The following is a 54,832-nucleotide window of genomic DNA, read 5'->3' as shown; positions in this document are numbered from 1 at the left end:
GGGGGGGGGGGGGGGGGGCGGCCCCCCCCCTCACCCGGGTCGCCCCCCGCGGGCCACAACCCCCCCCTTTTCCCCCTCTGGGTCCGGGGCCGGCCGGGGCCCGCCCACGGCACCTCTTATCCTCTGCCGATCCGGTAGCCGACACCGCGGACCGTGATGATCCAGGAACTGGATCCGAGCTTGGCCCGCAGACTCCGCACATGGGTGTCGATCGTGCGGCTCGAGTCGGCCCAGCTCGTCTCCCAGACACTGGCCATCAACTGCTTGCGCGACACCGGCTCGTCCGGATGCGACGCCAGCTTGTGCAACAGCTCGAACTCCTTGCCAGTCAGGCGGACCGGCTCACCACGCAACCGCGCCTCATGCGCTTGTACGTCGAGACTCAACGAGCCCACCGTCATCACGCGGCCCGGCTGACGGCACGGCAGCGTCCGCCGCAGTACCGCCTCGATCCTGGCCAGCATCTCCCGCGGACCGCACCGTGCATCGACACAGTCGTCCGCTCCCGCTTGCAGGGCAAGGATCCGGTCCGTCTCCGTCCCACCAGAGGAGACCGTGATGATCGGTTTGTCACCGGCACCGCGGATCGACCGGCACACCTCGAGCCCGTCGATATCGGGAAGATCCAGGTCCAGCAAGACGAAATCGGAACTCCGGTGTGCCCGCAACGCCTTGGCTCCGGTATCCACACTGCTCACCGCATATCCCTGTCTGCGCAGGTCCTGCCGTCTGGTCTCGATCTCAGCCGAGATCCCTTCGACCACAAGAACGCGCACTGTGCCCTGTGCCACTGCTCACCTCACATGCCTGTCGCAACGAGACCTCACCGGCAGCGTCCCCCCAGGACACTAAAATGATAGTGATCTTTTTTTTACCGTCAACGAAACTTGGTCATATAGTGGCCAGGCGTCACCATCTGGCCACTCTGAGCGGACTGGGCCAGATCCTTCGGGCCAGATCTAGATCGCGCTTGCGCCACCATCGACGGGGATCGCGCCGCCGGTGACGAACGAGGCCTGATCGCTGAGCAGCCAGGCCGCAGCCCGCGCAACCTCGATCGGCTCGGCCATGCGGGGCTGGATCTGCCGGGCGACCGCTCCCTGCTCCAGCGGCGGGAAGACGCGAATCGCCTCCTCGATCAACTCGGTGCGGGTGGTGCCGACGATCAGCGCGTTGATCCGGACGCCGTACTGCCCGTACTCGGCCGCAGCGGCCCGGGTCAGACCCAGTACGGCGTGCTTGGCGGCGACGTACGCCGCGCCCGCGCCCGTGGCGAACTCCCCAGCAGTGCTGGAGGTGTTGACCACCGAACCACCCGACTCCATCATCACCGGCAACTGGTGCTTGAGGCAGTTCCAGGTGCCGCGGACGTTGACGTCCATGGTGCGTTCGAAGTCCGCGTCCGGGGTCTCGTGGATGAGCGTCCCGATCGTCCCCCACCCTGCGTTGTTGAAGGCACCATTCAGCCCACCGAACGTGCTCACCGCGGTGGCAACGGCCCGCTCCACCGCATCGGCGTCGGTCACATCGCCCGGAGTCACCTCGACCCGGCCACCGGCCGCACGGATCTCCGCGGCGATCTCCTCGAGCTTGTCCTTGCGGCGAGCCATCAGTACGACGGCCGCCCCCTCGCTCACGAACCACCGGGCGGCCGCGGCACCGATGCCACTGGACGCACCGGTGATCATGATCGTCCTGCCACTCAGTGTGCGCACTGCCTCACTCACGGCCGATCCCCTTGATTCCCTTGCATTCGTCGGACACCCCGAGGGCCGGGAGCAGGCAGCGCCAGATCTCCTCGACCCGGTCGACCAGGTCCTCGTGCGCAGTCTCGACGTACGAATGCATCTGGGCGCCGGTACAGGCGTTGACGATCATCCGGGCGATCGCCTGGATGTCCACCTCGGGCTTCAGCTCGCCGTCGTCCACCGCGGACTGCAGATCGGCCGCCATCAGGCTGGTCCACTGCTGATGGGAGTTCTCCCCCGCCGGCATGAAGCGGTCCTGCTCCCAGACCAGCCGCGCGCCGGCCCGCAGCATCGGGCTCTCCGCGAGCTGCCGCGCCCACGTCCGGGTCACGTCGATCGCCCGCTGCAGACCGTGCGAACCCTCCGGCGGCACGACGAACTCCGGCTGGCCGGCCACGATCGCCCGGGCCAGCTCCTCCTTGGACCGGAAGTGGAAATACACGCCACCCAGCGTCACCCCGGCGCGGTCGGCGATCTTCATGACACTGGCACCGGAGAACCCGTTCTCCGCGAAAACCTCGGCCGCGGCCAGCATCACCGCCGCCCGGGTCCGCTCGGCGCGCGCCTGTTTCACCACCCGTGGAGTCATGAAGACACCCTCTCCCCTGCAATCTGACCCGAAACGCTTCACGAAAAGAACAACATTATTTAATTTATACGTGGACACTGGGCGGAACCACCGTCCGTGTCCCATACCTGTCGTCCCACAGGGGGGAAACCTGTCATGCCCGTGATCACTACATCCGCCGCTCCACCCATCCAAACGCTTGTCCGCAAGGACAAATCGGACGAAGCCCTGGTCACCGACTGGCGCGAACTGCCTGATCTCGTCCAGGAAGTCACGGCAATCTGGCCACAGCGTCACGTCTTCTACACAGAGCGCGACCATTACACACCATTGCTCTTCACCGAAAGCCTCCGGCAAGCACTTGCTTTACTCAGCCACCGTGTTCATTCGATTCCGCTCGGTCACCGGCTGGGCTGGGAAGAGATCAGTTCGTGGATTCTTCCGAGCGCGCTGGACGTCCAGGCCGGCGCGAAGAAGGTCACGCTCCTGGTGAGTCATCCGAGCATCACCCGGCGCCGGATGGGCTCGGTCTACCTGGTCTCGCGGATCGACGCGATCAGCGACGGCCACCGGATCGGTGGCGCCGAGGTGCGCTACAGCGCGCATCCGCCGGCCATCTACGACCGCCTCCGAGGTCCCTACGCCTCCGCGAAGGAAGCCTTCAGCAAGGCGATCCGCCTCACCGCCCCCGTCGCTCCGGCACTGGTGGGTCGGAGCGACACCCGCAACGTCGTACTGTCCCCGACCGACCAGCCCCTCAGCTGGCAACTGCGGGTCGACACCACACACAGCGTCCTGTTCGACCACCCCCACGACCACGTCCCCGGCATGGTCCTCCTCGAAGCGGCAGCCCAAGCAGCCCAAGCCACCCACCCGACCCCAGTGGCCACCACCCGCTTCGACACCAAGTTCCTCCGCTACGTCGAATTCGACCAACCCTGCATCGTCACCGCCACCCCCAACGAGGGCGTCGTCCAGGTAGCCATCACCCAATCCGGCACCCCCGTCTTCACCACCGAAGTAACCACCGAGCCCTGGCCGGTGTGATCAGCAGAAGGACAGGACGTATACGTCCGTGGCGTCGCCCGGCCGCCGATGGTGAGCGCGGCAACGACGTCCAGCGGGCCTATACGTCCTGTCCTTCGTGGATGGATCAGCGTTGGGCGAGGTAGGCGCGCCAACCGCCGTACGACGTGATGTCGGTCGCTGGATTGATTGCGTCGGCGGTGCTGAGGAAGCCTAGGATTTGGCGACCGTCGGAGAGGTTGAGTGGGCCGATCGCCAGTGGGGGCTGGATTGTTGTGGCGAAGCTGCCGAATTGTGCGGCTGGGAGGGCCCAGATTTCGACCTCGAGCTCCGCTCCATCGGGGGCTGGGGTCAGGGCGGGGCGGGGGCCGTCGACGAGGTACATCCGGTACGTCGGTGCGGTCCGGGCCGACTCGACGAGTCGCGCGCCGCGTCGTACCAGCTCGGGGTTGAGGGGCTGGCCGGTGAGGTGGGCGCCGGCGACTGCTAGCAGGATCTCATCGGTCCATTGGGCCGCTAGGTCGATGAGCGTGTAGTCGTGACCGGCTGGAGCGATCAGCTGGACGCCGAAAGGCAGGCCGTCGGCACGGTCCGGGCCGGGGAAGGCGACTGCGCAGAGGTCGAGCAGGTTGACCATGTTGGTGAAGCGACCAAGCCGGCTGTTCGTGCCGATCGGATCGGCGGCGACCTCCGCGAGGGTCGGGTGGTTGGGGGTCACCGGCAACAACAGTGCGTCCAGCGACGTCCACAGGTGCTCGCTCGCCCGGGCCAACGCGGCGAGCCGGTCGAACCCGGCGAACGCCGCCGATGCGGTCAAGGTCTCGCCGCCGCGAACGATCGTCCGTACCGTCGGGTCGACCTCAGGCACATCGTCGAGCTTGGAGCCGAAGGCCAACCAGCGTTCAGCCAGCCAGGGACCGGAGTACAGCAGGTCTGCTGCCTCGAGCAACGGCCGGATGTCGACCCGGACGACCTGCCCCAGCCGATGGGCCTCGGCGAGCATCTGCTGCCAGGCCTTCTCGTGCGGCGGATCGAGATCCAAGTCGAGATCCGGTACGCCGATCACCGGCGGACCCACCCGACCTGGCCGGCTGTGCGGCAGCGATTCGTACCGCCGTGACCACGCGTCGTCCGGATCGAAGCCGACCATCACCTCGAACGCGCGCCGAGCGGTCTCGACCGACCGCGCCATCACGGTCACGCAGTCGAGCGATCGACAGGCCGGAACCACACCACGCGCCGACACCAGACCGCGGGACGGCTTGATACCGACGAGCCGGTTGAAGGCAGCCGGCACCCGACCGCTGCCGGCCGTGTCCGTGCCGAGGGCGAAGTCGACCTGACCGGTCGCGACCGCCACCGCGCTCCCCGAGCTCGATCCACCGGAGATGTGGTCGGCCGAGAAGACCGAGTGACAGGCGCCGTACGGCGATCTCGTGCCGACCAGGCCGGTCGCGTACTGATCCAGGTTCGTCTTCCCCAGCGGTACGGCGCCGGCCGCGATCAGGCGGTCGACCACGAATGCGTTGGCCACGGCCGGCTCGACGTTGCGCGGATCACCGGCAGTGGTCGGGACACCGGCCAGATCGATGTTGTCCTTCAGCGCCATCGTGAGCCCACGCAGCGGTCCGGGCTGCGGCTCGACCGGGTCCACCCGGGTGATCCATTCCGCGTTGGTCATGCTCCCCACCTTGCCCGTTCCGCATCGAACGCCGCCCGGCGCCGTGCCCTCAGAGTCGCGATGTCCACCGGCGCCTCCCGCTCGATCCGGCGGACGTCGGCGATCGAGAAGGTGGCCGGGGAGACCGTCAGATCCGCCCGTCCGGCGGCGATCTCGGCCCGCTCATGAGCCAGCTGCGCCACACTCACCGGGGTGAACCTGATCTTGTCGAACTGCCGCAACAGCCACGGCCGCTCGTCACCGAGCCTCCACACCGGCACGGTCCGCCCGACCAGTTGATACCCGCCAGGACCCTCCATGCCGTACACACACAGGTAGATCCCGCCGATCCCGACGGCGTTCTGTGGTGTCCAGGTGCGGGCCGGGTTGTACTTCGTCGTCACCAGCCGATGCCGCGGATCGATCGGCACCGCGACCGGCGCACCGAGGTAGACATCCCCCAGCCCGACCACCAGGTACGTCGCCTGCTGGACGATCTCGAACACCTCGGCACGCTCGTCCAGATCGTTCACCCGCCGGATGAACTCGACGTTGTCCGGACACCACGGTGCATCCGGCCGGACCGAGGTCGCGTACCGGCGCATCGCCTCATGCGCTTCCGGATGGTCGAACGCGATCGGCAACGTCACCTCGCGGGCCGGCAGTACGACGGTCTCCGGGTCCGCCAGCTTTCCAGCCAGCTGGACAAGGTGTTCGGCCAGCTCGACCGGCCCCAGTCGCGAGGTGTCCAAGGCAACCAACAGCGACCGAACGCCCTCGACAATCTCTGTCACCCCGGGAGGCCGATGCTCGCGTAACGCCTCCGCGAGCAGGTGGATCCACACCCGGACAGTGAGGTCGAGCTCCGCGGATCCGGCTTCGACGAGCAGATGCCGCTCCCCAGCACAACGGATCGTGTACTGGTCCGACGCATACAGTACGTCGGGCCGGGCCGCCGTACCCGGGATTGTGGCAGCAGACAACGGTTCCTGGCGCAGATCGGCCAGCCACCTTCGTCGTTCCTTGATCGCGGCCGTCGCGTCTTCGATTGCCACTGGCCACAATCGGACTCGGTCCCCGGGCCGCAGCTGGCCGAGCATCCAGCGGTCGGCCTCGATCACCACCGCCGGTACGACGAACCCGCCCAGCGACGGACCGTCTTTGCCGACGATGACTGGGGTATCTCCGGAGAGCATGATCCCGCCGACCGGATAGGCCGAGTCGTGCACGTTCGACGGATGCAGCCCGGCCTCGCCACCGTCGCTCCGCGCCCAGCCCGGCAACGGTCCGTCCAGCCGGATCCCAGTCCGATCGGACCGATGGTCGACGATCCACTCGGTCCCGAAGAACGCCTCGACACCCTCGGCCGTCAGATGATCCGGCGCACCGTGCGGTCCCGGGATCACCCGCAGCTGCCAGCTGTCCGTAATCGCCGGCAACTCGACGTTCACCGGACTCAGCAGGTTCTCCCGACGACCCAACGGCAACTGATCACCGGCCGCGAGCGGGCGCCCGTCCTGGCCACCGAAACCACCGAGCACAAAGGTGGATCGGCTACCGAGCACCGCTGGTACGTCGAGACCACCCTCGATCGCGAGATACCCGCGCATCCCGTCCAGCGGACCGAGATCGAGGACCGCGCCGGCCGGGAGCATGACCACCAGGCCGGGCCGCACCGGCCAGCCGTCGATCGTCGCCTGCCGGGCCGCACCTCCGACGCAGATCAGCCGATCCTCGTCGCAGGTCAGCACCGGTCCGGTCTGCACACACTCCAGCCCGGCCGCATTCGACGGATTGCCGACCGCGGCGTTCACCAGGGCGAAGGTGAGCTCGTCGGCCGCACCTGACGGCGGTACGCCGACATCCCACAGTCCCGGCCGTCCGGCCAGGTCCTGCACGGTGGTCTGCAGGCCAGGGCTCAGCACCGTGACGACCGCCACCGTCACCACCAGCCCAGAAGCTGCACCGGGGTCGGGTTCCAGCCGTTGCAGGGGTTGTTGATCTGCGGGCAGTTGCTGATCAGTACCAGGAGATCGCGGCTCGCCGTCACCTCGACGTACCGGCCGGGCGCGGACAGTCCGTCGTCGAACTTCAGCTCACCGGAGGGGGTGACGGGGACGTTCATGAAGAAGTTGACGTTGTGCGTCAGTTGCCGCTGCCCGATGCCGGCGTGCGCGCCGAGGGTAAGGAACGTTTGGCGGCAGGCGTGCTGGTGCCGGGTGTGGTGGCCGTACCGGATGACGTTGCTTTCCTGCGAGCACGCACCACCGACGGTGTCGTGCCGGCCGCAGGTGTCGTCGGAGATGACCCCGAGCTCGTCACCACGCGTCGACATCAGCCGCGACCCGGTCGTCAGGTAGACGGCCTGCTGGGCACGGATCGTGTCGAACGCCGAGTACCGGTTGTCGATGTCGTGCGCGTCGTAGAACAACGTGTCGACCGCCTGATTGCCCTGCAGATCAACAATCCGCAACCGACCGCCGGCCGGGACGCTCAGCAAGGCACCCGCACCAGGCTCGACGACCTGATCCAACGCGCTCATCGGACCAACTCCAACGCCCGCACCGCTTCCGGACGCAACCCCACCGGATCCCTATCCTCCGCCGCCCCAACCTGTACGCCGACGCCTCCGGCAGGAGTCGTCGCCAACGCATGGGGTGCGGTGGAAATGAACACCAGCAAGTCCTGCTCAGCCCGAAGCGTCACGCTGGCCCCAACGGTCGCGTGACCGGGAACAAACGCCAGCGTCGCTTGGGCCGCGGCCGCTCGACTCGCGGTGGGGGGTGAGGGCGCGGGAGTTGGCGCGGCGGCTCGAGGACCGGCCGGAGCGACCTCCCCCTCCTCCACCGCGACCTTCGTGAAGAAGTTGATGGGGCCGTGGAGGTCTGCTTCTCCTAGACCGTGTTTCGTCAGCTCCAGCAGGAGGAGGGGGCTGGGGATGAAGCCGGTTAGGCAGTCGTGCCAGTCGAGGGTAGAGGCGGTGACGGTTGCCAGGGCTAGGCCGCGGTCGGACATCAGGACCAGGCCGGCGTGGATTCGGGCCGTCATCTGGGACTTCAGGGTGTCTGGGATGTTCAGGCGGTCGAGGCGATCGGAGCCGATGATCAGGACCGAGGCGTTGGCGTTGTCGGCCAGTGCGGTCAGGGTGAGGGCGCGCCCGGCTCGGATGGGGATCGACCAGGCAGCGTTGGCGGGGATGTCGTGTTTCATGCGGCCACCGCCTGGTGGTAGGCCTTCCGCTGGAGGCGGTAGGCGATCAGGCCGCCGATTCCTACGACGGCCAGGGTGATCAGCGGGAGGTAGTGGACCGGGTTGTAGACCTCCGCGCGTGGCCAGCCGAGGTTGATCGCCATCGCCAGTCCGTAGCCGACGGCAACGAGATTGACGATCAGTCCGAACCGTCCGAGCGAGAACAGCGGCCGGCCGTCCTCGTCGGTTCCGCCGGACAGTCCGCGGCCGGTGAGGCGGCGTACCAGCATCGGCGTGGTGACCAGCAGGTAGGCGATGTAGAGCAGCATGATGCAGACACTGGTCAGACCGAGGAACAAACCGGCGTTGCCCACGTTGACCACGAGGCAGACAGCGGCCAGGACGCCGGGTACGACGGTCGCCGCGACCGGGGTGCCGGTGCGGGGCGAGACGCGGCGCAGCCAGGCCGACCCGGGCAGGACGTTGTCGCGGGCCATCGAGAAGATCATCCGCGCCGCCGCGGTCTGGATCGCCAGCGTACACACGCACACCGCGAGGGCGACGTCGAGAAGCAGGAGCTTGCCGGTGGTGGTGCCGAGCCTGCTGGTCAGCACGTACGGCAGGCCTTGGGTGGCGAGGTCGCCGTCGGTCACCGAGGGCGCGGCCATCAGCGCGGCGATGATCAGGAACGCGCCACCGATGCCGGAGGCAACGACCGCGCGAATGATCGTCCGGGGCGTGATCGCGCGTGGCTTGTGTGTCTCCTCGGCCAGCTCGCCCGCACTGTCGAAACCGACCAGGACATACGCCGCCATCAACGCCGAGATCAGCAACGGAACGACGTACCCGGTCGTGTTGTCGAGGTTGGTCGTGTGCAGGACGACGGACGGGCCGCGCTCGGCCTTGCCGAACAGCAGGATCACGATCAGCACCACACCGACGAGCTCACAGGTGACGCCGACCGAGTTGACCACGGCCATGATCCGCACGCTGGTCGCGTTCAGGATCGTGGTCGCGACGAGCAGAATGCAGCCGAGTACGACGGCGTTCGCGGCGCCGTCCTTCGACGACAACGCGGGGTCGGTGCCGATCAGCTGGAAGCCGGGCCAGACCGCGGGCAGCACAACCTGCAAGGCGATCGCCGCGGCCGCGAGCGTGACAGTCTGCGCAATCACCATCGTCCAGCCCGCGAACCAGCCGACGACCGCGCCGCCGAGCCGGCGCGCCCACTGGTAGATCGCCCCGGAGAGTGGGAAGCGAGCGGCCAGCTCGGCGAAGCAGAGCGCGACCATCAGCTGCCCGACCAGCACGGCGGGCCACGTCCAGAAGAACGCCGTACCGCCGAAGCTGAAGCCGAGGCCGAAGAGCTGGAAGACCGTGGTCAGGATGGAGACGAACGAGAAGCCCGCAGCGAACGACGCATAGCTGCCGACCCGGCGGGACAACTGCTGGGCGTAGCCGAAACGGCTCAGATCATCTGCTGGGGCGGTGAGTACATCAGAGGGTGCTGACATTCCGGCCTCCGTCGAGTCGGCCCGGAACGCGCACGGCATGCCCGGGCCTCGCGGCCTCCCGGGCTTTTGTCCCGCCGTGGAACGGCACCGAAGCGCCGTCTCCCCTCTCGGACCAGACCCACCGGAATCGGCAGCGGAACCCTAGGGGCGCCCCGCCGTCCCGGCGGGTCTGTTCCAGTTCAGAACCCAACGGTTTCAGCAACACTCTTCACTTGTTGCAACCAGGTAAACGACTTCTCTCACTATCCGTTGAGATCGGAGAGGGTCTTGGGAGCTTTGCCCTGCTCGACCCACTTCACCAGCGCGCCCAGGGGGTCGGTCGGGGTGTTGGCACCGACGCAGTGGCCGGCGCCGGGGACCAGGAAGAGGCGGTAGAAGCTGTCCACGCGGCCCATCTGGTGCTCGACGCGCTTGCGGTAGTCAACGGTTCCCTGGGCCGGGATGAGGCTGTCGGCGAGTCCGTGCCAGGAGAGCAGTTTGGCGCCGGACCGCTTGAAGGCGGACAGGTCGGGGTTGTCGCTGCCGATCACCTTGTTGTACTGCGCCTGCGACTGCCGGAACAGCTTGTAGTACTGGGCGTACGTGAGCTTGCTGGTGTCGTAGCTCGGGTCGAGCTTGAGGAAGTTGCGGACCCAGCTGTCCGGGACGACGAACGGTACGGCGCTCTGCCCGACCGTGACCGCCAGCCCGTCGAACGACGTACCGCGGGTGAGGCCGTACCAGAGACCGCGCGGGCCGTCCCAGATCTTGCGGACGACGCGGGCGTCAGCGGCCGTGATCCGCACCGGCTTGCCCTCGCACAGCACCGTCTTGCCGATCAGGTGCTCCGGGGCCCAGTGGCAGTTCTGCGGCGCTTCGATGCCGCAGGCCTGGATCGCGGCCTTGGCGAACTCGTCGAACTCACACTTCGTCGGGTAGTTGTGCTCCTGGTTCATCACCACGCTCGGCCAGACCGCGGCGACCGTCCAGCGGTCCCAGTTGATCGCGGGTGAGGCGGCGAGGATGCCGTCGAAGTCGTCCGGGTGCTGCTGCGCCTCGACGTACCCCTGACGACCGCCGGTGGAGCAGCCGTTCCAGTACGAGTACGACGCCGCGCGGCCGTAGTACTGGTTGGTGACCGCCTTGCCGACCTCGGCCAGTTCGTGCTGCGACCGGGAGGCGAAGTTCTTCAGCAGGGCCTGATTGACCTTGCCGTCCTTGAGCGCCCAGTTGTCAGCGCTGAACGGTGACGGCCCGACACCCGCGTCGGTCGAGGCGACGGCGTACCCGGCCTTGACCGCGTTCGCCCAGGGCGCGCCGAACTCGCCGGCCCAGTAGCCGCTGCCGCCGAGGGCCTGGAAGCGGCCGTTCCAGCCGGTCTTGGGCAGCCAGACCACGGTCTTCACGTGGTCGCCGGCGCCCGGATGGCTGAGCTGGACGGTGACCTCGCAGTACGCCGGTACGCCGCTGACCGGGTCGTTCGGGAACGGCGGGTTGGGCGGGAAGGTGACCGTGCCACCGGGCTGGTCGACCGCCGTCACGGAGGCGATGTGGGCACCCTGCGGCGCCTGGACGGAGAGGTTCGAGCAGGCGCTGGGCTCAGCGGCCTCGCTGCTCGAGAGCGGGACCAGCGCGGCGAGCGGGACAATCGCTGCCGCCACCAGGGTCAGGATTCGTTTCATGCTGCCTACCGAACCAAGACCGCTCGGAGGCAACCAGGGATACTTTGTCCTGTGATCCAGGGCACAGGACTGAATCGGGCGATGCTCGCCGACTTCCTCCGCAGCCGGCGCGCGCAGCTGCAGCCGGAGGATGTCGGCCTGCCACGGGCCCCGCGCCGCCGGTCGGACGGCCTGCGCCGCGAGGAGATCGCGGAGCTGGCCGGGGTCTCGGCCGACTACTACAGCCGGATCGAGCAGCAGCGCGGACCGCGACCGTCAGAGCCGATCCTGAACGCACTCGCCGACGCTCTGCGGCTGAACGATGACGAGCGCAACCATCTCTTCCGGCTGGCCGGCTACCCCAATCCGCCGCGGCACCTGCACGACCGGCCGGCTCAGCACCTGCTCCGGGTCATGCACCAACTGGAGAACACGCCCGCCCAGATCTGCAGCCACCTGGGCGAGACCCTCCGGCAGAACGAGCTGTCGGTGGCCGTCTTCGGCGATCACTCTGTCTTCGAGGGGATCGAGCGGTACTGGGTCTATCGCTGGTTCCTGATCCCTTCGGAGCGCGCTCTTTACGCGGAGCAGGACCACGACCGGATCTCCCGGGCGATCGTCGCGGAGGTGCTCGCGACCCATGCCACGTCAGACCCGCAGGCGGCCGTCCTGGTCGACACCTTGCTCAGCCAGAGCCCCGAGTTCGCCGAGGTCTGGGCCGAGCATCCCGTCTTCGAGCAGGAGTGGCCGCGAATCCACCTGAACCATCCGACAGCCGGTTGGCTGGAGCTGAACAGCGACTACGTCCTCGACAGCGACCGCTCGCAGTTCCTCGCCATCTTCACCGCAGATCCAGGTTCTGCCGATGCTCAGAAGCTGGAAGCCTTGGCGTTGCGCTCGAACTTCGACCAGATCGGTGACGTGCAGTTGACGCAGGACTGACCGAAGAATTCACCCCGGGCCTGCTCGTCGCCCAGCAGCCAGAACCGGAACCAGGCCGTGATCGCGCCCCGGAACTGCCCACCGTCGGGGCTCACCACGAAGTGATCGGCACCCTTCAGCTCGGCATAGATCGCGGGCACGTGACTGCTCTGCGCGTACCGGTCGTGCACAACCGACGGCCACACGATGATGTCCGCCTGACCGGCGAAGTACAGGGCCGGGCCGTGCAGCTTCGCCGGGTCGTTGAACGGTCCGCCCTCGAGCGGCGCCACCGTGTCCACCCGCGGATCCGCACCCGCGCCGACGGCTGCGCCACCACCGAGCGAGTGACCGGTCGCCCCGACGTGGGCCAGATCGACCTTGCCCGCGAACACGCTCCCCGCCGTACCGTTCTGTGTCGTCAGGTAGTCGAGCCCAGCCAGCAGCGGCGCCGCAGAGCTGGATCGCCCTTCGCCCGCGGCCACGATGAACCCGTGCGAAGCGAAGTGCTCCAACAACGGCTGGTACGTCGAGACTGTCGCGGCCGCACCGTTGCTCCACAGGATCACCGGGTGCTTGGCACATCCGAGCGTCCCGAGCTGAGCCGGCCGAATGATCGTGGTGCCTTGCCCGTTGGAGGCCGACGTCACGGCGTACGGACCGGGGCCGGCCCAGTTCTTGTTCACCGACGGGCAACCAGCGGCCTGGGCGACCGGCGTCAGGTTGACGATCAACGCAGCGGCTGTAACGACAACGGCGAGCAGGCGTTTCACTTGAGCTCCTTCGATGGCTCTGAATCGTAAAGGTTGTCCAACGCGTCGACGTACTTGTCCCGCACCACGGAGCGCTTCAGTTTGAGCGTAGGCGTCAGCTCGCCGGAATCTGTGCCCCAAAGGGAATCCAACAGCGTCCAGCGTTTCACCTGTTCGACCCGCGACAATCTCTCGTTGCCGATCCGCACAGCCCGCTCGATCTCAGCCTGTACGGCGGGGTGCGTGGCGGCGTCGGCCGGACTCGTCACCTCGATGTGGCGTGCTGTGCACCACTGACGCCAGGCGGGATCAAGGGTGATCAGGGCAACGAGATAGGGCCGGTTGTCGCCGTGGACGTAGACGGATCCGATCAGGTCGGACGCCGAGGAGAGGGCCTGCTCGACGTTGGCGGCGGAGATGTTCTTGCCGGCCGCGTTGATGATGAGTTCCTTCTTGCGGCCGACGATCGAAAGGTAGCCGTCGGCATCGATCCGGCCGAGGTCGCCGGTGTGCAGCCAGCCGCCGATGAAGGTGTCGGCGGTCGCGTCCGGACGGTTCAGATAGCCGGGCGAGATGATCCGGCCGCGGGCCAGCAGTTCGCCGTCCTCGGCCAGGCACAGCTTGACACCGGGCAGTGCGCGGCCGACCGTGCCGAGGCGTGGTTCGCTCAGCGAGTTGAGCGTCAGGACGGCGGAGGTCTCGGTCATCCCGTACGCCTCGACGATCGTCACGCCGATCCCGCGGAAGAAGACCAGCACCTCCTTCGAGATCGGCGCTGCACCGCTCACCGCGACCAGCATCTCGTTCAGCCCGAGTGCGCGGCGGATGCTCCGATAGACCAGCCGCTCGAACACGGCGTGCTGGAGCCGAAGGCCCGGTCCGGCCCCCGTGCCGAACCGGGCCCGCCCGACCTCCCGCGCCACGACAATCGCGCGCCGGAGCAGCGCCCGCCGTACTGGGGATTGCTCGGTGACGGTTCGCTCGGTGACGGCACCGAGCAGCTTCTCCCAGACGCGCGGGACCGCGAGGAACACGTGCGGCTGGATGGCGGGCAGGTTGTCGGCCAGCGTGTGCAGTTCGCGGACATACGTCACCGTCGAGACGAGCGCCGTACCGAGGTAGTGGGTGATCATCCGCTCGGCCAGGTGGGCGAGCGGGAGGTAGGAGACCTGGGTGCGTCCCGGCTCGGGGATCTTGCCTAGGTCCTCGGCCACGCGGGTGAGGATCCCGGTTAGGACCGTGCAGATACCGGCGTGGGTGACGAGGGTGCCCTTCGGCGGTCCCGTCGTACCGGAGGTGTAGATGATCGTCGCCGGATCGTCGGGCTGGACCTTCGCCGCTGCCTCGTGGACCTCGGCGATCCGGTCCGGGAGCGAGGCTTGGGCTGCTGCGGTCAGCACTTCGAACGACAGCACACCGGCTGGTGCCTGGCCCATGACGACGATCGTCCGGAGCTCCGGCAGGCTGTCCTTGATCGCCAGCCAGGTGGGCAGGAACTCCCTCTCGACGATGCACACCTTGCACGCCGAGTCGGCTGCCACATAGGCGAGCTGCTCGGCGGCAAGCGTGTTGTAGTACGACGAGGGTGTCGCGCCGGCGAGCATTGCGCCGACATCGGCCAGGACGTGGTCGGCCCGGTTCACCAGTTGCAGGCCGACCACGTCACCGGGTTCGATGCCGAGGTCCAGCAGGGCGAGTGCGATCGCCTGGGCCTGCCGTTCGTACTCGGCCCAGGTGAGCCGGCGCTCGCCGTCGACGATCGCCATCACGTCACCGTGCTCGGCCGCGTTCCGGCGTACCAGGTCGATCACCGTGTCGGTCATGGTCGTTAGCAGGAGGTTCTTGCGGGGCGGTTCTGGAAGCGGGCGCCCAGCCAGTTCAGGGCGTTCGTTCCCCAGAGGGAGACTGTGGCGACGTGACCGCCGAGTGGGATCACGTGCCATTCGAGAGTGGCGCCGGCTGCGCAGTAGCGGTCCTTCAACTGCAGGGCGCCCTGGTAGGGGATCAGCTCGTCGGCTGTGCCGTGGTAGAGGTAGACCGGCGCGGACGGTTTGACGTTGCCGAGCAGGTTCTCGTTGAGACGCTTCTGCCAGCGCGGATCCTTGATCACGTTGGGAGTCGTGGTGAAGTCGTTGAGCCTGCGGCCCGGCGCGAGTAACGCGATCTCGGCGACACAAGCCTGCTTGATCTTCGCGAACAGCTCCTTGCCTTGTGTCGTGAGCACGCTGTCCAGCGGAACCTCCGGGTACGCCGACGCGAGGCCGATCGCGGCAGCGGCCACCAGGCCGAATCCGATGCCACCATCGTTGCTCGCGGCAACCAGGCCGAGGTCGGCGGGCACCCCGCCGGTCGCCGTACCGACGACTTTGAGCTCCGGTGCGTACGACGCCGCCTGCTCGGCCGCCGCGGCTGCCGCCTGGCCGCCTTGGGAGTAGCCGAAGACGCCGATCGGTGCGGCCGGATCCAGCCCTGCGGCAGGGAGGCGCGTGGCCGCGCGGGCGACATCCAGGAGCGCACGGCCCTCGGACTTCGCGGTCGCGTAGGTGTGCGTTCCCGGCGTACCCAGTCCTTCGTAGTCGGTCAGCGCGACCGCCCAGCCCTTGGTGATCGCCTGCGCGATGAACGCGACCTCGACCTCGGTACCGGTCCGGATCTGGTACGACGGTGCGCACTGATCGCCGAGGCCTTGCGTGCCCATGGCGTACGCCACGACCGGGCGTTTCCCCGGGCCCGGCCAGGCCGTGAGCGGGGTGATGACGGTGCCGGATACGGCGTTCGGCGTACCGGTGGCCGAGGTGGAGCGGTACAGGACCTGGTCCGCGCGGGTCGGGACGGGGAAGAGCCGGAGGATGTCGACGTACAGATCGACCTTCCGGGTCTTGAGGACATCGCCTGCCTTCCCGGTCGGGAGCGGGTCCGGTGCCGTGTAGAAGGGGTCGTTCTGCGGGGTCGGTGGGCGGTCGTCGGCCGAGGCGGGCACGACGACCGCACAGGACAGGCCGGCGACGGCGAGTCCGGTGACGAGTCTGCGGATCACGATGGTTACCTCCGGGGCGGGATAGTGGTAACGAGGATTACCCGAATATAGGGGCCGGGATAGGCTGTGACAATCCCCTGGATCTCTGGAGGTTCGGTTGTCTGCTGAGCGCAGCTATGGCGGCGTGCCGTTGGCTCGGCGCCGGGAGGAACGCCGGGAGCGGCTCCTGGCGGCTGGGGTCGAACTGTTCACGTCGACCGGTTATCAGCAGACCAAGATCACCGAGTTGTGCGCGGCGGCCGGGATGTCGAACCGTGGTTTCTACCAGGAGTTCGAGACCAAGGAAGCGCTGCTGCTCGAGCTGTACGCCCGCACCAACCGGCTCGCCTACGACCACGTCAGCCAGATGCTGACCACCCTGGAAACCACCGATCCGGCCGAGCGGATCGATGTCCTCATCGACGTCTACCTGGCCGCCGTCACCTCAGACCCACGACTCGCCCGCCTGAACTACGTCGAAGCCGTAGGCGTCAGCCCCGCCGTCGAAGCCCTCCACGTGGAATGGGTCGGCCGCTGGAGCACCCTGATCGAACGCGAGGCCGACCAGGCCGCAGCAGCCGGCCACGCCCCACACCGAGACTTCCGCCTGACCGCCATCATGATCGTCGGCGCCATCACCGGCCTACTCCGCGAATGGCAGAACCACGCCGCCCGCTATCCCACCCCCGAAATAGCCGCCGAAGCCAAAGCCCTCATCCTGACCTCAATCACCCGCCAGGTCTGACGCAGGGTGACCCCGACTGGATCACCAGTCGGCAATGATTCTGGCTAGTAGGTCTGGTAGTAGATCAGTTGGCCGGATTCGCCGGGGGCGGCACCTTCGCTGGGGATGAAGAGGGTGATGACGAAGGCGTTCTGGCCGTTGGGGGCTTTGAGGGCGGTGATGGTGGGGTTGGCGAAGGCTGTGCTGCCGGCGTTGGTGCGGATCGTGGTGCGGTCGGCGTTGCCGGTCTGGTAGTCGTGGACGAAGGTGCGCCAGGAGCCGAAGTCGCCCTTGGTGTACTGGCCTTCGATCAGGCCGAAGGTGTAGCCGCGGAAGGTGGTCTGGTCGCGGTCGCCGATGTTGCCGCCGACACCCCAGTGCAGCAAGGCGTTGTCGAAGTTCGGCTGGGCTGCGGTGGTCCAGGAGTTGAAGTTCTTCAGGGTGCCGCGTTGCTGGCGGTCGCGGTCGCAGTTCCACCAGTAGTGGCCGCCGATGTCGATCGTCGAGTGGTCGATATCGGGTGCCAGCGTGATGCTGTAGATGTTCGGCGTACCCTCCGCGCAGGACGACAGCCGGCGCGGGGAGTCGAAGGAGCGATTCACCTTGCCGGCCAGGAGATCCGCGCGGTTGGCGAAGTACCGGAAGGCGAGGTGGTTGTTGCCACCGCCCGGCTGCTCCTGCTCCCAGGCGAGTACGAAACCACCGTTCGACGCCTGCGCGATCGTCGGCTGGGAAGCAGGGCCGGTGTTGCTCCCGGCGAGCTCACGCACCCAGTGCCAGTTGAGCAGATCGGTCGACGTCGCCAGGTTCACCCGGAAGCGTCCGTCGGCGGCCAGATGGTGCGAGACGGCCAGGTAGCCGCCGGTCGAGTCCTGGATGATCTTCACCGTGTCCATCACATGACCGGCGTCGTCCTTGGTGTTGTAGCGCTTCCCGGTAGCGCCGGAAACGTTCTCCACGATCCCGCGCAACTCCGCTCGCGCCGGATCGGACGCGGCGGTGGTCGTCGCAGCAGCCGAACCGGCACTCAGCGTGGCAAGTGTGATGACAAGCAGAACAGCAAGAGCTCTGGGCATGGGCGGTACCCCTCGCAGTCAGTTGTTCAAGGCCCTCAGGCTAGCGAGGTCAGGGCCGCCGTGCCCAGATCAGAGTGTGCCCGCTCGTCCCCTCGGCCACGAACTCCTGGCGATCGATCGCGAGGCCGGCGTTCTCGATCCACGTGCGGGTGGTCGCGGTGTCCGCCTGACTCCACCACATGGGTACGTCGCCACCCAGCCAGTTCTCCTCCGACCCGGTCCACGCGCCGGAGCCGATCGTCGCCACGAAGCTGCCGCCCGGACGCAGCCAGGTGCCGATCCGCTGGAGAAGCGCCTCCTGCTCGTCCACCGGGATGTGGATGAGCGCGTAGAACGACACGATGGCGTCGAAAGAGTCCGCCGCCAGGTCGAGGGTGGTCGCGTCAGCCTGCAGGAACGTCGCCGCCGGCACCCGCTCGCGGGCGCGCGCAACCTGCACCTCGCTGATGTCGACCCCGGTCACCAGATGCCCCGCCTCGGCCAGCACCTTCGCCACCGGCACCCCGGATCCGCACCCGAGGTCGAGGACCTGGGCGCGGACCGGGAGTTGGGTCAGGAGTGCCTGCAACCAGTCGCCGTACTTCGTCTCGCTGCCGTACGCCTCGTCGTACCGGGCCGACAGTTCGTCATAGCCCCGCCGTACCAGCGCCTTGGCCTCCTCGTTGTCCATGCGCCCGAGGCTAAACACCCCACCCCGACCACGCGACCGGATATCCGCTGCTGTTGCCCCTTCTCCCCTCGTATACGGCCTGATAAGGGGCAACACGGACGGATATCCGTCGGTGTTGTTCGTGCGGTGGTCAGCGGGGGCGGGCGTGGTGGAGGGTTGCGGCGGCGGCCAGGCAGACTGCGCCGGGGACGATGAGGGCCGCGGCGGGGGTGAGGAGGGTGGCTGCGCCGGTGGCGGCGGCGAGGGTGAGGGTTTCGACGGTCATGCGGGTGGTGCTGAAGAGGGCGGCTCCGGCGCCGCCGCGGTGGTAGGGGACGTGTTTCAGGGCTTGGCCATCGGGGACGCCTTCGGTGAGGCCCAGGCAGATGCCGAGGATGGCGGCGCCTGCGAAAAGGGCCAGCGGGGATTTGGTGAGTTGGAGGGCGAAGGCGGTACCTGCGCAGATGATGAGGGCAAGCGTGACCAGGGGTGCCGCCCAGCGGCGGGCGATGCGGGCAGCGAGTATTGGAAGGAGGGTCGAGGGGATCGTGAGCAGACTGAGCAGGAGGCCTACCTGGCCGGCACCCAAGTGCGCGCCGAGCTGTGGCAGGGCGGTCAGGCCGACAACCAGGATCCCCATGAACGCACCGGTCCCCAAGGCATAGGCCCGGTACGTCGGGATGCGCAGCAGGTCGAGCGGGATCGCGGGATCCGCCGTACGGCGTTCCACCCGGACCAGCCACGCGAATCCACCGGCCGTGATGAGCAGCAGCCCGATCGTCGCCCAGACGGGCAGGGCGAATCCGAAGGCGGTCACCGCGGCCGCGATGGTCAGTCCGAAGATGACCGCACCGGCCAGGTCGAACTCCTTCGGCAGGTCCTTGGTGCGGAGGCTCGGTAGGCCGATAGAGGTCAGGACGGCGATCCCCGCGACGGCCGCTGGTACGACGAACACCATCGGCCAGCCGCCCACCGCCATCAGGCCTTGAGCGGCGAACGGACCGAGGGCGAGACTTGTGCCTAGTACGGCGCCGACGTACCCGTAGACGCGATGCCGATCCTCAGGTGGGTAGACGGCCAGCACCATCGCCGAGCCACCGGCCGCACACATGGCCGCGCCGACGCCGGCCAGCACGCGGAGGGCGACCAGGGTGCCGAGGTCGGGTGCCAGCGCGGAGAGTACGCCGGCCACCGCGACCACGATGTTGCCTAGAGCAAAGAATTTCGTGCGCGAGGTGCGGTCGGCGAGAACGCCGGCCAGTAAGAGCGCAGCAGCGAACAGACCGTTGTAGCCGACAACGATCCATGGGCCGAGGGCGTCGGGCCCCGACAGGTCCGCGGTCGCCGCGGGGACGACGGCGGTCGAGCCGGTGATGGCGAGGGGGAAGACCGCGGTGGAGATGAGGTCGGCGACGAGTACGCGCCGACGGTGACGAACAGACAGATGAAACACGGTATGCGCTCCGGAGTCAGCAGATTCCGAGCGCCACAGGGGGCGCTCCTGACGGGAAGCCAGGAGCGACGGCTCTGGGTGTTATGCGCCGCCGCTCTTAGCGACGGCGCACCGTGTCTGTCTTGGGCACGGGCCGAGGGTAGCAACGGGACGGTCCCTGCGGCACGCGGTTTACCAGAGTGAGCCGGTGGCGTCCCAGTGCCCGTGCGAACGCTCATCGGTGAACGGCACCAGCCACTCGACCGGCACTGTCAACGTCTGCACCCGCGGCAGCACGATCGGCGTACCGTCCGCGGTCCGCAGGTTCCCGATGATCTCGTACTCCCCCTCCGGCAACCCGAGCTCGAGGCACTGCTCAGCCGTCAACGTGACCGCCGTCGTCGGACTCAGCACCGACCGCACCCCCTCGGCCGCCGACTCTTCCAGCCCCGTCACTGTCAGCGGAAAGGTCGCCCCGCGCAGCGCACCGAACGTCAGCCGCTGATCCCCTTCCAGCACATGCGGGACCTCGACCAGATACGTCGTACCGACCTCGACCTCGCCGCTGAGCACCCCACCAGGCTCCGCGTTCCGCACCCGGTTTGTCCAGGAAAAACTCCTAGCGGCCGGGGAGGCGGGTGGTGATTTCCTGGAGGATCCAGGTGTTGTTGTCGGGGTCGGTGAAGGTGGCTCGGGTGCTGTAGGTACGGCGTTCTGGGTCCAGGCCGGGGGTGAATCCTTCGGCGGTGCGGTGGAAGTAGTCGGTGACCGGGGCGCCGGCGGCGACCAGGGCCTCGCGGGCGGTGACGATGTCCTCGACGACCAGGTAGGCGGTGGACGATCCGGGGGCGGCGGGGGTGATGCCGGCGCCGAACTGGACCGAGGTGGCCGAGCCGGGCGGGGTCAGCTGGACCACGCCGGGCGGGGTGACGTCGAGGCGCCAGCCCAGGCTTACGTAGAAGTCGCGCGAAGCGTCAACGTCGGTGACCGGGATGATCAGGGCCTCGATGCGCTGTTCAAAGGTGCTCATGGACACCAAGATCACGGGTACGGCGGGGTGTTCGCACCAGGGAGAATCACTGGAACGCGGTCCGCAGTTGCCGGCGGGAGGTGATGCCGAGTTTGGCGAAGGTCTTGCGCAGGTGCCATTCGACGGTGCGGGGGCTGATGAAGAGCTGGGCGGCGATCTCGGGATTGGTGAGACCGTCGCGGGCGAGGGCGGCGATCTGGCTCTCCTGGGCGGTCAGGTCCGTCCGGGTCTCGGGGGTCCGTTTGCGAACAGTCTCGCCAGTCGCGAGCAGTTCGTGCCGAGCCCGATCCGCGAAGGCCTGCAGCCCCATCTCGGTCAGCAGGTCATGCGCGGTCCGCAGTTGCTCACGGGCGTCCACGCGACGCCCTTCCCGCCGCAACCATTCGCCGTACAGGAGGCGGCCGCGCGCGACCTCGACCCGGACCGGCGTCCGCTCGAGGTAGTCGAGCGACTGGAGGTAGGCGTCCTCATCGGCGTTGAGCAGCGCCGACGCCCGAGCTGCCAGACCGTGCCCCCAATCGGTCGCCGCTCGCTCGTTGAGCCAGCTCAGCGCGGTCTCCACGAGCTTGGTGTCGCCGGTGCGCGAGGCAGCCTCGACAAGCTCGCCGGCCACCAGTACGCCGTACCCGACGATGTCCTGCTCGAACACCTCCAGCGCGGCATCCCGGGCAACGTCATACCGCCCGAAACCGTTGTGTAGCAAGGCAGATGCGTATGTCGCGAACGCGGCCAACCGCCCGCCGCCAGTCTGCAACTCAGCGATCAACTCTCGCGCCGGCCGCTCGTTCCCCCGGTACGCCTCGAGCACCATCCGCCCAGCCGAACCACGCCGGCTCCCGGTCAGCTCGGCGATCTGCCGATCCTCGTCGACCATCCGGCCGGCCGCGGCCAGGTCGCCGGTCAGACACGTCAGCCCGGCCCGGAAGTCGAGCGCGCTCTGCAACTGCACCAACGCACCCGTACGACGCGCGATCGCGTCCTGCCGGGCCGCCATCGCCAGCCCACTCTCGAGGTCCGCCAGCTCCAGGGCGACCATCCCGCCGGCCAGCCACAACCGGCCGCCGATCTCGGCGTCCCGCGCCTGCGCCAGCGCCGTCACGAGCTGCGGCGCCGCGGCCGCATACCCCCGCGTCACCCGCTGGGCGAGTGCCTGCAGCAACAAATCCGCCGGCCGATCCGAAGCAACAACCTGTACGGCGGCCGCCGCGACCACCGCACGCGTATCCGGCCCACTCGCCCAGATCGCCGCCGAAATCGCTTCCAGATAAGCGTCCTGAGCCCGATCCCCGTCGAGCCGCCCGGCCGCGTCGAGCAACATCCGAGCCGCCTCCAGGGTCCGGCCCTGATCGAACGCGATCTCCCCGCGCAACCAGTCGACCGCCGCCGCCGCTGCCGCATCAAGCGGACCAGCGGCCGCACCACCGAGCAACGCCAGCGCCGAATCCAGCGCCCCGGACCGCCACTTCGCGATCGCCGCCGCCACCGCGCGCCGAGCCCGCGGACCCGGCTCCGGCGTCAGCTCCACCGCCCGCTCCAGCAGCGCCGCGGCGGCGAAGAATCCACCCCGCGACTGCGCCCGCTGGGCCGACTGCTCCAACTCGGCCGCGACCTCCTCGTCCGGTAACGCCGTCGCCTGCGCCCGATGCCAGGCGCGCCGATCCGGCTCACTCTGGGCATCAGTCACCTCCGCGAGCACCCGATGAACCAGCTGCCGATCCTGTGGTGAAGCCATCCGATACACCGTCGACCGCACCAACGGATGCCGGAACCGCACGTGCTGACCGATAGCGATCAGCCCCGACTCCAGCGCACCGGCCGCCGGACCGTCACCCAACCCGAGCCGCTCAGCCGCGCGCCACAGCAGGGTCGCATCACCGAGCGGTTCCGCAGCCGCAGCCAGCAGGAGCAGCCGGGTATCGGCCGGCAGGACGTCGAGGCGTCGTACAAAGCTGTCCTCGATCCGGCGGGTCAACGGGCCCGCACCCAGCCCGTCGGCGAGCTCGGCGACAGTCCATGCGTGCGGGAGCTCGATCAGCGCGAGCGGATTCCCGCGCGTCTCGGCCACGATCCGGTCGCGGACCCGCGGATCGAGCGGCCCCGGCAGCACCGAACCGAGCAGCGCCCGCGCATCGTCCTCCCCCAGCCCGCGAACCTCCAGCTCAGGCAACCCGTCGAACGCGTGCTCAGTGCCCTCCCGCACCGAGACGACCATCACGACCGACTCCGCCTCCAGCCGGCGCGCCACGAACGCGAGCACCCGGGCCGACATCAGATCGATCCACTGTGCGTCGTCGACCACACACACGACCGGCCGCTCGACCGCCGCGTCAGCCAGTAGGTTCAGCACCGCGAGACCGATCAGGAACTTCGCGGGCGGCGGTCCGCTGAGCAGACCGAACGCCGTACCAAGTGCTGCGTACTGCGGTTCCGGCAACCGTCCGATCCGGTCCAGGAACGGCTGGCACACCTGATGCAGACCGGAGTACGCCAGCTCCATCTCGGACTCGATGCCATCGGCCCGTATCACCTGACAGCCGGTAGCCTTCGCGGCCAGTGCATCGAGCAATGCCGACTTGCCGACGCCGGCCTCACCCCGGAGAACCAGTACGTCGCTCCGCCCGGTCCGCGCGGCATCGACCAGGCCTTGCAGTACGGCGATCTCGCGCTCCCGGCCCCGCAGTTCGTGCTCCGCCACGGGCCCAACCTAGCCGACCGCCGGTGTGGCCGGGACCACGATAGTTGCGTTTTGCCACGATCTCCGGAATGGTCAAAAGGTAAACCCCGACCCGTTCCTAGTGAAAAGTGGAGGCGCGCCGAAGCGAGGCGTGATTCAGCTGTGGCGATCGATTTCGACAGCCAGCAAGCAACCCCTGACCACGCAACCGAGCATCCCGCGCTCGCGACACCACCACCGCCCGGCAGCCGAAGTACGGGCTCCGGGCTCGATCGGATCGTGTTCGGCGTCACCGCCGGCATCGCACTGGCCTTCGTGGCCTGGGGATTCGCCAGTGCGACCAGCCTCGGTACGGCGTCCACCTCGGCCCTGACCTGGGTCGAGACGAACACCGGCTGGCTGTTCGTACTGCTGGCCTCCGGGTTCGTCGTGTACGTGTTGTGGCTGGCCGGCGGCCGCTACGGGCGGATCCCGCTCGGCGCGGACGACGAGGAGCCCGAGTTCAAGACCGTGTCCTGGGTGGCGATGATGTTCAGCGCCGGGATGGGGATCGGGCTGATGTTCTACGGTGTGAGCGAACCGCTGTCGCACTTCATGACACCGCCGCCGGGCACCGTCGAAGGCGGGACGGACGCGGCGTTGCAGACGGCGATGGCGACGACGCTGTTCCACTGGACGCTGCACCCGTGGGCGATCTACGCCGTCGTCGGTATCGCGATTGCCTATGGCACCTTTCGGCGCGGACGCCCGCAGTTGATCAGCTCGGCCTTCGCGCCGCTGCTCGGCAAGCGGACCGAGGGTCCGATCGGCAAGGTCATCGACAGTCTGGCGATCTTCGCGACACTGTTCGGTTCGGCGGCATCGCTGGGGCTCGGTGCGCTGCAGATCGGCTCCGGCGTGCAGATCCTCGGCTGGCTGGACAAGACCGGGAACGCCGTACTGGTCGGAGTGATCGCCGTACTGACCGCTGCCTTCGTCGCGTCGGCCGTGTCCGGTGTTGCCAAGGGCATCCAATGGCTGTCGAACATCAACATGGTGCTGGCGATCGTGCTGGCCGCCTTCGTCTTCGTGGTCGGGCCGACCGTCCTGATCCTCAACCTGGTACCGACCGCGATCGGCGACTACCTGCGGGACATCGCCGAAATGGCGGCCCGGACCGAGGCCAGCGGCGGCGACACGATGGCCACCTGGCTGTCCAGCTGGACGGTCTTCTACTGGGCGTGGTGGATCTCCTGGACGCCGTTCGTCGGCATGTTCATCGCGCGGATCAGCCGCGGGCGGACGATCCGGCAGTTCGTCACCGGCGTACTGCTGGTGCCGTCTCTGGTCAGCCTGGTCTGGTTCTGCGTCTTCGGCGGCGCCGCGATCGACACCCAGCGGCACGGCGTCGACATCGCCGGCCAGTCCACCACCGAGGGTCAGCTGTTCGGTCTCCTCGAGCACTTCCCGCTGGCGTCGCTGACCACGATCCTGGTCGTCGTACTGGTGGCGATCTTCTTCGTCTCCGGCGCGGACGCGGCCTCCATTGTGATGGGCACGCTGTCGCAGCGGGGAGCAATCAACCCGAGCAAGTCGGTCGTCGTGTTCTGGGGTGTGCTCACCGGCGCGGTCGCCGCGGTGATGCTGCTGGTCGGTGGAGGTGGCGCGAAAGCCCTGCAGGGACTACAGAATCTCACCATCGTCGCTGCCCTCCCGTTCGCTCTCGTGATGGTCGGCCTGGCCGTCGCGCTCGCCAAGGACCTCCGCACCGATCCCCTCATGCTCCGCAAGGCCATGGGGACCGAGGCCATGGAGGCAGCCGTCATCGAAGGCGTCACCACCCACGGCGACGACTTCTCGCTGGTCGTCACCGGCAACGGGGAGGACCCGGTCACGAAGGACTGACCGGGTAGCCCAGTGCGACGGCGCCGCCGTACTGGGCTATTCGCCACGCCACCCGACGATTCTGAGCGAGTACGTCGCGTAGGTGGTCTTGAGATCCTCGATCGTGCGATCGGGGCCCATCCAGGTCTGGACCTCGGCCGCGAACCCGGCGGTCGCGTCGGTGGTGTGGCCCGGCGGGCGGTACCAGACCGCGAGCCGGATGCCGAAGCCGGCGATGGCGGCGATCGCGGTCCAGGGGTCGGCGCAGTCGAACGCGCCGAGGTCGTTGCCGCGGTCGATGACGGCCCGCATCAGGTCGATCGCCTCCTTGCGGCTGGCGGCGACGCGGCGCAGCGCGGACTCGGTGAGCATGGCGAAGTCGTTGTGCGCGATGGTCGCGAACAGCGGGTACGTCGTGTGGAACTCGACGTTCGCATGGGTGAGGGCGGCCAACTGGTCCGCAGGATCCGGCCCGGCCTCCAGCAGCCCGGCGCGCATCCGGTCCCGGATCTCTTCGTTGGCGAGGAACACCAGCTCGCTGAACAGCTCGGCCTTCGACGCGTACTTCGCGTACAGCGAGCTCGGCTGCACACCGAGATGCGCGGTCAGGTCGCGGACCGAGACGCCGTGATACCCCCGGGCGGCGAACAGCTCGACCGCCGCCGCCAGCAGCCGGCCCTTGGCGCCGTCCGCCGCGAGCTGGGGCGGCAGCAGTTCGGGCATCTCACCTTCCTTAGAACGATCGATCCATAAGTTATCAGAATTTGCGCTTGACACCAGCTTCGTGGATGCTCAGAGTAATGTAACAAGCGTTCCACTGGAGGGGTTGGATGCGCACTACTGCAGGGATCTGGTGGGAGAGCACCGGCGCAGGCGAGCCGGTGCTCCTGATCAATGGATTGGGGTCAGCATCAACGTCATGGTTCCGTTTGCTCCCGGGGCTGCACGGCTACCGGGTGATCACGTTCGACAACCGCGGTGTGGGGCGTACCGGGTCCTCCCCGGAACCGTTCGACCTCGCCACGATGGCGACCGACGCAGTCGCCGTCCTCGATGCAGCCGACGTCGACCGGGCGCACGTCCTCGGCCTTAGCATGGGCGGCCTGATCGCCCAGGAGCTCGCCCTCAGCTACCCCGACCGCGCAGCCTCCCTGATCCTGGTCAGCACCCACTCCGGCGTCCCGCACCTGACCGTCGCGGCCTCCGCAGTCGCCACCACCCTCAAACAGATCGCAGGCCTACCCCCGGCCGAACGCAGCCAGGCACTGGCCCCGATCCTGTACGTCGACCAGACCCCCGCCACCGAGCGAGCCCGCGACGACGAGATCGGCGACACCCTCCCCACCACCCCCGAAGGCATGCGCAGCCAACTCCTGGCCGCCACCCCTTGGGACCGCCACACCGACCTCCACCAGCTAACCCTCCCCACCCTCGTCCTGCACGGCCGCGAAGACCGCCTGGTCCCCCTCTCAGCCGGCGAAACCCTCGCCGCCGCCATCCCCAACGCCGACCTAGTAGTAATCCCCAACGCCGGCCACCGAATCTTCACCGACCAAACCCACCTCTCCACCCACGCCATCACCACCTTCCTCCAAGCCACCCGATCCCCCCAACGACAGGACGTCTAGATCGTCGGGAACGACACGTGGTGGTCGGGTCCGCCGGTCTAGGTCACGCCTGCAGCCGGGCGCCAGATCACCTCCGGCGGCACCACCACATGTCCTTACCGACGAGGACCGCCCAACCCGACGAGAAACAAATCGGTACGGCGATGCCGGGGAATCTGCCACGATCGTCGGATGGGAGCGCTGGATGCAGTGGCGGGCAGGGTCGCCGGCGGCGCCACCGTGGCGTTTCGGCCCAGCGGGTCCTCGATGGTTCCGCTGATACGGAGTCGGCAAGAGGTGGTCGTTGCACCGGTCGACCCGACGGAACTGGCGGTCGGAGACATCGTCCTCGCCCGCGTCGCGGGAACGGTCTACCTGCACCTGGTGTCCGCTGTTGATCCGTCCCGGGATCGGGTCCAGATCAGCAACAACCGCGGCCGCGTCAACGGCTGGACCAGCCACGATCGCGTGTTCGGCATCTGCCTGTCCGTCGATGGCGTCGCCCGCTCAGGAGCCGCCTCCAAGACACTCACACCCGACGGCCCCACCGACCGATAGCCCCCCAACGACAGGACGTATAACCCCACTGGGCTACACCACCACGCTCACCGCTCCCACCCAGGCACGGCGACCGGCGTATACGTCCTGTCCGTCGGAGGATCCGCCGGGGCGCGATGGTCGGGAACGACACGTGGTGGTCGAGTCCGCCGGACTAGGTCACGCCTGCAGCCGGTCGCCAGGTCACCTCCGGCGGCACCACTACGTGTTCTTACCGACGGATGGTTGCCGCTCGACTGTGGTTGGCTGGTGGGGTGTCGGAGCAGATTCATTTCACCGCGAAGTTGCCCACGAAGCGGGTCGCTGCCGACTGTCTGTTCATTGACCGAGCTGGTCGGCTGTTGGTGCTGGAGGCTCCGTACAAGTCGACGTGGGACCTTCCTGGCGGGATGGTCGAGAAGGATGAATCACCCCGTCTGGCGGCCCGGCGTGAGGTTTACGAGGAGATCGGTCTGAGCGTGGAGCCCGGGGCGCTGCTTGCCGTGGACTGGGTACCTCAGACCGGAGACTTCACCGAGATTGTCGCCTTCCTCTTCGACGGCGGCGTTCTGGCACCGGGCGATATCGAGCGGATCGTGATCCAGCCGGCTGAGGTGAGCTCCTTCAGGTTCGTCACGCTTGCCGAGGCGGAGAGGCTGCTCGATGCTGAGCAGTTCGCACGTGTCGCAGCTGGGTTCGCGGCCAGGGAGTTGGCGCAGACCGCCTATCTCGAGGCCGGCCGCGCACCTCGGTCCGCCCAACCAGGTCGCTAAAGCAACAAGCCCCCAACCGCAGTTCCTCGCCGAATGCATCGCTTGGAACTGCATGGGGCGGTTGCGCCGGAGGCGCTGGAGGGGTGTCGCCGCCGGAGGCGGTGTCCTTTGGCGGGGAAGTTCCGGAACCGGGGAGGGGGTGTGCATGCGCATTCCGGCGCGTAGGGTTCGCGGCTAGTAAGCGCTTGCCGGGATGGTGGGAGGAAGTTGTGAGGCGACGTGTTGGGGTGGCTGTTGCGGTGGCGGGGTTGGGGGTGGGGCTGCTGACTGTGGGGGCTCCGGCTCAGGCTGGGCGGCCGGAGCGGGGGGCGGTGGTGACTGGGTCTTACTCGAGTGGGGCGGCGCAACAGTGGCAGCCGTTGCCTTCGGCTTTTGTGGGGAACGATCGGGGTACGACGCCGGACGCGACTGTGGTGGTCGATCCGAGCACGTTGCGGCAGAAGTACAGCGGGGTCGGGTTCTCGCTCGACGAGACCAGTGTTTCGAACCTGTGGAAGCTCACTCCAGCGGAGCGGGAGCGAGCGATCCGCCTGCTCGTCGACCCGAAGAGCGGGGCTGGGTTCGAGCGGTTCCGGCTGACGATCGGTAGCCCGGACCTGATCGAGCACCTGCCGTTCTGGTCGTACGACGAACTCCCGGCGGGCGTGACCGAGGACTTCGGACTCAAGTACTTCTCGATCAAGCGCGACCTCGACACGCATATCGTCGACACGGTCAAGCTGATCCAGCGCTACAACCCGAAGGCGACGTTCTTCGCGTCCGCGTGGAGTGCTCCGGCCTGGATGAAGACCAACAACCGGTTCACCGGTGAGGTCGCACTCAAGCCCGGCAGTACGTCGTACTACCAGGTGGGCAAGCTGCGCGACGACTGTATCGACGTCTTCGCGCGGTACTACGTGAAGTTCATCCAGGCCTACGCCAAGCACGGCATCAACGTCGACGCGCTCACGCTGCTCAACGAGCCCGGGATCGACGTCGTGTACCCGGCGATGGACATCAGCATCGAGCAGCAGCAGAAGCTCGCGGTGGCGATCAAGCGGGAGGTACGGCGGGCCGGCCTGCGGACCGAGCTCTACGTGCACGACTTCAACTTCTGGGACTGGCGCGACCCGAACAGCACCGAGACCAAGAACTACCACCGGATCTTCGACGACCCGGCCACGAAGAAGGCGAGTGACGCGATCGCGTTCCACCCGTACTGGGGTGACCCGACCGTGATGCGGGACGCTTACGAGCAGACCGGCAAGCCGGTGCACATGACCGAGACCAGCAACCTGTCACCGGACACGATCCTCAGCTACTTCCGGCTGGACGTTTCGTCGTACGTGATGTGGGCGCAGACGACCGATCAGGACGGCGGCACGCTGCACTGGACGCCGGCCCGCGACAACAACATCGACTGGGCCGAGGTCGGCCGCACCACCAAGTGGCCGAACCGGCTGGTCAAGGTCGACACCACCGCCCGCACCTTCACGGTCCGGGACGAGCTCTACGCGATGGGCCAGTTCGCCAAGTACCTCGGCCCGGAGCACACCCGCGTCGAGTCGAGTACGACGACCAACGGGATCAGCAACGTGGTCTTCAAGGACCGCGGTGACAACTTCGTCGCGATCATCGGCAACTCGAACACCACGTCCAGCCAGGTGCGCGTGTCACTGGCCGGAAAGACCTTCACCGTAACGGTTCCCGCGAAATCGTTCGCGACCTACCGCTGGCACGGCGAGGTCCCGTCGCCGCACGGCAACCGCGCGCCCGTGCTGAACGACGTACCGGATGTGGTCGCCGACCAGTACGGCGCCACCCAGGTCCAGCTCGCGGCGACGGACCGGGATCGGGACGAGCTCGCGTACTACGCGACCGAGCTTCCGGCCGGCGTCAGCCTGGATGCGCAGACCGGTCTGCTCACCCTCCGCCCGACCGTCGCAGGTGCCCAGACCGTCAAGGTCCGCGTGACCGACGGCGCCGCCAAGGACGAGGTGACGATCAACGTCACCGTGCGCCCGCACGGTACGCCGGTCGGCCAGAACATCGAGGCGGAGTCGTACGTCGCGCAGAGTGGCTGGACGGATGGCGGCCCGAACTTCGTCGAGTCGAACCCATCGGCCAGCGGCGGGAAGAACATCGGCTGGACCGACACCGGGAAGTGGTTGCAGTACCGCGTCGACCTGACCAAGGCCGCCACCTACAACCTCGAACTGCGGGTCGCCAACGGCACCGGCGCGGCCGCACCGGACGCGATCTCCATCCGGGACGCGGCCGGCGCCGTACTGACGAAGGTCTCGGTACCGGCCACCGGCGGCTGGGCGACGTACCAGTCGATCAGCACCCAGGTGACACTGCCGGCCGGCGACCAGAACATCACCGTCTTCTGCGAGAGCGGTGGCTTCAATCTCGACTATCTGAAGCTCACCGAATAGACGGAGATGGGGAGGGGCCGGCGGGGCTCCTCCCCATCTCACTGATCTAGTTCCAAGGATCGAACGGGATCCCACTCGGCTTGGACGCGTTCAGCAGGTTGCGGAAGCGGTCGCCGTTGTCGGTGATCTTGATGGTGGCCGAACCGAAGTTCGCGTTCATCAAGGTGCTCCGCAAACCGCTGCTGGGCCAGCCGTCCCAGCCGACCAGCGGCGGGTAACGCCAGTTGTGGTAGTGGTTCTCCGGCGGCTCGTCGTTGCTGTTGGCGAGCCGGTAGAAGTGCGTGCTGGCACCGTCTTTGTGGTAGACGACCTTGGGATGGGTACCGTCGAAGCGGACCTGTGAGCGCGGGTAGGTGACCTGGCTCGAGTGCTGCGTCGTGGTCACGTACTCGACCTGGTTGGACGACTGGTTGATCCACGAGATGACGTGCTCGAAGTCGTGCCGGTGACCGCCGAGGCCGCTGCCGGCCACGGCCTGGTCCTTCTCGAAGTAGCCTGCGTAGACAACGGCACACCAGCCGTTGTTGCACTTCGAGCGTGAATAGGTCTGGGAGTTGTCGAGGTCGGACTGGTCGCGGCAGTTGCCGTTCACCGCACCGGTCGTGTTGAGGCCTGCGTTCAGCGTGCCGTCGGCACCGATCGCCGGCACCTGGTAGCACCCGTCACCGTCGTAGTCGAAGGCGGGCGAGAAGGACTGCTCGTATCCGTTCGCGTTCTGCGGAAGACTCGGCGGCGGTGCCGCGTACGCGGCGACCGTGGTCGCCACCAGCAGGGTCGCCGTACCGATCGCGATCCCGAGGAATCGTCGGCGGGCGCGGGCATGATCTGTCATGGTCGCTCCTTGGGGCGGAAGGGACAACGCTCCCGACGATGACAGATCAGCCGCTTGTTCGTACATAGTTCACAGTCGAAAGAATGGCCGAACTTCAGGCATACGGGTCGAACGGGATGCCACTCGGTTTGGACACATTGAGCAGGTAACGGAACCGGTCGCCGTTGTCGGTGACCTTGATCGTGGCCGACCCGAAGTTGGCGTTCATCAAGGTGTCCCGCAGACCGGTGTTCGGCCAGCCGTCCCAGCCGACGATCGGCGGGTAACGCCAGTTGTGGTAGTGGTTCTCCGGCGGTTCGTCACCGGCGTTGGCGATCCGGAAGAAGTGCGTGCTGGCGCCGTCCTTGTGGAAGACGACCTTCGGGTGACTACCCTCGAAGCGGACCTGCGAGCGGGGATAGGTGACCTGACTCGAGTGCTGCGTCGTCGTCACGTACTCAACCTGGTTCGACGACTGGTTGATCCACGAGATCACATGCTCGAAGTCGTGCCGGTGACCGCCGAGGCCACTGCCGTCGATCGCCTGATCCTTCTCGAAGTAGCTCGCATACACGACCGCACACCAGCCGTTGTTGCACTTCGAGCGGGCGTAGGTCTGTGAGTTGTCGAGATCGGACTGGTCGTGGCAGTTGCCGTTCACGGCACCGGTCGTGTTCAGACCGGGATTGAGGGTCCCGGTCGGGCTGATCGCGGCGACCGGATAACAACCGTCACCGTCGTAGTCGTAGGCGGGCGAGAAGGACTGCTCGTAGCCGTTCGCGTTCTGTGGCAGCGGCGGAAGCTGGTCGGCGTACGCCGTGGCCGCGGTGCTCACCAGAAGCGTCGCGGTCAGCAGCAGTACGCCGAGGATCCGGCGCGGACTGCGGGAGTCGGGGGGAAGCGGATCTGTCATGGGCGCTCCTTCAGGCGGATGACAACGCCGTCGAACCGTGACAGATCCACCCCGGTCTGGTAAATACTTCACACGATAAAGTTTTCTAGAAACCCGAGTTTCCCGAGCCCCGGTTGAGAACGAAGCCGGCGGTGTTGTTCAGGCCGCCCGAAGCCGCACCGCTGACCGTGACGTAGCTGAAGGAACCACTGCCTGCGACCTGCAGGTCGATGCCGTAGGTGCCGGTGTTCTGGACCTTGACGTGATCGAAGGTGATGTTGCTGACCGTCTTCTGCCAGGACATCAGGATGCCTTGATAGGTGCTGTCGATGATGTCGACGTCCTTGATCAGGATCGGTGCCGTGATCTCACGTGCCTCGGCGTAGATCCACAGCCCGCCTTGGCTGCTGTTCCAGTCGGTGTTGAAACCGCCGGCCCGGGTGATCGTGTTGCGCTCGACAACCGTCGTACCGCCGAACGGCTGCGCCGAGTGCCAGGTGCTCAAGGTGATCCCGGATGCCGTGTAGACCGTGTCGGACAACAGGTTGTCCTCGATCCGGTTGTTCACACCGCCGTAGATCGCTGCCGTGTTGGCGAGCGCCGGAAGAGTTGCGGTGTTGAAGGTGAACGCGCAGTCGGAGACGGCACTGTTGAAGGACCACATCGCCATCGCATCGTCACCGGTGTTGCGGAAGACGCTCTGATCGACGCGGCTGTTGCGGACCGGGCTGCCGTCGCCGCTGAAGGTGTTCAGGTTGAGACCGTCGGCGAACATGTCGCGGATCCGGACGCCGACGATGTAGAGGCCGTTGGTCCCGCTGTTGGCCCAGATCCCGGTCTTCGAATGCTCGATCCAGACGTTGTGTATCAACGATCCAGTACCGAAGTTGCCCTCGATCGCCGAGTCCGTCGTCACCTGGCCGTCGGGATCGCGGTACCGGACGTCACCCGCGAAGGTGAAGTCGGCCAACTGCACGTTGCTGCCGGTGGCGAACAGCCCACCACGTCCGGCGTTGCCGCGGATCGTCGAGTACCACATGCCGGCGCCGCGGATGGTGACGTTGTCGACGTTCACCCGGGCCGTCAGATCGAACGTGCCCGCCGGGATCCACAGCGTCTTGCCGGCCGACTTCGCCGCACTGATCGCCGAGTTGAACGCGGCCGTGTCGTCACCGCCACCCGAGACCGCTCCGTACGCCGTCACCTCGACTGAGTTCGCCGGTACGACGTACGCCGGCGCGACGACCTCGGTGTCGATCAGGTCGATCGTGATCGGCGTGGACGTGTCGTTCTGCAGTCGCAGGACAGTTCCGGCTGGGTACGACGGGAGCGTCGTACGGGCCTCGTCGTAGAAGCGGTGGCCGCCGCCGAGTCCGGGGTCGTTCGGGAAGGGGTAGTTGCCGTAGACCCAGCTGTACGCCGAGGTCAGCTGCAGGTCCTTGACCTTCGAACCGCCGGTGTAGATCGCCAGAGAGGCGGTGCTGCCGGTGCCGGCCGCGTTGTCGGGAATCGAGTAGCGGACGACGATCGAGTTGGTCGGTTTGGTGAGCGTGAAGTCGACGTACTTGCCGGCGTTGTCGAGACGGACCGCGCGACGGCCGGAGGATTCGGAGGCGACGGTCCGGTACGTGCGGTCCGGGCCGATCGCGACGCCGTTCGTGCTGGCGTTCTCTGCTTCGTACTCGGTGTAGGAAACCGTGGCGCCACGGGCGGCGAGGTTCGCGGAGCCGGTGACTGTGAGGTCGTCGAGCGCTACGTTGCCGCTGTCACCCGAGTCGTACTGGTAGCCGATGAGGTTGAGGCCGGCGCGCAGGGTCAGCGACTGCTGGACGGTTGCCCAGCCGGCGGTTGCGGGAAGCGAGAGCTGGCCGGCCTTGACGCCGTTCGCGTAGGTGCTGAGGGTCTTGGTGCTGCCGCTGGAGTTGTTGTAGCGAAGGGTCGTGGTGGCCGCGCCTGCTGCGGTGACGTTGACGGTACGGATCGCGCGGGCGCCGACTGTGGTGAAGCCGGTGACGTAACCGGTGCCGACGTACCCAGCAATCGAGGTGGCGGGCGTGGCGCCGCCGGAGAGGAAGGCGTTCTCGAGGGCGGGGCCCCCGGACGGCGGTGGTTCGGTCGCGTCGGTCACGGTGAGGTTGTCGAGGTTGACGTTGCCGGAGTCGGTCGTGTCGAAGCGGTAAGCGATGTTGTTGCTGCCAGCAACCAGCGTGACTGCTTCTGAGGCAGTCCCCCAAGTATCCCAGTTTGCCGTCGCGGGAAGGGTGATTTGGCGCAATCGAGTACCCGCGACGTACAGAGAGAGGGTCTTGTCCGAGCCTGTTCCGTTGGCGTAGCGGAGGGTGAGGGTCTTGGCGCCGGCGGTCGTGGTGACGGTGAAGGTAGTGGCGGCGTTGCCTTTGTTCGCGTCGGTGTAGCCGCCGACGAAGCCGGAGCCGGTGTAGCCGGGGTGATCCGATTGGGCGACCGCTCCACCAGAGAGGCTCGCCGATTCGGCTTCGTGGACACCGTCTGCCGGGGCGGGTGCGGTGTCCACCACGACGCGATCCAGGTTGACGTTGCCGGAGTCGGTGGTGTCGAAGCGGTAGGAGATGTTGTTGTTGCCAGCAACCAAGTTGACGGCCTCGACGGTGGTTGCCCAGGTGTCCCAGTTGGCGGTGGGAGGCAAGGCGAGCTGCCGGATCTTCGTGGCACCGAGGTAGAGCGAGAGGGTTTTGGGTGCGCCGGTGCCGTTGGCGTAGCGGAGGGTGAGGGTCGAAGGTCCGGCGGTCGCGGTGACGGACAGACCGACGGTGGCGGTGCCTTTGTTGGGGTCGGTGAAGCCGCCGACGAAGCCGGTGCCTGAGTAGCCGGGGTGGTCGGTTTCGACGACGGCACCGCCGGAGCGGGTGCCGTTCTCGAGTTCGTAGGTGACGGGGGCGGCGGCGGACGGGAGGGTGAGGGAGGTGAGGAGGAGCGTCAGGATGCCAGTTAGTGCGAGGCGGATTCGGGACATGGCTAGCCCTTCACGGCACCTGTCAGGGCGCCGGACTTGAGGAAGAAACGCTGGAAGACTGCGAACAGCACCACCGGGATCACCGTGGAGATGGCCAGCGCGGCGAGGAAGACGTCGAGTTCGACGAAGCGTTGCAGCGCGGGCAGCCGGACCGACAGCGGTTGCAGATCGGGATCCGGGAGGACGAGCATCGGCCAGAGGAAGTCCTTCCAGGCGGCGATGATCGCGAAGACCGAGACCACGCCGAGGATCGGCCGGGACATCGGCAGCACCACCGACCAGAACAGCCGGAACGGACCGGCGCCGTCGACGCGCGCCGCCTCGAAGACTTCGCGCGGCAGGTTGTCGAAGAACCGCTGCACCAGCAGGATGTTGAAGGCGTTCGCTCCGGCCGGCAACCACACCGCCCAGAACGAGTTGATCAACGATGCCTTCAGCAACGGCGGGTCGACGATCGTGAGATAGAGCGGCACCAGCAACACGACCGACGGCACGAACAAGGTGGCCAGCACCACGCCGGTGATCACCTTCCCGTACCGCGGCCGCAGTACCGACAGCGCGAAACCTGATGTCGTTGCCACCAGCAACTGCACCGACCAGGAGCCGGCCGCGAGCACAACGGTGTTCAGGAAGTACTTGTCCACCTCAACGCGGGTCCAGGCGGTCGCGAGGTTCGCCCAGTCCATGCCGTTCGGCCACAGCGCCAGCGGCGACCGCAGCGTGTCCTGGGTCGGCGTGATCGCAGCCTTCGCCAGCCACAGCATCGGACCGAGCCCGATCACGAACAACAGCACCAGCAGTACGGCGTGCACCCCGCGGGTCGTCCGCCGGATGCCCGGGCGAAGCCACTCGCTGGGTGACAGGATCCCGCGGCTCATGACCTGCTCCAGCCACGCGTCAGCCGGAAATACACCGCGGAGAGCAGGCCGAGGACCATAGCCAGCATGATGCTCAACGCGGTCGCCATCCCGTACTGCCCGCCCAGACTGTTCGCGAAGGCATAGTCGTAGATCAGCAGCAACAGGGTGGTGGTCGAGTTCGCGGGACCGCCGCCGGTGAACAGGAACGGTTCCAGGAACACCTGCGCCGTACCGACGATCTGCAGGATGAACGTGATCAGCAGGATCCCCCGCAACTGCGGCAGCGTGACGTGCCAGATCTTCCGCCAGATCGACGCGCGGTCGATCTCGGCGGCTTCGTACAGCTCCGTCGACACCCCGGTCAGCGCAGCCAGGTAGATGATCACCGTGCCACCCGCAGCGGCCCAGGTCGCTTCCAGCACCAGCGACGGCATCGCGATCGCCGAGTCCTGCAGCCAAGCGACCGGACCAAGACCGACCGCCCCAAGGATCGTGTTGAAGACGCCGTTCGGCCCGGCATCGTAGAAGAACTTCCACAGCAGTACGGCGACCACCGGCGGAACGACGACCGGCAGGTACGCCAGTGCGCTGTACAACCCCTTGAACCGGCGGACCTCACTCATCACCACCGCTGCCAGCAACGGCACCGGGTACCCGAACAGCAGCGCGAGGAAGGCGAAGTACAGGGTGTTCTTGATCGCCGTCCAGAGCAGCGGATCATCCAGGACGTCCCGGAAGTTCTGTAGCCCGACGAAGGTGGACGGCGTGACCAGGTTCGTCTCCTGGAAGCTCATCAGGACCGCCCGCCCGATCGGGATCCAGGAGAAGATCCCGAAGACGAGCAGGAGTGGGAGCAGGAAGACGAGGGTGCTGAGCCCACCACGGGTCCGCATCGATCAGTTCCGGTCCAGCAGGGCCTGGGCTTCGGCGTCGGCCTTCTTCAGCAGGTCCGCGATATCCGCGTCCTTGTTGGTCAGCACCGACTGCACCACCGGATCGAGCAGCTTGTAGACCTCCTGGGTCGACCGCACCGGCTCGGTCACCAACTGCTGGTCGAACATCTTGTCCGTGTACGGCTTGAACTGCTCCAGCGGCACGTTCACGTACTGCTTCACCCAGCCGAGAGACTCGTCGTACGTCGCCCGGTCGAACACCGGCAGTTGCGGAGCGCCGACCGGCTGCTTCGAGGCCGCCGTCGTCTTCGCATCCAGCGCGGCCGCGTCCTTGTCAGTGAGCTTGTCCAGGTAGAAGAAGTCGATCCACTTCACCCCGGCCGCCTTCACCGCGTCGTTGGCCTTGGCGCTGACCGTGGCCAGCGTCCCACCACCGAGTACGCCGGCCTCCGGCTTTTCCGCGAGCGGAAGCACCGTGACGCCGTACTCGGCAGGCTTCAGCGCGTTCTGCGTCACCAGCGAGCCGTAGTTGCCGCCCCCGGAGACGTACATGCCGACCTGGCCGGAGGCGAACGCCTGGTTGATGCCGCCCCAGTCGTAGAGGAAGTTCGAGCCCATGCTGTTGTCGGTCCAGCGCAGATCCTTCAGCCACTGCAGGACCGCGGTCAGCTCCGGGGTGTCCAGCTCCGCAGTCGCTTTGTCGCCCTCGAGCTTCTCGGTGCGACCGCCGTACGCATAATCCAGCGTGGTGAGGATCCAGCCGCCGGTGTTGTCAGTGGTCAGCTGCGCATAGCCGGCCTTACCGGTCTTGTCGGCGATCTGCTTGGCAGCAGCCCGTACGTCGTCCCACGTGGCCGGCGGCTTGTCCGGATCGAGCCCGGCCTGCTTGAACAGCGTCCGGTTGTAATGCAGAGCCTGCCCGTACGCCGCGATCGGGACGGCCCACATCTTGCCGTCCTCGGCTTGTCCGGCCTTGGCCACGTTCGCGTTGAACTTGGTTGCGTACGGCAAGCTCGAGACCAGTCCACTGATATCGGCGATCTGCTTGCGTTCGATCAGCCCGCGGCCGTCGGTGAACGGGACCGTGAACACGTCGGGCAGCGTGCCACCGGCAAGCTGCGCGGTGAACGTGGTCGCGGTCCAGTTGTACTCCTGCGGCGCGATGTCGATCCCCGGGTTCGCCTTCTCGAACTGGGCGACCCGCTCGTCGAACGCCGCGATCGCGCCCTTGTCGAGACCGGGGTCCCGAGCGACCTTCAAGGTCACCGGTCCGTCCGCTGCGGGTTCGTCGGCCGAACATGCGGTCAGTGCGGCCGCCAGGGCGAGCACCACTGCAACCGTCTTCATGATTGTTCTCCTTGCAGCCGCACCCAGGCGGCGGTGTCAGGGGGCAGTACGTCTGTCAGGGGAGCGCTGGCGAGCAGCACGGTGGAGCCGGCCGGGAGCGGCCGCGAAGGGCCGAAGTTCACCAGGCAAAGCACGTCGCCGCGAGTGAAGGCGAGCAGGTCCTCGCCGTCCAGGGGATGCCAGGCGAAGGCCGCATCCAAGTTCTTGCGTTCGGCAAGCATCGAGCGATAGAGCGTGAGCATCGACTCCGGATCTCCATCCTGGGCCTCGACCGACCGGGATCCCCAGTCCGCCGGTAGTGGTAGCCACGGGCCGAAGCCGTGCGAGTTGAACCCGAAGGTGGATCCGATCGTTGACCAGGGCAATGGAACTCGGCAGCCGTCGCGGCCGGGGTCGACGCCTTCGGAGCGGTAGAAGATCGGGTCCTGGAGAGCGGCGGTCGGCAGGTCTTCCACCTCAGGAAGGCCGAGCTCGTCTCCCTGGTAGATGTAGAGCGAGCCGGGCAGCGCACCCGTGAGTAGCGCCGCGGCCCGCGCCCGGCGGTTGCCGAGCGCAAGATCAGTCGATACGCCGAACCGCTTGGTGTGGAAGGCGAATGACGTGTCCGCACGGCCGTAGCGGGTGACCGGACGAGTCACATCGTGGTTCGACAGCACCCAGGTGGCCGGCGCATCTACGGGTGCGTGGGCGGCGAGCGTCGTACGGATGGAGTCCCGCAGCGCGGTTGCGTCCCACGGGCGACCCATCAGGTCGAAGTTGAAGGCGGTGTGCAGCTCGTCGGGGCGCAGGTACCGGGCGAACCGCTCCGGATTCGCGAGCCAGATCTCGCCGACCAGCATCCGCGGCGGATCGTAGGAGTCGGCGACCGCGCGCCAGCCGGCGTAGATCTCGTGCAGGCCGTCGCGATCGACGTACGGATGCTCGGAAGTGTCGCCGAGATCAGGGAAGGCCGGATCCTTGACCGGCATGGTCGCGCTGTCGATGCGGACCCCGGCGACCCCGCGGTCGAACCAGAACCGCAGCACCTCTTCGTGCTCCCGCCGTACGTCGGGATGGTTCCAGTTCAGGTCGGGTTGTTCGGGGGTGAACAGGTGCAGGTACCACTCGCCCGGCGTACCGTCCGGGTTCTTGGTGCGGGTCCAGGTCTCGCCGGAGAAGCTGGAGATCCAGTTCGTCGGCAGTTCGTCGCCGGAGCGGAACCAGAACCGCTCGCGCTCCGGTGACCCCGGACCGGCGGCGAGCGCGGCCTTGAACCACTCGTGCTCGCTGGAGACGTGATTGGGGACGATGTCGACGATCGTGCGGATGCCCAGGGCGGCGGCCTCCGCGATCAGGCGCTCGGCCTCGGCCACGGTCCCGAAGGCCGGGTCGATGGTGCGGTAGTCGGCCACGTCGTACCCGCCGTCGGCCAGCGGCGACAGGTACCACGGCGTGAACCAGAGGGCGTCGACACCGAGGTCACGCAGGTAGTTCAGGCGCGATCGGACGCCGGCCAGGTCACCGGTACCGTCACCGTTCCCGTCCGCGAAACTGCGCGGGTAGACCTGGTAGATCACCGCGTCCCGCCACCACTGATCCATCCTCGGATCCCTTCGTTTGTGATAGGTTTAGCGCTCCACCTTCACCGGAAGGTAATCTCCGGGAAACGAAACTGTCAACAGTTCGAGGGAGGCCGCGTGCGGGTCACGCTGAAGGACATCGCGGACGAAGCCGGCGTCAGCATCATGACGGTCTCGAACGTCGTGAACGGCAATCGCGCCCGGGTCTCGGCCGAGACGATCGAGCGGATCCAGCGCATCGTCGCCGCCCGCGGCTACGTGCCGAGCGCGTCGGCGCGCAGCCTGGCCGCGAAGTCGTCGCGGATGATCGGCCTGCTGGTCCCGGCGGCCGACGAGGACAGCTTGATGATCAGCCCGCACAACGTCGCGATCCTCGGCCAGATCGAGCGTCAGCTGCGCAAGAGCGGCTACCACCTACTGCTTCGCGGGATCGCGCAGCCGAGTGAGGTCGGCGAGGCACTGAAGTCGTGGAGCCTCGATGGCGCTGTCCTGCTGGGCTTTCTCGACGAGGACGTCGACCGTCTGACACCAGGTGCCGTCGGCAATGTTTCCCTGCTCGCCGTCGACAGCTACTCGGACAACCCGCTCACCACCGGCGTCCGCTCCGACGACTACACCGGCGCCCTACTCGCAGCCCGGCACCTGATCGGCCTCGGCCACCGCGAGATCGTCTTCGCCGGCCCGGCCTTCACCGGCGCCGGCGTCGTCCACCAGCGGTACGCCGGCTTCCGCGCCGCGTTCGCCGAATCCGGCCTGACCTGGACCGAGCGCGTCAGCACCGTGGAAACCACGACCCACAGCACGGGCCGCGACCTCGGTCACCGCATCCCCACCGACCACCCCGAGGCCACCGCGGTCTTCGCCACCGCCGACATCCTCGCCATCGGCATCATGGAAGGCCTCACCGACACCGGTCACTCGGTCCCCCACGACCTCTCGGTCATCGGCTTCGACAACCTCGACCTCAGCGAGTACGTCACGCCCAAACTCACCACGGTCGCCCAAGACATCCCCCAGAAAGCCGCCCTGGCTGTCGAACGCCTACTGGCCACCATCGAAAAGCAAGAACACCCCGACTCCCCCATCACCCTGCCCGTCCACCTCATCGAACGCTCCTCAACCACCCACCCCCGCTAACCGCCCACCCGAATTTCGCTGGCTAGGCACCCAAATCGGGGGTTCTGCACCCTGAACCACGGTGTACAACCCCCTATTTCGCTGGCGAGCCAGCCAAATGGGGTCGGGGGGTGGGGTCAGCGGGCGACGCGGTCGATGCGGAGGCCGTGGCGGTCGAAGAGGTAGACGCGGGTCATGTCGACGGCGAAGCTGACCTGGTCGCCCGGGACGTGCGGCGTACTGGAGTGCAGCTCGACGACGAGGTCGGCTCGGCGGTGCGTGGGGGCCGAGGCTTCGGGGAGCGCAGCGCGGGCTTGGTCGCGGCGGTGCAGGATGCCGGAGCGCTTGGTGGCGCGGGCCGCCCGGCGCCAGAACGTACGTCGCGAGTGCGTGGAGATCCGCTCGGGTTTACGGCGGCCGACGAGGTCCGGATTGACCATGTCGATCCCGGTCTCGACGTACGCGATCCACTGGTGACCGTGGTACTCGAGCGTGCGCAGCCGGCCGGACACCCGGTTGGGCTGGGCTTCGCCGTCGAGGGTGAGCGCGTCGCTGCGGACGCCGATCACGATCTCCTCACCACCCCGCCGGAGCAAGAGCGTCGTACGGCGGTCGTCCGGGTCGAGGTGGAGCGCCTGGCCGCCGCCCAGCACCAGGCTGACGCGGCCGCCTTCGGCTCGGACCGAGCTGGACAGCAGGTTGATTCGCGGGGTGCCGAGGAACCCGGCGACGAAGGCGGTGGCTGGGTCGTCGAAGACCTCCGCCGGCGTACCGACATCCTCCAGCCGGCCATCGCGCATGACGGCGATCCGGTCGGCCAGCGTGAGCGCCTCGACCTGATCGTGGGTGACGTAGACGGTCGTGATGCCCAGGTCGCGCGTCATCGCGCCGATCTCCTGGCGGAGCTCGGTACGCATCGCGGCGTCCAGATTCGACAGCGGTTCGTCCATCAGGAACGCCGAGGGCTGCCGGACGATCGCCCGCCCGATCGCGACCCGCTGCCGCTGCCCGCCGGACAACGTCTGCGGCAGGCGATCCAGCGTCTGCTGAATTCCGAGCACGCCGGCCAGCTGATGGGCCTTCTCGTTGGCTTCCTCGGGTTTCTCCCCGGCCATCTGCAGTGGGAAGGTGATGTTCCCGCGGACCGTCCGGTTCGGATACAGGGCGCCACTCTGGAAGACCATCGCGATCCCGCGCTCGCGCGCCGAGACATGGTTCGCGAACACCTCGTTGAAATACAGCTCCCCGGAGGTGATCTCCTCCAGCCCGGCCATCATCCGGAGCACGGTCGACTTCCCGCAGCCGGACGGCCCGAGCAGGACCATGAACTCCCCGTCCGGCACATTCAGGGAGAGCTTGTTCACGGCGAAGTGTTCTCCGTCGTACGACTTCGAGATCGAGTCGAGGCGGATCGAACTCATCGACGTACTCCCAGCAGGGGCGGCAACTTAACGGGGGCCTAACGTATAGCCGAGCCGCCACCCACTGTCCAGGGCGTAGCAAGCGATTCACCGCAACCACTCCGCTACGCAACGGAGCCGGAACAATCCGTGCCGATCAGCCCCGGCGATAGAGCCGGAAAGCGCTGCGGAACGAGTCGAGGACGTACGTCGGCAGGCGCAGGCCCTGGCGTTGCGCCCAGAGCAGCTCGAGCTCGACCTGGCCGACCTGCTGCGCGTACTTCTGGATGCCGATATCGCCCTCGGCGGTGATGCCCAGGTCCTCCATCACGCCGCCGAACTCCCTCCGCTGGCGCTTGTTGTAGGCGCCGACGACCTCGAAGGACTGCTTGCGCAACAGCCGGGTCAGCCACTTCTGCCAGGGGGCCATCTCGTCCCACAGGCCGCGGGCGGCGATCTTGTAGTAGGCGAAGTGCCCGGGCTCCTGGCGGCGGATCGGCGCGATGATCGTCGACGCGACCGCCCGCTCGTCGAGGTCCAGCAGACCCTTGTAGAGCAGGTTGTAGGCCAGGATCGCGGACTTCTCGGTGGCGACGCCGGTCAGGTAGTAGAGCATCCGGCTGATGTCCTGGATCACCGGCAGGTGTGCGAGAGCGCCGAGGAAGCGCAGCTGGAACGAGATCTTGTCCACGTTCGGCGCCGAGACCGGCAGGCCGGCCAGGGTCTGCAACCGGTCCAGCAGCAGGCCGTGGTGGATCTCCTGTGGCGACCACACGTCGGCGTAGAAGAGCTTGTCGACCGGCGGCGGATCCGGGAGCAGCAGATTCAGCTCCAGGACGTTGCGCTCGACCTCGAGCTCGACGCGAGTCATGTAGGCCACCACGCCACCGAACCTGCTCGCCAACAGGTCTGGTCGTTTCATGGTGAAATCCGCACTGTCCAACGGGATCGGCGGGTGCTCCTCGCCGAGCCGCTCGACGTGCTCGAACAGCCGTGCCTCGACCGACTCGTCGCGGCGCGGACGCCGGTACCGCACGCGTGATGTCTCCGCGGCGGTCATCGGAGGTCAACCCCTTGCCAGCCGCAACTTTCCTTGTCCCGGCCTACCACCACGACGGATCCCCACCCCTTCGGGCCACAGCTATTGGTCGGTCAACGACTTGTCCGTCCAGGCTAACCGCGCCCGGTCCGGGATCGGCCACCCTCACGGAGAAACCTCGTGTGGCCTTGACCTCACGAGGCTGCGCCGGCATCCGCCAGAGCGACCACCTTCAGAGTACCGGCAACCCCGGACAGAATCCTGTGCTCCACAACATCCAACGAGTCGATCCACAGCCTGTATTCGGCACCGAAGCAACCCCGGATGGCCGGCCATGCCCTATCTGGACAGTGCGGATCGGATTCCGGCGGCCGGATCGCCTTCGTGGTAGACCCGTTCGCTCGGCTCGATGTTGTCGAGGAACTTCTGGTACATCACCGAGCCGGTCAGCAACGCGATCACCCGCATCGGAGCCAACGCGCGGAGCGGCTCGCTGTCCGGGAGATGACGCTGCCAGGCGGCAGCCCAGACCGTGGCCGCGTGTTCGCGCTTCTCCGGCGGCAGCCAGTCATACAACCGGCGCAGGTCGGTCGCTGGATGACCCACGAAGCTGTCCGCCCAGTCGACGATCATCCGGGTGCTTCCGTCGGAGCGCCAGTTGCCGGGATGGAAGTCACCGTGCACCAAGGTGATCGGCAGTCCGGACTCGTCCAGCTCCGCAACGATTCCAGGCAGGGCCTCGACGAGTTCGCGGGCTTGCGCGTTCTCGGTCGCGGTCAACTGCGCGCCGGCCTCGCCATCCAGCATCCGGGTCAGGTGACCGGCCAGCTCGGACGGCAACAGGCTCGGCGTACCCAGATCCTCTGTAGCCAAAGCAGCCTGTACGGCGACCCAGCGGGTGAGGATGTTGTCGACAGTCGCCACATCGGGTTCCCAGCAGTCGATTCCGGGCGCATGGGCCAGCAACGACCAGCGCCGATCCAGGTCAACGCCAAGAACGGCAGGACCGAGCTGAGCGTCGCACTGCTGCACTCGCTGGATGATGTCCGCGTCGACACCGCAGAACGTGCTTGTCGCCTTCGCCCACGCACCGTCGAAGCGCACCAGACATGACAGGTTCCACGTCTTCACCTGCGCCCAGCCCTGCGACGTACCGAGGATCTCGCCCGCCCACTCGATCATCCGCCGCGGCCCGTCCACCTCCGCCCAGGACGCCCGCTGCGGTTCTGGTCGGCTCAGCCCCTGCGACCACTCGTTCGCCGCCGGATCCAGTACGCCGGGAGCCGGCTCACCGTCGGCCTGGACGTGATAGACCACCCGGCCACCGCGCATGGCCTGGGGCGAATCCACGTTCAGTAATCGCAGCACCACGGTCCGAACGCCGAGTACCGCATCCAGTTGGGCGGTTGCGTCCTCGATCTCCGCCCACCAGACCCGATCCGCGTCGAACGCGGGCAGCGTCCCGACGTACCGATCCCCCACGGTCACCACCGCGACCACACTTTTCGTCTCCACGTCTTCATTCTTCCGACGATGGAAAGGGATTTATTGCGATTGCCCTTTCGGGCTTGCGTTGTTCCGACCGGCTGCCGCATCCTGGCGGGGCTCACGGGGGCGTGAGGATTTAGTGGGCTGGGGGCTTTGTTTCTATGCGTTTTTCCGTCGATTCGCTGCGGCGGGTGCTGGCTGTGATGTGTGTGTCACTGCTGGTGCCGTTGGTGGCGACAGAGTCGTCGCGGGCCGTGGCCGCGCCGAGTGGTTTCAGCGAGCAGACCGTGTTCACCGGATTGAGCAATCCGACGAACGCGGCCTTCTCGCCCGACGGCCGGGTGTTCGTGGCCGAGAAGAGCGGGCTGATCAAGGTCTTCGACTCGCTCGACGACCCGACGGCGAGTGTGTTCGCCGACCTCCGGACCGAGGTGCACAACTTCTGGGACCGCGGTCTGCTCGGTCTCGCGCTGCATCCCGGCTTCCCGGCGGACCCGCGGATCTATGTGCTGTACACGCACGACGCGCTGATCGGCGGCGAGGCGCCCAAGTGGGGTACGGCGAACGCCGACGACGACCCGTGTCCGTCCCCGCCCGGGCCGACCAGCGACGGTTGTCAGGTGAGCGCGCGGCTCGCCGTCCTCACGCAGACCGGTTCGACGGTTTCCGAGCAGGTGCTGGTCGAGGACTGGTGCCAGGTCTTCCCCAGTCACTCGATCGGCACGATCGAGTTCGGCCCGGACGGCATGCTGTACGCCGGTGGCGGTGACGGCGCGAGCTTCACCTACACCGACTACGGCCAGGATGGCTTCCCCTCCTCGGATGCGACCCCTGACAACGCCTGCGGGGACGGCACCGCACCAGTCGGCGCAACGCTCACCGCGCCGACCGCCGAGGGCGGAGCGCTGCGCTCGCAGGACCTGCGCACCCCCAGTGACCCGACGACGCTGGACGGCTCGATCATCCGCATTAACCCGGACACCGGTCAGGCTGCGGCCGGCAACCCGCTGGCGTCGAGCGCCGATCTGAACGCCCGCCGGATCGTCGCCCAGGGCCTGCGGAACCCGATGCGGTTCACCTTCCGCCCGGGCACCAGCGAGCTCTGGGCCGGCGACGTCGGCTACGCGACCTGGGAGGAGATCAACCGGATCACCGTCCCGACCGCCGGTGTCGCGAACTTCGGCTGGCCCTGTTACGAAGGACCCAACCGCCTCAACTCCTTCGACGCGGCGAACCTGAACATCTGCGAGAGCCTGTACGCCGCCGGCCCGGCCGCGGTCTCCGCGCCGTACTACGCCTACAACCACTCCGCCCACGTCACCCCCACCGAGACCTGTTCGGTCGGCAGCTCGTCGCTGTCCGGACTCGCGTTCTATGCCGGCGGCAACTATCCGGCCGAGTACGACGGCGCCCTGTTCTTCAGCGACTACAGCCGCCGGTGTGTCTGGGCGATGCTCAAGGGCAGCAACGGTCTGCCGGATCCGGCGAACATCGTCCAGTTCGCTTCCGGCTTCGGATCCACCCGCCTTGTCACCGGTCCGGGCGGCGACTTGTTCGCGGTCGACTACGACAACGGCGCGATCAAGCGCTATGTCTACAGCGCAACGAACAACCCACCGACCGCGGTGATCCAATCCGATCGGACCAGCGGCGACGCTCCACTGCTGGTGAAGTTCGACGGCACCGCCTCCAGCGATGCGGACAACGATTCGCTCAGCTATGCCTGGGATCTGGACGGCGACGGCCAGTACGACGACTCCACCGCCGCCGCGCCGCAGTTCACCTATCCCAGCAACGGCCCAAGGACTGTTCGGCTGAAGGTTGCCGACGGCAAGGGCGGTACGGCGACGACGTCGACCCAGATCAACGTCGGCAACACCGCACCGACCGCATCGATCACCTCGCCCGGACCGGCCACCACCTGGAAGGTCGGCGACACGATCTCGTTCTCCGGGTCGGCCAGTGACGCGGAGCAGGGCTCATTGCCCGGTTCCGCGCTGAAGTGGTCGCTGATCATGCATCACTGTCCGAGTGACTGCCACGTGCACCAAATCACCTCGACGAACGGATCGAGCGGCTCGTTCGCCGCACCGGATCACGAATACCCGTCGTACCTGGAACTGAAGCTGACCGCGACGGACGCCGGTGGTCTGACGGACGTGAAGAGCGTGCGGCTGGACCCGAAGACGACCAAGCTCAACTTCGCGACGCAGCCGTCCGGGCTGCAGGTCACCTATCTGGACAAGAAGCTGAAGGCACCGGCGACCGCGACCGCGATCACCGGGTCAGGCGGTTCGCTGTCGGCGGATCCGGTCCAGGTGGTCGGGACCGGTCTGCACAAGTTCGCGTCCTGGTCCGACGGTGGCGCCCGGAACCACAACTTCGTTGCGCCGGACGCGGCCTCGACGTACACGGCGACCTACGTGCCGAAACGCAACCTGGCGCTGAACCGTCCGGTCACCACGTCGAGCGTCTACAGCAACCGACCCGGTTCGCTCGCAGTTGATGGCAAGGGGACCACGTTCTGGTCGAGCAACCGCAGCGATCCGCAGTGGTTGCGGATCGACCTCGGCCGGGTCCAGGTCGTCAACCGTGTGCTGCTGCAGTGGCTCTCGACGTCGTACGCGAAGTCGTACCAGATCCAGGTCCTGGAGAGCGGGCGCACCTGGCGGACGGTCTACTCGACCACCACCGGCGACGGCTACACCGACAGCCTCGGCTTCACCTCGAGCAGAGCTCGCTTCGTGCAGATCAACATCACCGCCAGAGGCGTGGCCGGCAGTTACAACGGCCTGTGGGAGATGGGCGTCTACACCGACGAAGGTGACATCACCGGCCTCGCCGGCAAGTGCGTCGACGTCGACGGCTCCCAAACCGCGGACGGCACAGCAGTCCAGTTCTACTCCTGCAACGGTACGACGGCTCAGCGCTGGCTGGTCCTCGACACCGGAGTCATCCGTTCGTCGCTCGGCAAGTGCCTGGATGCCCGCACCAACGCAGCCGTCCTCTGGACCTGCGACCCCACCACCCCCAGCCAACGCTGGACCCCACGAGCCGACGGCACCCTACTGAACATCCACTCCGGCCTCTGCCTGGAACCCACCAACGCCCAATCCACCGACCGCACCAAACTCATCCTCAACCCCTGCACAGCATCCCCGGCCCAAAAGTTCGCCATGCCTTAAGCACCCGACCAGCCGGTGTTCATCGGTAGGAGCGAGGGTCACGGCATGTTGAGTCGGATTGCTTTGGTGGGGACCGCCGCTTTGACGGCAGCGGCGTTGGTGGCGGGCGGGGCGCAGGCTTATGAGCCTGCGCAGGCCAGGGTGATCGGTACGGCGACGCTGCCGGATCTCGGTCTGGGGGCGTTCTCGAACGCGCTGATCCGGCACTCGGTCGGCAACGATCGCAAGATCGACCTGGGCGGGATCGGTAGTGACATCTACCCGGCCGACCGGCCCGGTGAGTTCTGGACCGTCACCGACCGCGGGCCGAACGGCCAGATCAAGATCGACGGCGCCAACCGTCGGACGTTCCCGGTGCCTGGGTTCGACCCGGCGATCGTCAAGGTGAAGGCCGTCGGCAGCAAGCTTCGGGTCCTGGACGCGATCCCGATCACCACGCGCCACGGCGCACCGGTCACCGGGCTCTCCAATCAGGAGAGCCGTGACGAACTGCCTTACACGTACGACGCCTCCACCCGGCTCGCGGTCAACCCGAACGGGCTGGACACCGAGGGCCTGGTTCGTGCTCACGACGGCACGTTCTGGCTCGTCGACGAGTACGGCCCGTCCCTGGTCCACGTCTCCGCCCGCGGCCGGGTGCTCGCGCGGTACGTGCCGAAGGGCCTGAAGCTGACCGGCGCCGACTACCCGGTGATCGAAGCGCTGCCCTCGATCTTCCTGACCCGCAAGATCAACCGCGGCTTCGAGGGACTGGCCCTGCTGCCCGGCGGTGATCTGGTGCTCGCTCTGCAGAGCCCTCTGCTGAACCCGAGCAAGAAGGTCGGCGAGGCATCCCGCACCACCCGCCTGGTCCGCTTCTCGCCGTACCGGGGCAAAGTCACTGCGGAGTACGTGTACCGGTTCGACCCGGTCGGGGTCGTTGACCCCGGCGAGACCGACACGTCCGCGTTGAAGATCTCCTCGGTGATCGCCGCCGGCCGCGAGACCCTGCTCGTCCAGGAGCGCACCGACAACGCGGCCCGCCTGCACCGCGTCGTACTGCGTGAGCGCGACAACATCCTCGGTACGGCGTGGGACGACACCGCCACCACGCCGTCGCTGGAAGCCCTCGCCGACCCGGCTGCGGCCGGCGTACCGGTCCTTCCCAAGAAGCTCTTCCTCGATCTGAACACGATCGCCGGTGTCCCGAAGAAGATCGAGGGCCTGGCACTCACCTCGAAGCACACCCTCGTGGTGATCAACGACAACGACTTCGGGATGACGGATGGCCCGGCCGCCTTCGACGCGAACGGCGATCTGGTCGACAGCAACGTCGAGACCCAGCTGGTGACGATCCGCCTGATGTGACCTGCGCCACACGCGCAGGTTGTCACACGGAAGGCCGCAGCGGCGTCACGTGGACATGACACTTGATGAGCTGCGGCGAGAGTTCGGTGGGGAGATTGTTGAGGCCGGTTCGGCCGGGTACGACGCGATCAGCGGGACCGTGTTCGCGACCGGCAGCCCGGTCGGCGTGGTGCGGCCGCGGAGTGTGGCGGACGTTCAGGCGGTAGTGCAGTACGCCGTGGCCAGTGGGGTGGCGTTGTCGGTGCGCGGCGGTGGGCACGCGTTCGCGGGATTCGGGACGAACGACGGGGGCGTTGTACTGGATCTCAGCGGGCTCGCCGACGTGGAGCTGCTGGAGGAGCGGCGCGTGCGTATCGGCGGTGGAGCGACCTGGGGGCAGGTTGCTGACGCGTTGGCGCCGCACGGGTTGGCGATTTCGTCAGGTGACACCCGGAGCGTGGGCGTCGGCGGATTGACGTTGAGTGGCGGGATCGGCTGGAAGGTTCGCAAGTACGGTCTGGCGCTGGATCAACTGGTGGCCGCCGAAGTGGTGACTGCCGACGGCGATGTCGTGCTGGCTTCTGCTGATGAGCACCCGGAGCTGTTCTGGGGGTTGCGCGGGGGTGGTGGCAACTTCGGTGTGGTGACGGCGTTCGAGTTCGCCGCGCATCCGACGACCGAGGTGTTCCACGGGAGGATCGCGTTCCCGGCGGCTGAGGCGGCCGCCGTACTGCAGGGGTGGGCGGACTACGTTCGTACGGCGCCTGACGAGCTCACGTCGATCGCGAACTTCGCGAATCCGTTCCTGGGTGGGCCGAACGCACCGGTCGAGATCCAGCTCACCTTCGACGGCGACGACGCCACAGCGGCTGCGGCCGCGATCGACCCGATCCGCCAGCTCGGCACGGTGATCGCGGATGAGGTCGCACTGATGCCGTACGCCGAGACCCTGGTCGTCGGGCAGACACCGCCGCCCGGGATCCAGCTCGTGACCCGAAGCGCCTATGCGGACAAGGAATCCGTGGACGCCGTGCTCCGGATCCTGGCCGAGGCCGGGGCAACGGCGGGTTCGCCGATCATCGCCGTACGGAGTGTCGGCGGTGCGGTGGCTCGTGTTGCTGCCGACGCCACGGCGTACCCGTATCGGCAAGCGGAGTTGATGTTCGTGACAACCACCATCGGACCGCCTCCGGTGATCGAGGCGGCTCGGCCTGTGCTGGATGCCCTCTGGGATCGGCTGGCTCCACACAGCACCGGTGCCTACGCCAACTTCCTGACCTCAGCCACCGACGCGGACGTCGCCGCGGTCTATCCGGCGCAGACCTACCAGCGGCTCGCCGAGGTCAAGCGCGCCTACGACCCCGGCAACCTGTTCCGCGGCAACCACAACGTCCGGCCGGTCAGCTGAGCAGCTTCTCGTAGACGTCCGGGGACCAGCTCGCTGCCGTCTTGGTGACGAGCTTGGCCCCGAGGCGGTCGTAGAACCGATAGCCGGCCTCGTTCTCCAGCCGTAGGCCCCAGCTGATCGGCAACCGGTCCGGCAACGCCAGCCTGGCCAGCTCGAGCATCAACTCACGCCCGATGCCACCGTCGCGGAACTCCGACCGCACATACAGGTCGTCGAGTGCCAACTGGTCCCCGCCGACCCAGAGATACGGCCGCCGGAGCGCGGAGACGTACCCGGCCGGCGTGCTGCCGACCTCGGCCAGCAGCACGACCACCTCCGGACGGGACAGGTAGCCCTGCCAGTCCGGAACGGTGGCCGTCACGTACTGCGCTTGGTCCTGGTAGCCCGCCAGCTCGAGCATCAGCGTGAGCACGAGCTCGGCGTCGGCCGGGACCGCGCGTCGGATCAGTTCAGACACGACTACTCCAGCCAGGTGGTTTCGAAGGTGGGGTTGGCGTGGATGTGCAGGGCCTCGTAGCCGCCCGGCCCGGTGCGGAACTTGTGCGCCGTGTCGGCCGGTACGACGAGGATCTGGCCGGCGTGGGCGACCAGCTCCTGGTCAGCCACGGTGAAGGTCGCGGAACCGCGCCGGATGATGAAGGTCTCGGCGTACGGGTGCAGGTGCAGGCGCGGGCCGACACCTTCCTTGGTGGTGGATTCGAGAATCAGTGACACACCGGCACCGCCTGGTAGCTCGGTGTAGTTCTCTTCCCAGTCGTCCCCGTCGGCCCGGCCGTCGGCGCGATCGATGACGAAGGCACCGGTGTCCGCGATCTCGGTCATGTACCCCTCCTCGGTTGTGTCGGCCACCGTAGCCGCGGCGGAGGTTCTTTCACGAGGCTTTTTCAACAGGCCCGAATGGGTACCGGGGTCTTGACGGGTTGAGCAGACAGCCCGCGGGTGGGGACTCGGGGTGGGGTGCAGGCGCAACGCGCCCCGAGTCCCTTCCGCTTACACCTCGACGACGGTTGCCGCGTGCCGCCGAGCGAGATCGTGGTAGACGGCCGCGTTGTGATCGACGAAAAGTTTCGCCGTTCCCTCCAGCGGAACGATCTTCTTCGCCGGACTTCCCATCGCCACCGATTCGGGCGGGATCACCGCGCCCGGGGTGACGGTCGCACCGGCCGCGACCAGCGTGCGAGCGCCCACCACCGCGCCGTCCAGGACGATCGCGCCGTTGCCGACGAGCGCCTGCTCGCCGATCGTGCAGTCGTGCACCAGGCACAGGTGGCCGACCGTTGCATTGGGCCCGATCTCACAGCCGGTGTGCCCGGCGTGAATCACGGTGTTGTCCTGGATGTTCGCCCCGGCCCGGACGGCGATCGTGGCCAGATCGGCCCGGATCACCACGCCGTACCAGATCGAAGCCCCGGCCTCGACCACGACATCGCCCACCAGCGTGGCCGTCGGCGCCACCCAGGCCTCGGGATGGACAGTCGGGCTCTTACCTTCGAACTCGAACATCGGCATGTGTGCATGCTATGTGTGCCAGCGATACCTGCGTTCCGGGCGGCCTGTCGTGCCGTAGCGGAGGGCAACGACTGCCTGGCCGCGCGTGCAGAAGTACTCGAGGTAGCGGCGGGCGCTGACGCGGGACAGCCCGACCTGTTCGGCACACTCGGCCGCACTCAGGCTGTCGGCAGCCTTCAGCGCGGTGGAGACGAGGTCGGCGGTCTCCTGGCTGAGCCCCTTGGGCAGGCGGTTCGCGGTCGGCCTGGTCGGCGTGAGTACACGGTCGACATCGGCCTGGCTGGTCACCTGCTCGGGCACGCTGGCCCGCTGCCGCGCGTACTGCTGCAACCGCGCTCGCAGATCCTCGAAACCGAAGGGTTTCAGCAGGTAGTTGACGACCCCCTGGCGCACAGCACCCCGTACGGCGTCCGCTTCGCGGGCGGCAGTGATCACGAGGATGTCGCAGTCAGGTTGTGCGGACCGGAGCTGGGCGATCAGATCGATTCCGAACGTGTCCGGGAGATAGAGGTCGAGCAGCACGAGATCCGGCCGGAGTTCGCGGATCGCGGCCAACGCCTGCTCGCCGGAGTTCGCCGTACCGACGACCTCGAAACCGTCCACGCGGTCCACGAACCCGCGGTGGATCCGGGCCACCATGAAGTCGTCGTCGACCACCAGCACTGTGATCATCGCGCGGCCTCCGAAGGCAGTGGTTGGACAGACATCCGGGCGACGAACGCGGCACCGCCGTCGTCCAGGTTGGTGACCGCGACCTCGCCACCGCGGCGCCGGCAGATCAGGCGGATCATCGCCAACCCGATCCCACGCTCCCCCTCAGCCGCGGCCTTGGTGGTGAAGCCGTGGGCGAAGACCTCCTGCGCCAGTTCTGGTGCGACACCTGGCCCGGAGTCGCGGACCTCGATCTCGATACTGGTCGCGTCCTGCCGCAGTTCGACCTCGACCCAGGCAGGCGACAGCGGCGTACCGGACTGGGCCGCGGCATCGACCGCGTTGTCGACCAGGTTGCCGACGACGGTGGCGATATCCGCGGACAGCTCCGGTGCGAGTCGTTGCAGGGTGGTGCGTTCAGAGACGCGGAGCTCGACACGGCGTTCGGCTGCGACTGAGGACTTCGCCATCAGCAGGGCGGCGACCGCGGTGTCGTGGACCCGCCTGGTGACGGTCAGGTCGAGCGATTCGCGGTAGCGGTTCAGGGCGCCGACGTACGAGACGACCTCGTCGTACTCCCCGATCTGGATCAGGCCGGAGATCGTGTGCAGCTGGTTGGCGAACTCGTGGGTCTGCGCGCGCAGCAGCTCGGTCGAACTGCGGAACGAGCCGAGCTCGCGCTCCAGCTGGGCCAGCTCGGTCCGGTCGCGCAACGTGGTGACCGAGCCGAGCGATCGGCCGTCCTTGGCGACATTCATCCGGTTCATCACCAGCACCCGACCCCGCCGTACGACGACTGCGTCGCGCGCGGCATCGCCGTCGTGCTCGCCGGCCAGTACCTCGCGCAGGCGACCCTCGATGCCCAGCTCTTTGAGGCTCCGGCCGACCGCGTCAGTCGGCAGGTCCAGGAGCCGACGCCCAACGTCGTTGACCAGAGTGACGCGCAAATGGGGGTCGAGGGCAACGACTCCCTCGGCGAGCCCGTAGAGCATGGCCTCGCGGTGTTCGGCCAGGCCGACGATCTCGCGCGGTTCGAGGCCGAGCGTCTGGCGCTTGATCCGGCGGGCGAGCAGCCACGAGCCGAGAAGCCCGAGCAGGCAGGCGATTCCGAGATAGATCGCCAGGTACGACGATGCCCCGCGCAACCGTTCGAGTACGGACGGCGAGCGTTCGCCCACCATCACCGTGCCGATCCGGGCCCCGAGCGAACCGTCCGGCCTGTTGTTCGCGTCGGTGCCCTGACTCAGCACCGGCACCTGGGAGACCAGCTCCTGCTCCTCGTCGACCCGCAGCTCACCGGACCAACCGCGACCTTCTGCGACCCGTGGATCACCCATCGTCATCTCGTCGCCGATGGCGGTTGGGTTGGTGGCACCGATAATGCGGCCGTCCACATCCGCCACGGTGATCGAGGTAACGCCCGACTGGGTCAGCGTGGTCTGCAGCAGCGGCGCCAGTACCTCGGCCGGCGCGGGGTGCCGGATCCCGAACCGCAGCGTCTGGCTCCCGGCCAACTGCTCGGCCAGCGCGGTCACCCGCC

General features: G+C 67.5%; 46 protein-coding genes and 1 riboswitch (1 of these 47 cut by a window edge). Of the genes, 12 read left to right on the top strand and 34 right to left on the bottom strand.

The window, feature by feature from the left end:
• Nucleotides 1-116: 116 nt before the first annotated feature.
• The 3 genes from ACFCV3_RS09945 to ACFCV3_RS09935 form a co-directional block, all read right to left on the bottom strand.
• A complete protein-coding gene (locus ACFCV3_RS09945) occupies nt 117-764 on the bottom strand; it encodes a response regulator transcription factor (protein WP_376028734.1) in 648 nt (215 codons plus the stop codon).
• Between the two features lie 195 nt (nt 765-959).
• Nucleotides 960-1,727: an SDR family NAD(P)-dependent oxidoreductase gene (locus ACFCV3_RS09940; protein WP_376028198.1), complete on the bottom strand. Its 768-nt coding sequence runs from the start codon at nt 1,725-1,727 to the stop codon at nt 960-962.
• On the bottom strand, nt 1,720-2,337 hold the full coding sequence (locus ACFCV3_RS09935; protein ID WP_376028195.1) for a ScbR family autoregulator-binding transcription factor: 618 nt from the start codon (nt 2,335-2,337) through the stop codon (nt 1,720-1,722). Before ACFCV3_RS09935 ends, ACFCV3_RS09940 begins: the two co-directional genes overlap by 8 nt.
• Before the next feature lie 135 nt (nt 2,338-2,472).
• Between ACFCV3_RS09935 and ACFCV3_RS09930 the strand changes: the two genes are divergently transcribed.
• A complete protein-coding gene (locus tag ACFCV3_RS09930) occupies nt 2,473-3,363 on the top strand; it encodes a ScbA/BarX family gamma-butyrolactone biosynthesis protein (protein ID WP_376028192.1) in 891 nt (296 codons plus the stop codon).
• Nucleotides 3,364-3,469: 106 nt separating this feature from the next.
• Here the strand turns inward: ACFCV3_RS09930 and ACFCV3_RS09925 are convergent, their stop codons facing one another.
• The 6 genes from ACFCV3_RS09925 to ACFCV3_RS09900 form a co-directional block, all read right to left on the bottom strand.
• A complete protein-coding gene (locus ACFCV3_RS09925) occupies nt 3,470-5,023 on the bottom strand; it encodes an allophanate hydrolase (protein ID WP_376028191.1) in 1,554 nt (517 codons plus the stop codon).
• Nucleotides 5,020-6,942, bottom strand: coding sequence for a 5-oxoprolinase/urea amidolyase family protein (locus tag ACFCV3_RS09920; protein WP_376028189.1), 1,923 nt, complete (start codon nt 6,940-6,942; stop codon nt 5,020-5,022). The genes ACFCV3_RS09925 and ACFCV3_RS09920 overlap by 4 nt, the downstream gene beginning before the upstream one ends.
• 2 nt (nt 6,943-6,944) lie before the next feature.
• The gene (locus ACFCV3_RS09915) at nt 6,945-7,544 is read right to left on the bottom strand and encodes an urea amidolyase associated protein UAAP2 (protein WP_376028186.1); all 600 of its coding nucleotides are present in this window, start codon (nt 7,542-7,544) and stop codon (nt 6,945-6,947) included.
• Nucleotides 7,541-8,212 carry a DUF1989 domain-containing protein gene (locus tag ACFCV3_RS09910; protein WP_376028184.1) on the bottom strand — a complete coding sequence of 224 codons (672 nt, stop codon included), beginning with the start codon at nt 8,210-8,212 and terminating at the stop codon, nt 7,541-7,543. Before ACFCV3_RS09910 ends, ACFCV3_RS09915 begins: the two co-directional genes overlap by 4 nt.
• Complete coding sequence (locus ACFCV3_RS09905; protein ID WP_376028182.1) at nt 8,209-9,705, bottom strand: amino acid permease; 1,497 nt, start codon at nt 9,703-9,705, stop codon at nt 8,209-8,211. The genes ACFCV3_RS09910 and ACFCV3_RS09905 overlap by 4 nt, the downstream gene beginning before the upstream one ends.
• Nucleotides 9,706-9,758: 53 nt before the next feature.
• A riboswitch (guanidine-I (ykkC/yxkD leader) is annotated at nt 9,759-9,861 on the bottom strand.
• 86 nt (nt 9,862-9,947) lie between these two features.
• Complete coding sequence (locus tag ACFCV3_RS09900; RefSeq protein WP_376028180.1) at nt 9,948-11,366, bottom strand: tannase/feruloyl esterase family alpha/beta hydrolase; 1,419 nt, start codon at nt 11,364-11,366, stop codon at nt 9,948-9,950.
• Nucleotides 11,367-11,417: 51 nt separating this feature from the next.
• On the opposite strand from ACFCV3_RS09900, the gene ACFCV3_RS09895 reads away from it, so the two are divergent.
• Nucleotides 11,418-12,287, top strand: coding sequence for a helix-turn-helix transcriptional regulator (locus ACFCV3_RS09895; protein WP_376028178.1), 870 nt, complete (start codon nt 11,418-11,420; stop codon nt 12,285-12,287).
• Here the strand turns inward: ACFCV3_RS09895 and ACFCV3_RS09890 are convergent.
• The 3 genes from ACFCV3_RS09890 to ACFCV3_RS09880 are packed head-to-tail and all read right to left on the bottom strand — an operon-like array spanning nt 12,215 to nt 16,055.
• A complete protein-coding gene (locus ACFCV3_RS09890; protein WP_376028176.1) occupies nt 12,215-13,039 on the bottom strand; it encodes a hypothetical protein in 825 nt (274 codons plus the stop codon). The genes ACFCV3_RS09895 and ACFCV3_RS09890 overlap by 73 nt on opposite strands.
• Entirely contained in the window at nt 13,036-14,841 is a 1,806-nt protein-coding gene (locus tag ACFCV3_RS09885; protein ID WP_376028174.1) for an AMP-dependent synthetase/ligase, read from the bottom strand. Before ACFCV3_RS09885 ends, ACFCV3_RS09890 begins: the two co-directional genes overlap by 4 nt.
• A 5-nt stretch (nt 14,842-14,846) precedes the next feature.
• A complete protein-coding gene (locus tag ACFCV3_RS09880) occupies nt 14,847-16,055 on the bottom strand; it encodes a lipase family protein (RefSeq protein WP_376028171.1) in 1,209 nt (402 codons plus the stop codon).
• A gap of 97 nt (nt 16,056-16,152) precedes the next feature.
• On the opposite strand from ACFCV3_RS09880, the gene ACFCV3_RS09875 reads away from it, so the two are divergent.
• Entirely contained in the window at nt 16,153-16,779 is a 627-nt protein-coding gene (locus tag ACFCV3_RS09875; RefSeq protein WP_376028170.1) for a TetR/AcrR family transcriptional regulator, read from the top strand.
• Between the two features lie 44 nt (nt 16,780-16,823).
• Here ACFCV3_RS09875 and ACFCV3_RS09870 read toward each other — a convergent pair whose 3' ends face one another.
• The 6 genes from ACFCV3_RS09870 to ACFCV3_RS09845 all read right to left on the bottom strand — a co-directional run bounded on the left by ACFCV3_RS09870 (nt 16,824) and on the right by ACFCV3_RS09845 (nt 23,640).
• Nucleotides 16,824-17,834, bottom strand: coding sequence for a hypothetical protein (locus tag ACFCV3_RS09870; RefSeq protein ID WP_376028168.1), 1,011 nt, complete (start codon nt 17,832-17,834; stop codon nt 16,824-16,826).
• Nucleotides 17,835-17,883: 49 nt separating this feature from the next.
• Entirely contained in the window at nt 17,884-18,504 is a 621-nt protein-coding gene (locus ACFCV3_RS09865) for a class I SAM-dependent methyltransferase (protein ID WP_376028166.1), read from the bottom strand.
• Nucleotides 18,505-18,634: 130 nt separating this feature from the next.
• Nucleotides 18,635-19,936: an MFS transporter gene (locus ACFCV3_RS09860; protein WP_376028163.1), complete on the bottom strand. Its 1,302-nt coding sequence runs from the start codon at nt 19,934-19,936 to the stop codon at nt 18,635-18,637.
• Between the two features lie 171 nt (nt 19,937-20,107).
• A complete protein-coding gene (locus ACFCV3_RS09855; RefSeq protein ID WP_376028161.1) occupies nt 20,108-20,512 on the bottom strand; it encodes a hypothetical protein in 405 nt (134 codons plus the stop codon).
• Between the two features lie 22 nt (nt 20,513-20,534).
• A complete protein-coding gene (locus tag ACFCV3_RS09850) occupies nt 20,535-20,945 on the bottom strand; it encodes a VOC family protein (RefSeq protein WP_376028158.1) in 411 nt (136 codons plus the stop codon).
• A gap of 46 nt (nt 20,946-20,991) precedes the next feature.
• Nucleotides 20,992-23,640, bottom strand: coding sequence for an AAA family ATPase (locus ACFCV3_RS09845; RefSeq protein ID WP_376028157.1), 2,649 nt, complete (start codon nt 23,638-23,640; stop codon nt 20,992-20,994).
• A gap of 141 nt (nt 23,641-23,781) precedes the next feature.
• Between ACFCV3_RS09845 and ACFCV3_RS09840 the strand changes: the two genes are divergently transcribed.
• Nucleotides 23,782-25,503, top strand: coding sequence for a BCCT family transporter (locus ACFCV3_RS09840; RefSeq protein WP_376028155.1), 1,722 nt, complete (start codon nt 23,782-23,784; stop codon nt 25,501-25,503).
• A 36-nt stretch (nt 25,504-25,539) separates the two neighbouring features.
• Here ACFCV3_RS09840 and ACFCV3_RS09835 read toward each other — a convergent pair whose 3' ends face one another.
• Entirely contained in the window at nt 25,540-26,205 is a 666-nt protein-coding gene (locus tag ACFCV3_RS09835) for a TetR/AcrR family transcriptional regulator (RefSeq protein ID WP_376028152.1), read from the bottom strand.
• 107 nt (nt 26,206-26,312) lie between these two features.
• Here ACFCV3_RS09835 and ACFCV3_RS09830 point away from each other — a divergent pair, with 107 nt between their 5' ends.
• From ACFCV3_RS09830 to ACFCV3_RS09815, 4 genes are all read left to right on the top strand, one after another.
• Entirely contained in the window at nt 26,313-27,110 is a 798-nt protein-coding gene (locus ACFCV3_RS09830; protein ID WP_376028151.1) for an alpha/beta fold hydrolase, read from the top strand.
• Nucleotides 27,111-27,281: 171 nt separating this feature from the next.
• The gene (locus ACFCV3_RS09825; protein ID WP_376028149.1) at nt 27,282-27,647 is read left to right on the top strand and encodes a hypothetical protein; all 366 of its coding nucleotides are present in this window, start codon (nt 27,282-27,284) and stop codon (nt 27,645-27,647) included.
• Between the two features lie 254 nt (nt 27,648-27,901).
• Nucleotides 27,902-28,399: an NUDIX domain-containing protein gene (locus ACFCV3_RS09820; RefSeq protein WP_376028147.1), complete on the top strand. Its 498-nt coding sequence runs from the start codon at nt 27,902-27,904 to the stop codon at nt 28,397-28,399.
• Between the two features lie 374 nt (nt 28,400-28,773).
• The gene (locus ACFCV3_RS09815; protein ID WP_376028145.1) at nt 28,774-30,816 is read left to right on the top strand and encodes a carbohydrate-binding protein; all 2,043 of its coding nucleotides are present in this window, start codon (nt 28,774-28,776) and stop codon (nt 30,814-30,816) included.
• A gap of 46 nt (nt 30,817-30,862) precedes the next feature.
• On the opposite strand, the gene ACFCV3_RS09810 is transcribed toward ACFCV3_RS09815, so the two are convergent.
• The 7 genes from ACFCV3_RS09810 to ACFCV3_RS09780 form a co-directional block, all read right to left on the bottom strand.
• Complete coding sequence (locus tag ACFCV3_RS09810; RefSeq protein WP_376028143.1) at nt 30,863-31,648, bottom strand: NPP1 family protein; 786 nt, start codon at nt 31,646-31,648, stop codon at nt 30,863-30,865.
• 94 nt (nt 31,649-31,742) lie between these two features.
• The gene (locus tag ACFCV3_RS09805) at nt 31,743-32,540 is read right to left on the bottom strand and encodes an NPP1 family protein (protein ID WP_376028141.1); all 798 of its coding nucleotides are present in this window, start codon (nt 32,538-32,540) and stop codon (nt 31,743-31,745) included.
• 85 nt (nt 32,541-32,625) lie between these two features.
• Entirely contained in the window at nt 32,626-35,511 is a 2,886-nt protein-coding gene (locus ACFCV3_RS09800; RefSeq protein WP_376028139.1) for a carbohydrate-binding protein, read from the bottom strand.
• 2 nt (nt 35,512-35,513) lie between these two features.
• Complete coding sequence (locus tag ACFCV3_RS09795) at nt 35,514-36,389, bottom strand: carbohydrate ABC transporter permease (protein ID WP_376028137.1); 876 nt, start codon at nt 36,387-36,389, stop codon at nt 35,514-35,516.
• The gene (locus tag ACFCV3_RS09790) at nt 36,386-37,264 is read right to left on the bottom strand and encodes a carbohydrate ABC transporter permease (RefSeq protein ID WP_376028135.1); all 879 of its coding nucleotides are present in this window, start codon (nt 37,262-37,264) and stop codon (nt 36,386-36,388) included. Before ACFCV3_RS09790 ends, ACFCV3_RS09795 begins: the two co-directional genes overlap by 4 nt.
• 3 nt (nt 37,265-37,267) lie before the next feature.
• Nucleotides 37,268-38,611, bottom strand: coding sequence for an extracellular solute-binding protein (locus tag ACFCV3_RS09785; RefSeq protein ID WP_376028132.1), 1,344 nt, complete (start codon nt 38,609-38,611; stop codon nt 37,268-37,270).
• Nucleotides 38,608-40,191 (bottom strand): glycoside hydrolase family 13 protein, encoded by a 1,584-nt coding sequence (locus ACFCV3_RS09780; protein ID WP_376028130.1) that lies wholly within the window; start codon nt 40,189-40,191, stop codon nt 38,608-38,610. Before ACFCV3_RS09780 ends, ACFCV3_RS09785 begins: the two co-directional genes overlap by 4 nt.
• Nucleotides 40,192-40,287: 96 nt before the next feature.
• On the opposite strand from ACFCV3_RS09780, the gene ACFCV3_RS09775 reads away from it, so the two are divergent.
• Entirely contained in the window at nt 40,288-41,307 is a 1,020-nt protein-coding gene (locus ACFCV3_RS09775) for a LacI family DNA-binding transcriptional regulator (RefSeq protein ID WP_376028128.1), read from the top strand.
• A 116-nt stretch (nt 41,308-41,423) separates the two neighbouring features.
• On the opposite strand, the gene ACFCV3_RS09770 is transcribed toward ACFCV3_RS09775, so the two are convergent.
• The 3 genes from ACFCV3_RS09770 to ACFCV3_RS09760 form a co-directional block, all read right to left on the bottom strand.
• Nucleotides 41,424-42,707 (bottom strand): ABC transporter ATP-binding protein, encoded by a 1,284-nt coding sequence (locus ACFCV3_RS09770; protein WP_376028125.1) that lies wholly within the window; start codon nt 42,705-42,707, stop codon nt 41,424-41,426.
• Between the two features lie 136 nt (nt 42,708-42,843).
• On the bottom strand, nt 42,844-43,746 hold the full coding sequence (locus ACFCV3_RS09765) for a GTP-binding protein LepA (protein ID WP_376028124.1): 903 nt from the start codon (nt 43,744-43,746) through the stop codon (nt 42,844-42,846).
• Between the two features lie 318 nt (nt 43,747-44,064).
• Nucleotides 44,065-45,240, bottom strand: a complete 1,176-nt coding sequence (locus ACFCV3_RS09760; RefSeq protein ID WP_376028123.1) for an aminoglycoside phosphotransferase family protein — start codon at nt 45,238-45,240, stop codon at nt 44,065-44,067.
• Between the two features lie 134 nt (nt 45,241-45,374).
• Between ACFCV3_RS09760 and ACFCV3_RS09755 the strand changes: the two genes are divergently transcribed.
• Genes ACFCV3_RS09755 through ACFCV3_RS09745 form a run of 3 tightly spaced genes read left to right on the top strand, consistent with a single transcriptional unit; the run spans nt 45,375 to nt 51,132 of the window.
• Entirely contained in the window at nt 45,375-48,398 is a 3,024-nt protein-coding gene (locus tag ACFCV3_RS09755; RefSeq protein WP_376028121.1) for a PQQ-dependent sugar dehydrogenase, read from the top strand.
• Between the two features lie 45 nt (nt 48,399-48,443).
• Nucleotides 48,444-49,745, top strand: coding sequence for an esterase-like activity of phytase family protein (locus ACFCV3_RS09750; protein ID WP_376028120.1), 1,302 nt, complete (start codon nt 48,444-48,446; stop codon nt 49,743-49,745).
• Nucleotides 49,746-49,800: 55 nt separating this feature from the next.
• Nucleotides 49,801-51,132 carry an FAD-binding oxidoreductase gene (locus ACFCV3_RS09745; RefSeq protein ID WP_376028117.1) on the top strand — a complete coding sequence of 444 codons (1,332 nt, stop codon included), beginning with the start codon at nt 49,801-49,803 and terminating at the stop codon, nt 51,130-51,132.
• Here the strand turns inward: ACFCV3_RS09745 and ACFCV3_RS09740 are convergent.
• From ACFCV3_RS09740 to ACFCV3_RS09720, 5 genes are all read right to left on the bottom strand, one after another.
• The gene (locus tag ACFCV3_RS09740; RefSeq protein ID WP_376028115.1) at nt 51,125-51,589 is read right to left on the bottom strand and encodes a GNAT family N-acetyltransferase; all 465 of its coding nucleotides are present in this window, start codon (nt 51,587-51,589) and stop codon (nt 51,125-51,127) included. The genes ACFCV3_RS09745 and ACFCV3_RS09740 overlap by 8 nt on opposite strands.
• Before the next feature lie 2 nt (nt 51,590-51,591).
• The gene (locus ACFCV3_RS09735) at nt 51,592-51,954 is read right to left on the bottom strand and encodes a cupin domain-containing protein (protein ID WP_376028114.1); all 363 of its coding nucleotides are present in this window, start codon (nt 51,952-51,954) and stop codon (nt 51,592-51,594) included.
• Between the two features lie 168 nt (nt 51,955-52,122).
• Entirely contained in the window at nt 52,123-52,641 is a 519-nt protein-coding gene (locus ACFCV3_RS09730; protein WP_376028111.1) for a gamma carbonic anhydrase family protein, read from the bottom strand.
• A 9-nt stretch (nt 52,642-52,650) separates the two neighbouring features.
• Entirely contained in the window at nt 52,651-53,313 is a 663-nt protein-coding gene (locus ACFCV3_RS09725) for a response regulator (protein WP_376028108.1), read from the bottom strand.
• Nucleotides 53,310-54,832, bottom strand: the 3' portion of a protein-coding gene (locus tag ACFCV3_RS09720; protein WP_376028106.1) for an ATP-binding protein. Its footprint extends 142 nt past the window's final position; 1,523 of the gene's 1,665 nt are visible here — the last part of the coding sequence; its start codon lies beyond the right edge, outside the window — the gene reads right to left on this strand; it ends in the stop codon at nt 53,310-53,312. Before ACFCV3_RS09720 ends, ACFCV3_RS09725 begins: the two co-directional genes overlap by 4 nt.

Source organism: Kribbella sp. NPDC056345 (genome assembly GCF_042262745.1).
Taxonomy (GTDB): Bacteria; Actinomycetota; Actinomycetes; order Propionibacteriales; family Kribbellaceae; genus Kribbella.
Note: the sequence above shows the minus strand (reverse complement) of the source record. Positions and strands in the feature narration are given on the sequence as shown.

What these genes read in the sequence shown, in the direction of transcription:
- ACFCV3_RS09935 (WP_376028195.1), bottom strand. Translation starts at nt 2,337, where the DNA reads ATGACTCCACGGGTGGTGAAACAGGCGCGCGCCGAGCGGACCCGGGCG.
- ACFCV3_RS09930 (WP_376028192.1), top strand. Translation starts at nt 2,473, where the DNA reads ATGCCCGTGATCACTACATCCGCCGCTCCACCCATCCAAACGCTTGTC.
- ACFCV3_RS09925 (WP_376028191.1), bottom strand. Translation starts at nt 5,023, where the DNA reads ATGACCAACGCGGAATGGATCACCCGGGTGGACCCGGTCGAGCCGCAG.
- ACFCV3_RS09915 (WP_376028186.1), bottom strand. Translation starts at nt 7,544, where the DNA reads ATGAGCGCGTTGGATCAGGTCGTCGAGCCTGGTGCGGGTGCCTTGCTG.
- ACFCV3_RS09910 (WP_376028184.1), bottom strand. Translation starts at nt 8,212, where the DNA reads ATGAAACACGACATCCCCGCCAACGCTGCCTGGTCGATCCCCATCCGA.
- ACFCV3_RS09905 (WP_376028182.1), bottom strand. Translation starts at nt 9,705, where the DNA reads ATGTCAGCACCCTCTGATGTACTCACCGCCCCAGCAGATGATCTGAGC.
- ACFCV3_RS09900 (WP_376028180.1), bottom strand. Translation starts at nt 11,366, where the DNA reads ATGAAACGAATCCTGACCCTGGTGGCGGCAGCGATTGTCCCGCTCGCC.
- ACFCV3_RS09885 (WP_376028174.1), bottom strand. Translation starts at nt 14,841, where the DNA reads ATGACCGACACGGTGATCGACCTGGTACGCCGGAACGCGGCCGAGCAC.
- ACFCV3_RS09870 (WP_376028168.1), bottom strand. Translation starts at nt 17,834, where the DNA reads ATGCCCAGAGCTCTTGCTGTTCTGCTTGTCATCACACTTGCCACGCTG.
- ACFCV3_RS09865 (WP_376028166.1), bottom strand. Translation starts at nt 18,504, where the DNA reads ATGGACAACGAGGAGGCCAAGGCGCTGGTACGGCGGGGCTATGACGAA.
- ACFCV3_RS09850 (WP_376028158.1), bottom strand. Translation starts at nt 20,945, where the DNA reads ATGAGCACCTTTGAACAGCGCATCGAGGCCCTGATCATCCCGGTCACC.
- ACFCV3_RS09835 (WP_376028152.1), bottom strand. Translation starts at nt 26,205, where the DNA reads ATGCCCGAACTGCTGCCGCCCCAGCTCGCGGCGGACGGCGCCAAGGGC.
- ACFCV3_RS09830 (WP_376028151.1), top strand. Translation starts at nt 26,313, where the DNA reads ATGCGCACTACTGCAGGGATCTGGTGGGAGAGCACCGGCGCAGGCGAG.
- ACFCV3_RS09825 (WP_376028149.1), top strand. Translation starts at nt 27,282, where the DNA reads ATGGGAGCGCTGGATGCAGTGGCGGGCAGGGTCGCCGGCGGCGCCACC.
- ACFCV3_RS09810 (WP_376028143.1), bottom strand. Translation starts at nt 31,648, where the DNA reads ATGACAGATCATGCCCGCGCCCGCCGACGATTCCTCGGGATCGCGATC.
- ACFCV3_RS09805 (WP_376028141.1), bottom strand. Translation starts at nt 32,540, where the DNA reads ATGACAGATCCGCTTCCCCCCGACTCCCGCAGTCCGCGCCGGATCCTC.
- ACFCV3_RS09800 (WP_376028139.1), bottom strand. Translation starts at nt 35,511, where the DNA reads ATGTCCCGAATCCGCCTCGCACTAACTGGCATCCTGACGCTCCTCCTC.
- ACFCV3_RS09795 (WP_376028137.1), bottom strand. Translation starts at nt 36,389, where the DNA reads ATGAGCCGCGGGATCCTGTCACCCAGCGAGTGGCTTCGCCCGGGCATC.
- ACFCV3_RS09790 (WP_376028135.1), bottom strand. Translation starts at nt 37,264, where the DNA reads ATGCGGACCCGTGGTGGGCTCAGCACCCTCGTCTTCCTGCTCCCACTC.
- ACFCV3_RS09785 (WP_376028132.1), bottom strand. Translation starts at nt 38,611, where the DNA reads ATGAAGACGGTTGCAGTGGTGCTCGCCCTGGCGGCCGCACTGACCGCA.
- ACFCV3_RS09780 (WP_376028130.1), bottom strand. Translation starts at nt 40,191, where the DNA reads ATGGATCAGTGGTGGCGGGACGCGGTGATCTACCAGGTCTACCCGCGC.
- ACFCV3_RS09770 (WP_376028125.1), bottom strand. Translation starts at nt 42,707, where the DNA reads ATGAGTTCGATCCGCCTCGACTCGATCTCGAAGTCGTACGACGGAGAA.
- ACFCV3_RS09765 (WP_376028124.1), bottom strand. Translation starts at nt 43,746, where the DNA reads ATGACCGCCGCGGAGACATCACGCGTGCGGTACCGGCGTCCGCGCCGC.
- ACFCV3_RS09755 (WP_376028121.1), top strand. Translation starts at nt 45,375, where the DNA reads ATGCGTTTTTCCGTCGATTCGCTGCGGCGGGTGCTGGCTGTGATGTGT.
- ACFCV3_RS09750 (WP_376028120.1), top strand. Translation starts at nt 48,444, where the DNA reads ATGTTGAGTCGGATTGCTTTGGTGGGGACCGCCGCTTTGACGGCAGCG.
- ACFCV3_RS09745 (WP_376028117.1), top strand. Translation starts at nt 49,801, where the DNA reads ATGACACTTGATGAGCTGCGGCGAGAGTTCGGTGGGGAGATTGTTGAG.
- ACFCV3_RS09735 (WP_376028114.1), bottom strand. Translation starts at nt 51,954, where the DNA reads ATGACCGAGATCGCGGACACCGGTGCCTTCGTCATCGATCGCGCCGAC.
- ACFCV3_RS09730 (WP_376028111.1), bottom strand. Translation starts at nt 52,641, where the DNA reads ATGCCGATGTTCGAGTTCGAAGGTAAGAGCCCGACTGTCCATCCCGAG.
- ACFCV3_RS09725 (WP_376028108.1), bottom strand. Translation starts at nt 53,313, where the DNA reads ATGATCACAGTGCTGGTGGTCGACGACGACTTCATGGTGGCCCGGATC.